Source organism: Pseudaeromonas pectinilytica (genome assembly GCF_054780855.1).
In genome coordinates, this window is sequence record NZ_BAAGVN010000362.1 from 57,672 (window position 1) to 106,902 (window position 49,231).

Annotated in this window: 42 protein-coding genes, 2 tRNA genes, 1 pseudogene and 1 CRISPR repeat array (1 of these 46 running past the window's edge); of the genes and pseudogenes, 6 read left to right on the forward strand and 39 right to left on the reverse strand. The window is 57.6% G+C overall.

The annotated features are described in order from the left end of the window. The 6 genes from recR to ACYVG7_RS20925 form a co-directional block, all read right to left on the reverse strand. Positions 1-163: the start of a recombination mediator RecR gene (gene recR / locus ACYVG7_RS20900; RefSeq protein WP_460885038.1), read on the reverse strand. It extends 440 nt beyond the left edge of the window; only the first 163 of its 603 coding nucleotides appear in the window; it begins with the start codon at positions 161-163; the stop codon falls past the left edge of the window. 49 nt (positions 164-212) lie between these two features. Continuing rightward, positions 213-542 carry a YbaB/EbfC family nucleoid-associated protein gene (locus tag ACYVG7_RS20905; protein WP_460885039.1) on the reverse strand — a complete coding sequence of 110 codons (330 nt, stop codon included), beginning with the start codon at positions 540-542 and terminating at the stop codon, positions 213-215. 28 nt (positions 543-570) lie between these two features. Next, positions 571-3,000 (reverse strand): DNA polymerase III subunit gamma/tau, encoded by a 2,430-nt coding sequence (gene dnaX / locus ACYVG7_RS20910; protein WP_460885040.1) that lies wholly within the window; start codon positions 2,998-3,000, stop codon positions 571-573. A 48-nt stretch (positions 3,001-3,048) separates the two neighbouring features. Next, on the reverse strand, positions 3,049-3,594 hold the full coding sequence (gene apt, locus ACYVG7_RS20915; protein ID WP_460885041.1) for an adenine phosphoribosyltransferase: 546 nt from the start codon (positions 3,592-3,594) through the stop codon (positions 3,049-3,051). A 334-nt stretch (positions 3,595-3,928) separates the two neighbouring features. Then, on the reverse strand, positions 3,929-5,644 hold the full coding sequence (gene ltrA / locus ACYVG7_RS20920) for a group II intron reverse transcriptase/maturase (RefSeq protein WP_460885042.1): 1,716 nt from the start codon (positions 5,642-5,644) through the stop codon (positions 3,929-3,931). A 1,307-nt stretch (positions 5,645-6,951) separates the two neighbouring features. Beyond that, a complete protein-coding gene (locus tag ACYVG7_RS20925; RefSeq protein WP_460885043.1) occupies positions 6,952-7,971 on the reverse strand; it encodes a porin in 1,020 nt (339 codons plus the stop codon). Positions 7,972-8,280: 309 nt separating this feature from the next. On the opposite strand from ACYVG7_RS20925, the gene dinG reads away from it, so the two are divergent. The 3 genes from dinG (at position 8,281) to ACYVG7_RS20940 (ending at position 12,545) form a co-directional block, all read left to right on the forward strand. Continuing rightward, on the forward strand, positions 8,281-10,350 hold the full coding sequence (dinG, locus tag ACYVG7_RS20930) for an ATP-dependent DNA helicase DinG (RefSeq protein WP_460885044.1): 2,070 nt from the start codon (positions 8,281-8,283) through the stop codon (positions 10,348-10,350). A 143-nt stretch (positions 10,351-10,493) separates the two neighbouring features. Beyond that, entirely contained in the window at positions 10,494-11,165 is a 672-nt protein-coding gene (locus tag ACYVG7_RS20935) for a YccT family protein (protein WP_460885045.1), read from the forward strand. Positions 11,166-11,225: 60 nt separating this feature from the next. Beyond that, positions 11,226-12,545: a citrate transporter gene (locus ACYVG7_RS20940; protein ID WP_460885046.1), complete on the forward strand. Its 1,320-nt coding sequence runs from the start codon at positions 11,226-11,228 to the stop codon at positions 12,543-12,545. An 85-nt stretch (positions 12,546-12,630) separates the two neighbouring features. Here ACYVG7_RS20940 and ACYVG7_RS20945 read toward each other — a convergent pair whose 3' ends face one another. From ACYVG7_RS20945 to cmoM, 5 genes are all read right to left on the reverse strand, one after another. Further along, entirely contained in the window at positions 12,631-13,161 is a 531-nt protein-coding gene (locus tag ACYVG7_RS20945) for a cytochrome b/b6 domain-containing protein (RefSeq protein WP_460885047.1), read from the reverse strand. A gap of 150 nt (positions 13,162-13,311) precedes the next feature. Next, entirely contained in the window at positions 13,312-17,739 is a 4,428-nt protein-coding gene (gene mukB / locus ACYVG7_RS20950; protein WP_460885048.1) for a chromosome partition protein MukB, read from the reverse strand. Between the two features lie 2 nt (positions 17,740-17,741). Beyond that, a complete protein-coding gene (gene mukE / locus ACYVG7_RS20955) occupies positions 17,742-18,461 on the reverse strand; it encodes a chromosome partition protein MukE (protein ID WP_460885049.1) in 720 nt (239 codons plus the stop codon). After that, a complete protein-coding gene (gene mukF / locus ACYVG7_RS20960; RefSeq protein ID WP_460885050.1) occupies positions 18,442-19,797 on the reverse strand; it encodes a chromosome partition protein MukF in 1,356 nt (451 codons plus the stop codon). The genes mukE and mukF overlap by 20 nt, the downstream gene beginning before the upstream one ends. Positions 19,798-19,809: 12 nt before the next feature. Further along, on the reverse strand, positions 19,810-20,634 hold the full coding sequence (cmoM, locus tag ACYVG7_RS20965; RefSeq protein WP_460885080.1) for a tRNA uridine 5-oxyacetic acid(34) methyltransferase CmoM: 825 nt from the start codon (positions 20,632-20,634) through the stop codon (positions 19,810-19,812). A gap of 93 nt (positions 20,635-20,727) precedes the next feature. Here cmoM and elyC point away from each other — a divergent pair, with 93 nt between their 5' ends. From elyC to pfkA, 3 genes are all read left to right on the forward strand, one after another. Next, positions 20,728-21,492, forward strand: a complete 765-nt coding sequence (gene elyC, locus ACYVG7_RS20970) for an envelope biogenesis factor ElyC (protein WP_460885051.1) — start codon at positions 20,728-20,730, stop codon at positions 21,490-21,492. A gap of 138 nt (positions 21,493-21,630) precedes the next feature. Next, the gene (gene tpiA / locus ACYVG7_RS20975) at positions 21,631-22,386 is read left to right on the forward strand and encodes a triose-phosphate isomerase (protein WP_460885052.1); all 756 of its coding nucleotides are present in this window, start codon (positions 21,631-21,633) and stop codon (positions 22,384-22,386) included. 199 nt (positions 22,387-22,585) lie between these two features. Further along, positions 22,586-23,548: a 6-phosphofructokinase gene (gene pfkA / locus ACYVG7_RS20980; RefSeq protein ID WP_460885053.1), complete on the forward strand. Its 963-nt coding sequence runs from the start codon at positions 22,586-22,588 to the stop codon at positions 23,546-23,548. A 308-nt stretch (positions 23,549-23,856) separates the two neighbouring features. On the opposite strand, the gene ACYVG7_RS20985 is transcribed toward pfkA, so the two are convergent. From ACYVG7_RS20985 to ACYVG7_RS21120, 28 genes and pseudogenes are all read right to left on the reverse strand, one after another. Further along, positions 23,857-24,243: a carboxymuconolactone decarboxylase family protein gene (locus ACYVG7_RS20985; RefSeq protein ID WP_460885054.1), complete on the reverse strand. Its 387-nt coding sequence runs from the start codon at positions 24,241-24,243 to the stop codon at positions 23,857-23,859. Between the two features lie 53 nt (positions 24,244-24,296). Then, positions 24,297-24,665, reverse strand: coding sequence for a MerR family transcriptional regulator (locus ACYVG7_RS20990; RefSeq protein WP_460885055.1), 369 nt, complete (start codon positions 24,663-24,665; stop codon positions 24,297-24,299). Positions 24,666-24,714: 49 nt separating this feature from the next. Further along, the gene (locus tag ACYVG7_RS20995; RefSeq protein ID WP_460885056.1) at positions 24,715-25,566 is read right to left on the reverse strand and encodes a carboxylate/amino acid/amine transporter; all 852 of its coding nucleotides are present in this window, start codon (positions 25,564-25,566) and stop codon (positions 24,715-24,717) included. 106 nt (positions 25,567-25,672) lie between these two features. After that, a pseudogene (gene dcuC, locus ACYVG7_RS21000) lies at positions 25,673-27,030 on the reverse strand (anaerobic C4-dicarboxylate transporter DcuC). A gap of 123 nt (positions 27,031-27,153) precedes the next feature. Continuing rightward, the gene (dusC, locus tag ACYVG7_RS21005) at positions 27,154-28,143 is read right to left on the reverse strand and encodes a tRNA dihydrouridine(16) synthase DusC (RefSeq protein ID WP_460885057.1); all 990 of its coding nucleotides are present in this window, start codon (positions 28,141-28,143) and stop codon (positions 27,154-27,156) included. A 117-nt stretch (positions 28,144-28,260) separates the two neighbouring features. Then, positions 28,261-28,473 carry a ribosome-associated protein YbcJ gene (gene ybcJ / locus ACYVG7_RS21010; RefSeq protein WP_460885058.1) on the reverse strand — a complete coding sequence of 71 codons (213 nt, stop codon included), beginning with the start codon at positions 28,471-28,473 and terminating at the stop codon, positions 28,261-28,263. A 153-nt stretch (positions 28,474-28,626) separates the two neighbouring features. Further along, positions 28,627-29,817, reverse strand: coding sequence for an extracellular solute-binding protein (locus tag ACYVG7_RS21015; protein ID WP_460885059.1), 1,191 nt, complete (start codon positions 29,815-29,817; stop codon positions 28,627-28,629). 151 nt (positions 29,818-29,968) lie between these two features. After that, complete coding sequence (locus tag ACYVG7_RS21020; protein WP_460885060.1) at positions 29,969-31,051, reverse strand: type VI secretion system Vgr family protein; 1,083 nt, start codon at positions 31,049-31,051, stop codon at positions 29,969-29,971. Beyond that, positions 30,975-32,003, reverse strand: a complete 1,029-nt coding sequence (gene tssI, locus ACYVG7_RS21025) for a type VI secretion system tip protein TssI/VgrG (protein WP_460885061.1) — start codon at positions 32,001-32,003, stop codon at positions 30,975-30,977. The genes ACYVG7_RS21020 and tssI overlap by 77 nt, the downstream gene beginning before the upstream one ends. Next, complete coding sequence (locus ACYVG7_RS21030) at positions 32,000-32,290, reverse strand: PAAR domain-containing protein (RefSeq protein WP_460885062.1); 291 nt, start codon at positions 32,288-32,290, stop codon at positions 32,000-32,002. Before ACYVG7_RS21030 ends, tssI begins: the two co-directional genes overlap by 4 nt. Positions 32,291-32,383: 93 nt before the next feature. Next, complete coding sequence (locus ACYVG7_RS21035) at positions 32,384-32,902, reverse strand: Hcp family type VI secretion system effector (RefSeq protein WP_460885063.1); 519 nt, start codon at positions 32,900-32,902, stop codon at positions 32,384-32,386. Positions 32,903-33,232: 330 nt separating this feature from the next. Further along, positions 33,233-33,796, reverse strand: coding sequence for a YMGG-like glycine zipper-containing protein (locus tag ACYVG7_RS21040; protein WP_460885064.1), 564 nt, complete (start codon positions 33,794-33,796; stop codon positions 33,233-33,235). Positions 33,797-34,166: 370 nt separating this feature from the next. Continuing rightward, positions 34,167-34,934 (reverse strand): amino acid ABC transporter ATP-binding protein, encoded by a 768-nt coding sequence (locus tag ACYVG7_RS21045; protein ID WP_460885065.1) that lies wholly within the window; start codon positions 34,932-34,934, stop codon positions 34,167-34,169. Then, on the reverse strand, positions 34,931-35,611 hold the full coding sequence (locus tag ACYVG7_RS21050; protein WP_460885066.1) for an amino acid ABC transporter permease: 681 nt from the start codon (positions 35,609-35,611) through the stop codon (positions 34,931-34,933). The genes ACYVG7_RS21045 and ACYVG7_RS21050 overlap by 4 nt, the downstream gene beginning before the upstream one ends. Before the next feature lie 42 nt (positions 35,612-35,653). After that, positions 35,654-36,424, reverse strand: coding sequence for an amino acid ABC transporter substrate-binding protein (locus ACYVG7_RS21055; RefSeq protein WP_460885067.1), 771 nt, complete (start codon positions 36,422-36,424; stop codon positions 35,654-35,656). 308 nt (positions 36,425-36,732) lie between these two features. Further along, on the reverse strand, positions 36,733-37,272 hold the full coding sequence (locus ACYVG7_RS21060; RefSeq protein ID WP_460885068.1) for a DUF3833 domain-containing protein: 540 nt from the start codon (positions 37,270-37,272) through the stop codon (positions 36,733-36,735). A gap of 14 nt (positions 37,273-37,286) precedes the next feature. After that, positions 37,287-37,829, reverse strand: a complete 543-nt coding sequence (locus tag ACYVG7_RS21065) for a chalcone isomerase family protein (protein ID WP_460885069.1) — start codon at positions 37,827-37,829, stop codon at positions 37,287-37,289. Further along, complete coding sequence (locus tag ACYVG7_RS21070; protein WP_460885070.1) at positions 37,826-38,341, reverse strand: DUF2878 domain-containing protein; 516 nt, start codon at positions 38,339-38,341, stop codon at positions 37,826-37,828. The genes ACYVG7_RS21065 and ACYVG7_RS21070 overlap by 4 nt, the downstream gene beginning before the upstream one ends. Before the next feature lie 5 nt (positions 38,342-38,346). Then, the gene (locus ACYVG7_RS21075) at positions 38,347-39,612 is read right to left on the reverse strand and encodes a class I SAM-dependent methyltransferase (RefSeq protein ID WP_460885071.1); all 1,266 of its coding nucleotides are present in this window, start codon (positions 39,610-39,612) and stop codon (positions 38,347-38,349) included. Next, complete coding sequence (locus tag ACYVG7_RS21080; RefSeq protein ID WP_460885072.1) at positions 39,612-40,394, reverse strand: DUF1365 domain-containing protein; 783 nt, start codon at positions 40,392-40,394, stop codon at positions 39,612-39,614. The genes ACYVG7_RS21075 and ACYVG7_RS21080 overlap by 1 nt, the downstream gene beginning before the upstream one ends. Further along, entirely contained in the window at positions 40,391-41,716 is a 1,326-nt protein-coding gene (locus ACYVG7_RS21085; protein ID WP_460885073.1) for an NAD(P)/FAD-dependent oxidoreductase, read from the reverse strand. The genes ACYVG7_RS21080 and ACYVG7_RS21085 overlap by 4 nt, the downstream gene beginning before the upstream one ends. Then, positions 41,713-42,447 carry an SDR family NAD(P)-dependent oxidoreductase gene (locus ACYVG7_RS21090; protein ID WP_460885074.1) on the reverse strand — a complete coding sequence of 245 codons (735 nt, stop codon included), beginning with the start codon at positions 42,445-42,447 and terminating at the stop codon, positions 41,713-41,715. The genes ACYVG7_RS21085 and ACYVG7_RS21090 overlap by 4 nt, the downstream gene beginning before the upstream one ends. Further along, positions 42,444-42,872: a nuclear transport factor 2 family protein gene (locus ACYVG7_RS21095; RefSeq protein ID WP_460885075.1), complete on the reverse strand. Its 429-nt coding sequence runs from the start codon at positions 42,870-42,872 to the stop codon at positions 42,444-42,446. Before ACYVG7_RS21095 ends, ACYVG7_RS21090 begins: the two co-directional genes overlap by 4 nt. Before the next feature lie 2 nt (positions 42,873-42,874). Further along, positions 42,875-44,281, reverse strand: coding sequence for a deoxyribodipyrimidine photo-lyase (gene phrB / locus ACYVG7_RS21100; RefSeq protein ID WP_460885076.1), 1,407 nt, complete (start codon positions 44,279-44,281; stop codon positions 42,875-42,877). Further along, positions 44,278-45,195 (reverse strand): MerR family transcriptional regulator, encoded by a 918-nt coding sequence (locus ACYVG7_RS21105; protein WP_460885077.1) that lies wholly within the window; start codon positions 45,193-45,195, stop codon positions 44,278-44,280. The genes phrB and ACYVG7_RS21105 overlap by 4 nt, the downstream gene beginning before the upstream one ends. A gap of 59 nt (positions 45,196-45,254) precedes the next feature. Beyond that, positions 45,255-46,214 (reverse strand): YbgA family protein, encoded by a 960-nt coding sequence (locus ACYVG7_RS21110; protein ID WP_460885078.1) that lies wholly within the window; start codon positions 46,212-46,214, stop codon positions 45,255-45,257. Positions 46,215-46,485: 271 nt separating this feature from the next. After that, positions 46,486-46,569, reverse strand: a tRNA-Leu gene (locus ACYVG7_RS21115). Between the two features lie 54 nt (positions 46,570-46,623). Then, positions 46,624-46,699 (reverse strand) — tRNA-His (locus ACYVG7_RS21120). A 679-nt stretch (positions 46,700-47,378) separates the two neighbouring features. Beyond that, positions 47,379-49,176: a CRISPR direct-repeat array (repeat unit 29 nt; unit sequence CGGTTCATCCCCACGGGCGTGGGGAACTC). The last annotated feature ends 55 nt before the right edge of the window (positions 49,177-49,231 follow it).

Sequence of the window (49,231 nt, forward strand, 5' to 3'; positions counted from 1 at the left end):
CGATTTCGGTCAGCGCCCGCTCCAGAGTTCGCGCCAGCTTTTGGCCACGGCTACGTTCACGCTCCAGTAATTGAAACGCCATCCGTTGCGCCGATTTAGGACCCACACCGGGCAAGACTTGCAATTCACGGATCAGATCATCCAGCAGGGGGCTGAATTTCATGGTAACTCCACAAAACAAAAGCGGGAGTCATCTCCCGCTTCATGCCTGATTAAAAGGGCATCTTGAAACCAGGCGGTAATTGCATACCACCGGTCAATTCACCCATCTTGCTCTTGTTCTGTTCTTCGACCCGACGCACGGCATCGTTAAATGCAGCAGCAATCAAGTCTTCCAACATTTCCTGGTCATCATCCATCAAGCTTGGATCAATGGCGACGCGGCGAACGCTGTGACCGCCGGTCATGGTCACTTTCACCAGACCCGCGCCCGACTCACCCACCACTTCCATCTGAGCCAGCTCTTCCTGCATCTTTTGCATACGATCTTGCATGGCTTGCGCCTGCTTCATCAGATTGCCGATCCCACCTTTTCCAAACATCGCTCTTCTCTTCTGTTGAGGTTATCGCCTAATGCTTCAATGGCAGAATACTATCAGCATCCAGTTGCGCACCAAAGCGTTGGATCAAAAATTGGATATGGGGGTCTTGCGCCAAATCCTGCTGCGCAGCAACCAACAATTCGGCGTAACGCTGTTGCTCTATCTGGATCGGTGTCGCGTGCGTGGGAGCCCCCACCTCAATCTGGATCTGCACCGGCTGCTGCAGATGACGGGAGAACCCATCCACCAGTGCGGCGATAGCTTTGTCCGAGACCAAATGCCGATGTTCCGGCGGCAAGGTCAGCAACCAGCTGTCCCCCTCGACCTGTCGACTGGCTTGTAACGCCAACTGACGCAGACGTCCACCCATGCCACTAGCCGCAATCAGCTCCGCCCATGGATCCCCACAACCAGTCAGCAGGTCATTGGATAACCAGCGCGGATCCAGAGACTCTGGTGCATCAGCCTCCGCAGCAGGTAACGGTAACGCAGGGCTAATGGTGGTCGCTTTGGGGATATTGCGCGGGGCTGTTGCCATCGAGGAGGCGTTCGATGGTTGAACAACCGCAGCTGATGTCGCGGTCATCAGCTCCGGTGTTGCCGATTCATACGCCATCGGCATCAGCTGACTGGCGCCAGCGTCATCCTGATAAGCTTCAATAGGCGGTGATTGCCAAGCCGGGATTTCTGGTGCCGCGGTCTCCTGGAGCGGGGACTTTTGCGGTGGAGCCTCCCAGGGTGGTCGGTCATCCAGCACCGAGGGTGCAGCAACAGGGCGGGTAGCAGCGGACGCCGCCACAGGACGCGATGGGGAGATGGTCGAAGCCTCGACAGGGGGCTCACTCGCAGGCCGAGCCACCGGTACAGGGCGCGCAGCCGGAGGGACATACGCGGCCGTGGCCCGAGCTCCAGCCGCAGACACATCGCTCCCTACAGGCTCTTTTTGCTGACTCCGCAGGCGATTACGCACTTGCAGCAGCTGATTCAAGCCAGCACCAGCCGGATTTTCAGCTCCGGTGACGGGTGCAGAGACCAGGGTTGATGATTCACTGAACGGAGCAGCCGAGGATGGAACGCTCTGCCAACTGGCGGCTTCATCTTGCAGCCGCTGTTGTTCGGCAAATAGCGCTTCCTGCGCCGCCATGGTGGCTACATCCTCCTCCACTTCAGCCGTGGCAGTGCGAGCGTCAGCGGCTAAAGGCGCAACATTCGATTCGGGGGCGCGAAGCACAGGCTGGCTGAGACCTGGACGTGGATCGGACGCACGCGCCACCGGATCAGAGGGAATGGTGCTGGGTATGACAGAGGATGGGGATACATCACCACCGACCATAGCAATCGGCATTGCAGTCAGTCGGGCATTATCTACCGCTTTGCGCGGCGAAAAGGCCAGCATCCGCAGCAAGGTCATCTCGAAGCCGCTACGGCCATCGGGAGCCAGGGGTAACTCGCGACGCCCGGTGAGGGCAATCTGGTAATAGAGCTGGATCTCTTCGGCGGTAAAAGTTTGAGCGAGGGCAACCACTTGCTCACTGTCCAGTGCCAGCGGATCGGCGCTGCCGCCCAGCAACTGCGCTAGGGCGATACGGTGCAGCAAGCTTGCCAGCTCGGCATGCAATAGCTCGAAATCAGGCCCTAACTGCGCCACTTCGTTGACTTTGGCCATCAACGCCGGGCCTTGCAACTGCGCCAACAGCAGCAAGATCTGATGTAGGTGACGATGATCCAGGGTACCGAGCATGGCCAGCACCTGATCCAGATGCACATGGCCGCTGCCATGGGCCAACGCCTGGTCGGTCAGACTCAAGGCATCACGCATACTGCCATCAGCCGCCTTGGCCAGGGCAGCCAGTGCCGGTAACTCATAAGGTTGCGCTTCGGCATCCAGCACTCGGACCAGTTGGGAAACGATTTGCTCCCGGGTGAGAGCTTTGAGATGAAACTGCAAACAACGCGACAAAATGGTGATCGGCAACTTCTGCGGATCGGTGGTCGCCAGCAGGAACTTGACGTAAGGCGGTGGCTCTTCGAGGGTTTTGAGCAAGGCATTGAAGCTGTGACGCGACAACATGTGCACTTCGTCGATCAGATACACCTTGTAGCGGCCGCGCGCCGGACGATATTGCACGTTATCCAGCAACTCGCGGGTATCTTCGACCTTGGTGCGGGAGGCGGCATCGATCTCCAACAGGTCGACAAAATTGCCCTGATCGATCTCGCGACAGCTATCACACTGACCGCACGGGGTGCTGCTGACCCCCTCTTCACAGTTCAGGCACTTGGCCAGAATACGGGCTATGGTGGTTTTACCTACCCCACGGGTACCACTTAACAGATAAGCGTGGTGCAAACGTCCTTGGTCCAGAGCATTGATCAGCGCCGTCAATACATGTTGCTGACCCACAACGTCATGAAACGAATGGGGACGCCACTTTCGCGCCAGAACCTGATAACCCATAGCCCTTCTGTTTCCTTAAGCCGTCAGGCTGTTAATACTCTTCCGCTGTTATTCACCTGCAAACTGCACTAGGCTCAGCGGCGCGACACCCGCAGCGCGCAAGCGTTCCTCACCTCCCAGATCCGGCAGGGAAATCACAAAAGCCGCCTGATCGACAAGCCCGCCACAGCGCCGGATCAATTTGATCGCGGCTTCCACAGTCCCACCCGTAGCCAACAGATCATCAATCACCAACACCCTGTCCCCGGGCTGGATAGCATCGTCATGTATCTGCAGGCAGTCCTGGCCATATTCCAACTCATAGCTCTCTTCATACACAGAGCGAGGTAATTTTCCAGGCTTACGCACCGGGACAAATCCCAAGCCAAGAGCTGCAGCAACTGGAGCACCGAAGATGAAACCCCGAGCCTCGGTGCCGACAATCTTGTCCAATGGCACATGACGATAATGCTCGATCAACAGATCGATGGTGGCTTTGAACGCCTGCGGGTGCTCCACCAGACTGGTAATATCCCGAAACAGGATCCCGGGCTTCGGGTAATCAGGAATGGTCTTGATGCAGGATGCAATAAAAGACAGGGTTTCTGGCTTCATGATGGCTACCGATAAAAAAAAATAAAAGCCCGCGATCTGTGGGATAAACAGTTCATGACGGGGCTCAGCATACGTGAAGGCGCTAGCTTAACAACCCCGCCATTCATTGCAACCACTGGCCGCAAAAGCCGTCATCAGCCGCACATTAATCCATCATTTGCCAGCAAAAACGATGAAAATAGGGCAACAAAAAGGGCAGCTCGAGGCTGCCCTTTTCTATCGACTTCGCCAGTTAACGAGTTAACTCGCAAGCCAATCGGTGTCGGGTGGGAAGGCTGCATTACTGCAACCCTCCCCCCTAAGAACCGGACTTGCCAATTTCTTGGCATCCGGCTCAAGCCTTCATAAACGCTAACTCAAGGTTAGCGTCAGCGTTATCTCCGTCCATCTTGGCATGGTATTGCCGGTGACAATTTGGATGCAACATCATCAGGTTTTCGGCTTCATCACCCCCACCTCTCGTTCGATAGACAATATGGTGTAAATCCCAATCGTCATCGTCCCGAAATGGTTGTCCACACAGTGGACAGCGATGTTTTTGCCGTTCCCAGATTAGCCGTAGCTTACTGAACCACAGTCGGTTTTCTTTGAGTCGCTCTAGTTGACGCTTCTCAAAATACTGCTCTTGACTCTGGTCATAGGGATTGGCATCGCCTTTCACCTTCACATGTCGCTTGATGCTCACTTGACTAGCTAGTAGCAGGTGATGCATCACCCCATCCGGTTTAAGCCCGCCAAACACCCATTCCCTGCCACCTACGCGACCAAAGTACTTCTTGGCCACCCAGTGGCGGGGCTTATTGGAGTGTCGACGTCTTGCCCACCGCCACAGCATCTGCCAGATGCGATGGTCTACATAAGAGAACGTCTCTGATGACACCACATGTCGGTGATAGTTGGCCCAACCGCGAATTTTCGGGTTGAGCCACTGCACTATCAGCCAGGCCGGTGCCATCTTGTGACGGGTCAATACATCCCTAACCTTGCCTAGAAACGTTTTCACGTTTTTGTTGCTAGGTTTGATCAGCAGTTTCCCGCTGTACTTCCTGACGTTCTGACCGAGGAAATCGAACCCGTTATCGATATGCGTTATCAGCGTTTTTTCCTCTGATAACGCCACCCCGCGCTCCGCCATAAAGGCGTTGAGCAGCGGTAAGACTTCCGTTTCAAGCAGCTCTTTCGATTTGCCCGTCACAATGAAGTCATCGGCGTACCGTACGTAGTTGATCTGTAATTTTCGCTGCTGGCTTTGGTTTTTCGCCAACGTCCGCAACTTACCTTCCAGACCGTCCAACACCATATTGGCGATCACAGGCGAGATAATCCCGCCCTGCGGTGTCCCCGCCACAGTGTCGAACCTTTTCCCCTGTTCCATGTATCCGGATGCCAGCCACTTTCCGAGTACCTGCTTGTCCAACGGAATGTTGGCCAATACCCAGTCGTGACTGATGTTGTCGAAAAATCCCTTGATATCCCCCTCCAGTACCCATTGGGCCCGGTCCTGACGCGCCAGCACGGTGAAGCATTGTGCTATTGCATCGGCGGTACATCGGTGGGGCCGGAAGCCATAGGAGTTTTCATCCCCCGTAGTCTCCGCCACCGGATCGAGTGCCAGCAGATACAGCGCTTGCATGGCCCGATCCTTCATGGTGGGGATCCCGAGCGGACGGCTTTTGCCGTTCGCTTTGGGGATGAATACCCGTCTGAGCGGTTTGGGCTGGTAGCCCGTACGCGTCAGCCTGTCGATGGCTTGCCATTTCATGTTTGGGGTGCTCCAAATCTCCCCATCCACGCCGGCAGTCCGTTTACCTCGATTTTCAGTGACTCGTTTGACGGCCAGCGCACGCGCTGCAAACGAGCGCACCAACAGGCGTTGCAATTGCTTCACGCGCCGCCATTGTTGATGCTTAGTTGCCTCTGCGATCCGTACTTGTAGCCCCCGCACCCGCCGATGTATCTGACGCCAGTTGATACTGTGCCAGTCGGTTGGGTGTGAGGATGCAGGTACGGCCAGATTAACGGCTTGCGCCGCTGGTTTGACTGCACTCATCTTGCTATCCTCCGAAGTGCTTTGTGTTAGAAAGCACCCCAGCGGAGCAGACGGATCTTTCCCCTTACGGGGAGAGCTCATCGCCCCGCAAGGGTATCGAGGGAGGGTGTTGGTAGCACCTTCCCTCAACTTTCTTGAAGTCACGTTGGACGCTTTACACGCCTTCACGCAGTTGAAGACCAGCAGGACGTCAGCTCCCCTTTCGGGTACGGCATGTTGACCGCTATCCACTCCATTACAGAGTAGCCTTCGCTTTTTCCTGCCTCCCATTCCCGCTATGGCAACAGCTCCCCTTGCGGTTCACCTGCCCCCGATGTTGCCGAGGGCACCACGACGGGCTTGCCGAGTTCCGTGTATCCGAATGATTGCTCATTGCTTTAGGTGTCACCTGTCCCCCGAAAGCCTTGATGTCAGCGTGATCCCAACTAAGAGAGGATCAACCGGCTTCGTACCATTTTGGCTTCGGCGCATCAGCATCTTGCGCCGGTTTACAATGACGGGGTTTATTAGTGATTCACATACGTTCACCATAGCGAGCTAGCCTAGCCCCTCATCCGCCCGATGCTGGCAGAATCTCCTGTTTTCCTCACGGTAAACAGACCCTTGCGGGTGGGTACATTGTCAGGGTGCTTCAGACAGATCCGTTACCAGAAATGCCCTACCCGTAGACTACCGTGGGCTGAACCACGGGTTCCCATCTCCGTTCCCGCACAGGGAAGCTTGAGAACGGTCGGAACAATCGCATACACAGCTTGCGCGTACGAATTGAAAAGATGGCTGTAGGCGGCCATCTCCCTTGTTTTGCTTGGCATTCAGCCATGATCTGACCAACGGACAGGCGCAAATACGCGCCACGTCTGGACGTGGAATCGATCAGAAGTTGAATGTTGATGGTGTGACGGTTTCGCCGCTTGGAGTGCGGTGAGGGTCGTTCATCAGGGTGATGATGTTGGATTGCGCTTGCGCTCAATCGACAAGTGAGCAGATAGATCTGTCACTTGTGCGTTATGGTAGACGCTCAACGTCGGGTTGAAGTTACAAGTAGCCGGATACAGCCCTTTATCAGAGTTGTATTGCAAGGCAACCAACGTACAGCAGGCTTAGGCCTACTTCGACTCGTATCGAAGGTCTTTTTGCAGTTTCAGATTGTAGTTGTGCATGATGCACGTCTTGCGGTTGCAGCGCGCCCGCTTGGGCTCCCCTATAAGCTGCACAGAGGTAAGGGGATGGTCCGGGCGCGACCCCGGACCATCTTTCCTAGCTAAATCAGAGACTTAGACTGGGATTCGTACGACTCTCGTCGCACCTTAGTAGTTGTACTGCAGAGCCAGAGTCCACTGGTCATCAGCACCTTCGATCTGGTCAACCTTGTACTCGGCATAGGAGTAGAAGTTGCTGGTGAAGGTGTATTGGGCGCCAACCAGAATGTTATCGGTTGATTCGTCACCACTATCCTTGTCCTCGGCATAGTTATAACCAGCCAAGAAGCCCCAGTTGTTTTCCAGAATGTACATGGCAGCCAGTTCGTAACCTTGCAGTGTTACGTCATAGCTAGGACCATTCACATTGCTCTCATTGTACAGGCCTGCCAGATACAGACCTGGTTCACCGTAAACACCGTAGGATGTAGACAGAGCCCAATCGGTCTTATCAGCAGTCAAACCATTCTGTGCATATTCATCTTGCGCATAACCGGCATTGATGCCGATATTGGAAGCGAAGGTATAACCAACGTTGGCGGCATAGCCGTAGTCCAGATCCGGAACCTTGATGGTTTGGCCTTGGCTGTCGGAACCAATTTCCAAAGAGGCATTGTCATCACTCATCTGGTAGGAAGTACCAACACGGAAACCACCAAAGGTGTTGTTATAAATGATCTGACCTTCTTGACGGCCCTTATAGGCGTTAGCAGATGAACCCCACTCATTGAAGATATCGGTCACACCAACAGCATCATAGTAAGCAGTATCAGTTTGCCCCAAAGTGGCTTTACCAACTTCACCACCATCAAAACCAACATAGAAGTGACGGGTCTTCAAAGACTCTTTGTCATCGGTGTAATCGGAGTTCTCAGAATCGATCTGCCATTCACCGCGAGCGAAGCCAGCAACTTTATCGGTGATGACCGTAGTACCACGCAAACCAATACGACCATAGCCTTCCAGGGTATTGTCGTTGGAGCCCGCAGCGGCATCATTGTAGATGTTGACTTGAGCACGACCGTATACGTCGAACTTTTGGCCGTCTTTTTCATAAACGGTAGCAGCATTGACCGCGGAAACAGCGAACAGAGCTGGGATAGCAATTGCAAGAAGAGTCTTTTTCATAATGGTTTGCCTACTGAAATTAAACACTAAGTCCTTATATTCCCTGTGAAAGTGACGTTTCCATCACTCTGTTTTCGAGACTATCATACAAAATGTGAGGCAATCAACAGAAAAAAATGAACTAACTTAGAACAAGATTGTCGTTAGCATAATCTTTTACATTTCAAGCTGATATGCCTGCCTTTGACTCACATTATGCTGCTGATCGCACAGATTCATCTGCTGACAGACAACACAATAAAGTCAGATTTTGTTAGCCAGCTCACAGAGCGATATACTTCGCTTTCGCCCATCAGAGAAATATCCTAAATGCCGTTTGCAGCCATTAAAAACAGTGTTCAACAGAGCTATAAACGGTTGCACCAACACTTAGCAGCATTTGTGCCAAGAAAAGAGCAAAACTATCTAGTGGCAGAAATCGTCAAGGTACTCTGTGGTCAGTATGGGGTCGGCAAGCGGATCCTGGTGGCCGAAGCAGGAACCGGGATCGGTAAGTCGCTGGCTTATTCTCAAGGCGCCATACCCTGCGCCATTAAGTCTCGGAAGAAACTGATCATCTCCACCGCGACCCTGGCGCTGCAAGAACAGCTCATCACCAAAGATCTACCCTTGTTTCATACCATCAGCAGCGACAATTTCAGCTTTACTCTGGTCAAAGGACGGCAACGCTATTGCTGCGCCCAACGGCTGGCACAGTTGGCGGACGTCAACACCGCCACGACCCAGTTGAGTTTTCAAGAGTTGCTGAGCTTTAGTCCTGACGCGGAACAGCAGCAGATCTACCAGTCCCTCTGGCACGCCTATCAACAAGGCCAATGGGCCGGAGATCGGGATAGCTGGCCGCAACCGCTGGAGGAGTCGCTCTGGCAGGAAATCGCCGCCGAGCGCCACATCTGCAACCCGCTATTCGACCATCATCAAGGCTGTCCGTTCCACCACGCACGGGCCATGATGAACGAGATCGATGTTCTGGTGGTCAACCATGCATTGCTGCTGGCCGATCTGGCATTGGGCGGTGGCGTGGTGCTGCCAGCCCCCGAAGATTGTATCTATATCGTGGATGAAGCTCATCACCTCCCGACCATAGCGCGCGACCAGGCATCGGCACAGCTACGGGTGGGTCACACTCTAAGCTGGCTGCAAAAAATGCCCCATCTTGGTGATAAGATAACCAAAATGGTGCAAAGCGAGAGCGTTCGCGGTCATTCGGCCCGCCTCAGCGAAACCGTCTACGGGCTCGTGCATGATCTGCGACAACTGGAATTACTTATCAAGGGACAAACAGACTGGTTCAGTCAGACTCCAGAGCACCGATTTGCTGAAGGAGTTTTGCCAGCCGAGTTGACGGCGCTCTCGCAGAGCCTCGGTGAAGGAAGCGGCAAGCTGAGTCGGTTTCTGGAACGGTTGCAACAGGGACTGACCGAGGCCATCAAACTGGGAGAGCTACCCCGCCGGGATGGCGAAGCCTTATTAGCGGAGTTGGGCAGTGCTCAGCAGCGTAGTCTGCAGATGCAGACCCTGTGGCAACTCTATAAAGAGCTGGATAACCGATATCCGGTCGCTAAATGGGTCACATACGACACCGAAGAGTCCGATTATCAACTTCAGGCTGCACCGCTGGAAATGGGAAACTGGCTGGATCGCCTGCTGTGGTCTCGATGTCATGGAGCCATTTTAGTCTCTGCCACGTTGACGGCACTCAATAGCTTCGACCATTTTCGCCACCAGATCGGTCTTTATAGTGATGATGGCTCGCGGTATCTGCGCTTACTGTCACCGTTTGACTACCAAAAAGCAGAACTCTGGCTGCCGGATATCGGCTGTGATCCCAGTGACCCGGATTTCACCCAGCAACTGATCCGGCAACTGCCGCGCTACCTGGCGGATCAACAGGCCTCGCTGGTGCTCTTTGCTTCATATTGGCAGATGCAAGAAGTCGCCGCCGGTCTGCGAGACCAGGGCTGGAGCCTGCTGGTTCAAGGCGAGGCTTCGCGTAATGCCTTGCTGAGTCTGCACAAAGAGCGCTGCGCTCATCAGCAACCCAGCATACTGTTCGGAACCGGCAGTTTTTCCGAGGGACTGGATCTCCCCGGAAACCAGTTGACCAACCTCATTATCACCAAATTGCCGTTTGCGGTACCGACCTCCCCCATAGAAGCGGCGCAAGCCGAGTGGATTACGGCCCGAGGGGGCAATCCCTTTTTGCAGATCACGATCCCCGATGCCTCGCGAAAATTGATCCAGGCGTGTGGCCGCTTGATTCGCAAAGAGGGAGATAGCGGACGGGTGATACTGTTGGATCGCCGTATCCTCACCCGTCGTTACGGCAAAGGATTATTGGCCGCGCTCCCTCCCTTCCGTCGCCGGATCGGCGACTAGAGCAACGGCCAAGCCACGCCACAGCGTATCAACGGCTAGCGGACAATCAGCATCCGATTGCCGCAATCCACTAAAACTGCAAAAATGGCTGCCGTGCTAACGGATGCTCATCAGCATCAATACCATCAATATAAGGAGATAAGATGCGCCTGCCCCATCTACTGGCCATGATTTGTGCGTTGTCGAGCTCGCTGTGCTCTATGGCCTATGCAGCGACTATCGAGATCCCGCGCCCCTATGTCGTCTATTTACAGGATGGAAAAACGGCTAAAAGCAGTGCCTTGAATGCGGAGCGGAAGGTTAATTTGTCGGCTGGTGCTCATCAGTTGGTGATCCGCTTTGATGGTAGTTTCAAGGATCAAAGCGAGAATCGACTGCTGAGCGGTGAGCCTGTGGTCATCAACCTGGATCTGAAGGGTGACGAAGCATTGGCTATCCAGTTTGCTTATCCGCGAAACTACCGCGCCGCAGAGCAATTCATCGCCCAACAGAAGCTGACTTTTATCGATACCAAGACCGGGGCGCCGGTGGCAATTGATCACTTTGTCATGCCGAAAAAAGAGGGACTACAGATTGGCCGCGACTATCAGGCCGAGTTGCTCGCCATGGGTAAGGGCTTCCAGCAAGTTCCTGCCGAGCTGGCCATGGCGACAACTGCAGCTATGGCGGCAGCAGCTGTACCGGATGCCAAGGGTAACGCTCAAGGTACCGTCGACAAGAATGTCCAGACGCTGGAAATGTTGAAGTACTGGTACACCCAGGCCGATGCCGAAACCCGCAAGAACTTCCAACACTGGATTATCTCCCAGCAATAATCATGGTCGACTCCTCCGGCCAGCCCACTCAGTGCAGGAGGAGATCACAGGACAACACCAATGACTCTCCTTGCTCAACGGACAAAACGCCTGGTTTTGCTCCCTTTGTTGCCGCTTTTACTACTCACCTTCCCCGTCGCCGCCAGCGAGCTATCGGCTCAATTATTAGTACCGGGCGGGATCCGTATCGAATTTGTATTGTTTGCTCTGACCCTGCTGGGCGTCGCCTTGCTCCATCGAGTCACCATGTGGGTCGCATTGGCAGGGCTAACCGCAATCCTGGTAGCCAAATATAGCTTGCTGGCAGACTTTTCATTCAGCCAGCATCTGCTCGGTGGCCATGGCCATGAGGGTGAGTGGCGCATTCTGCTGAATCTGGTCGGCTTGTTGTTTGGTTTCGGTATTCTGGCCAAGCACTTTGATGAGTCTCAGCTTCCCAAGATCTTGCCCCGCTTCTTACCCGATGACTGGAAGGGCGGTTTTGCCCTGCTGGTGATGATCTTTGTCATCAGCGCCTTCCTGGACAATATTGCGGCCGCCATGATCGGCGGAGCTATCGCCTTTGTGGTGTTCAATAAACGGGTGCATATCGGTTATCTGGCCGCCATTGTCGCCGCCAGCAATGCCGGTGGCTCCGGCTCCGTGGTCGGTGACACAACTACCACCCTGATGTGGATCGATGGTGTCAGTCCTTGGCAGGTGATTCACGCTTATGTGGCCGCGGTTATTGCGCTGGTTATTTTTGGCATCATCGCCGCTCGTCAACAGGACAAGTACCAGCGCATCACCAAGGATGCCGCCACTGGGGTGATTATCGCTTGGTCCCGCCTAGTCGTGGTCGGCGCCATCCTGATCCTGGCGATCGCGACCAACTATCTGCTCGATTTCCCGGCACTCGGCGTCTGGATTGCCATCCTGTTGGGTGCCTTGTTTGTGAAAACACCCTGGTCAGAGCTCAAGAGTGCTTTTGCAGGCACCATCTTCCTGGTGGCATTGGTGACGTGCGCCTCCTTGATGCCGGTCGATGAATTGCCCCCCGCTTACTGGATCACGACCTTTGCGCTGGGCTTTATCTCGGCGGTGTTCGATAACATACCGTTGACCAAACTCTGCCTGGTACAAGGTGGCTACGACTGGGGCATACTGGCGTATGCGGTTGGATTTGGTGGCTCCATGCTGTGGTTTGGCTCCTCGGCCGGGGTTGCCCTGTCGAACATGTATCCCGAGTCCCGCTCGGCGGTGCGCTGGGTGCGACATGGCTGGCATGTGGTACTGGCCTATGTCGTCGGCTTTTTTGTCATGCTGGCACTGTTGGGCTGGCAACCAAGCCCGCCACACAAGGTCACAGAAACGGCACCAGTTGCCGCACAGGTCCCCTGATAGCCGTACGACAAAGCGATATCAGCCAACAAAAAAGGAGCCATAATGGCTCCTTTTTATATCTTGGCTTGAGGAATTACATGGCTTATTCCGGCTTGGCCTTCTTGCTATGAAACTCAGGCTTCATAGTTTTCAGGTAGTTAAAGCGCGTCCACCAGGACATCACCACCAGCGCCAGCAGATGCAGCACCACCAACACGGTCAGGATATTAGCCAGGGTCTCATGGAGCTCGCCCATGATCTCGATATCGGTATTGTCGATGGCCCAGCCGGTTCCCGCCATGCCCAGCATCCCCAACCAGAAGCACCAGATGATGGCGCCGGCCAGCGGGTTGTGCCCCAGTTCGGTGTGCGGCTTGCGCGCCCGCAGCTCCTGTAAGTGCGCCAAGATAGCCTTCGGCCACGGGAAAAACTGGTTCAGCCGCGCCGGGCCACTAACCGGCAGCAAACCCCACAGCAAACGGAGAACCACTAAAGCAGCAATGCTCCAGCCAATCCAGACATGCACCGTCTCACCCGGTTCATCGATAAAACGGTTGAGAACAAAGCCGATAGCGACCAGCCAGTGAGTGGAGCGAACCACCAGATCCCATCGTCCTATATCCTGTGTTCCCATACTTTTTTGCTCTCCGTTATGCGCTGTCAGCAACAGGTTGCATGGTTTGGCCCAAGGCCCACACCATGCACCAATCCTCTCTTGTGCTCCAGACTAGCCCCACAGCCTTATCTCAACCTTAAGCGATGCGGGGCAACGCTTAAGTATGCGTTATGCCGAGAGTCGGTCATCGCCGTAACCAAAGCCACGCAAGCCCACCACATGCACATGTTCATGCTTGCCATGCACCTTACGGATCAGCTTGTAGGTGGTGCCCTTCTCCGGACTGATATTTTCCGGTGCCGCGATCAACAGCTGCATATCCTGGCGTTCACACAGCTCGAACAGGGTGGCGATGGACTTGGCATCCAGACGCGCCGCTTCATCCAGGAACAACAAGCGGCACGGCAAAATATCTTTTGCCCGCAAACGCTTGGCATCCTCTTCCCAGCTCTGCAGCACCATCAGCAGGATCGCCTGACCGGTACCGATCGCCTCACCGGTGGACAAGGCGCCACTTTCGGCTCGCAACCAGCCGTCCACACCGCGCTGCACTTCGATCTCCAGCTCCAGGTAATTACGGTAATCCAGCAAGGCTTCACCCAATACCTGATGACTGCGCTCTCCCTGATCGATATGCGGATTCAAACGCTGGAACAACTTGGCCATCGCCTCGGAAAAGGTCAGCGCCTCATCGGCAAACAAGTCCTGATGCAGGGTCGCCTGATCGCCGAGCGCATTGAGCAGGCGGGCATAAGCATCCCGTACGTTGACATTCAAGCGCACGCCATGAACCTGACCGAAGGCGATATTTTGCAGCCCCTGATTCAGCACGCGGATGCGATTCTGCTCGCGGCGGATGATATTGGTGATCTTGGCGGCCACCTCGGTGGAGCTCAAGGAGAGATGGGATTCGCGCTGCTTGAGCTCATCGGCCAGCCGCGACAACTCAATTTCCATCTCCTCGATGGCTTCTACCGGATCATCCGAACGGATGATGTCGTGGCGGATACGATCCTTCAGATAGCGATAGACCACCACATAGAAGGCGACTTTCTGCTCGGTATTGCGATTGCCTTCCGACAGCCGCAAGGCATCCCGCAACTCCTCGTCATGATGCACGGCCAGACGCAGAGCGCCCAATGCCTTGTCCGACATGGAGCGCAGTTCATCCGCATCCAGATAGGCCAGCTCGCGGCGATTCAGCCGCTTTTCCACATCGTTGTCGCGAGCCAGACGCAGCACCCGGTTCCAGCTCTGCTTGTGGTGAACCAGCAGCTTGCGCGCCAGTTTGTAATCCTTGCCTTCATGGGCCAATCGGCCCTGCAGGCTGTCGATGTCCCGACGGCAAACCTGGAACTGGGCCTCAGCCTGGGTACGACGGGAACGAGTGCGCACTAGCTGCTCTTCCACCTCCCGCTTGTGGTGGCGGGCCTTCTCTTCCATATCCACGCTGACCACCAGCCCCATGGCTGCCAGTTCCTGTTCAAACTCGCTCAAGGTCTGGCGCTTGGCATCCAGCCCCGATTGCAGTGCCGTCCTGACCTGCATGGCCTCGGTGAAGCGACTGACAATCTGAGCCACCGACTCGGCCAATTGCCGCCGTGCCAGCTCGGCATCCGCCAGCTTGGCCTTGAGCCGCTCACTGATCTCGGAAGTTTGCCCCAGCATGGCCTCCGCATCCTGATAGGCAAAATGGCTGCTGCGCGCCAGCAACTCGTCCAGTGCAAAACTCTGCCGCCGCACCTGGGTCAGTTGTTGTTCGGCGTCGAGGGTCGCCTGTTGCAAGGCGTCCAGACTCTGGGGATCTTCCCGCAGCAGATGCACTTGCCCTTCCAGAGCACTCAGCGCCTGCCCCTTCTGCCGCAAGAATTGCTCGGCCTGTTGCAAGGCCTCGAGTTCGGCGCGGGCCGCGCTCAAACGCTCGGCACCGGCATCGGTCTGGGCCAGATGCCACAACGGACGCAAACGTTGTAGCAGTGCTAACGCGGCACGGCTGCTTTCCTGCGCGGCGCGGTATTGGGCGTCTTGCTGCTGACGCTCCTGTTGCCGGGATTGCAACTCGCGCGTCTGGGCTTGCAGTAACTCCAGCTCGGCTTCCGGATCGGCCTCGAAGGCCACATTTAGATGTTCGGCGATAAACTGGCTGAAGTGATGATAGGTACGACTATGCTTTTGCTGCTCGAAGGCCGCCGTGGCATAGGCATCGATCAAGGACTCACGTTCGGCCTCCAGTGCGGCAATCCGTTGTTCACGGGCGGCACGGCCAAACAGCGGTACGCTCGGGAAGCGGGAGTAACGCAGTTGACGATCACTGCCGCGCACCACCAGCGCCTGCTCCAGCTCGCGGGCATCCAGCAGATCCTCGTCGAAGGATTCCGGATTGCCCTGAATGAGATAGACATCATCCGGCAGATCCTCCAGCGCCTTGAGTCGCTCTAGCGCAGCCTCAAGATCCGCCACCACGATGGCAGCCCGCGCCGGGCCATACAGAGCGGAGTAATAAGGGGCATCTTCGATGTTGATGTCGTCATAGACATCACACAGCAAGACGCCATCCAACTGCTCACTGACTCGTGACAGCCGTTCATCCACTTCACCGCCGACGTTTTGCAAGCGCCGGATCTGGGCTTCCAGATCCAGCTTACGTTGCTGCAGCTGGTTCTTCTCGGTCTCGGCCTGACGTTCGGCAGCCAGTGCCTTGTGCATCGATTGGGAAACCGCCTGCGGATTTTCCAGTGCTTCACCACTGAGTTCCCGCAGCTTGTCGAGCTTTTCCTGGGCCACCAGCCAGGCCGGCGCTATCTTCTTGAGCTGGTCAATCCGGGTACGGGACTGCAGCAATTGCTGCTCGACCTGCGCCCCTTGCTGGCGACCGGCGTCCAGCTGATCGGCTAACTGCTCGAGTCGTGCCTGCTGTTGCTCGGCAGCCAGCTCGAGAGCCTCTTCATCCGTCACCTGGATCTGGTGCTGACGTTGTAACTCCTCTTGCCAGCGCGCCAGTTGTTGGCGCTGTTCGGCATCCCGTTGCAAATCGCTTAGGGCATGCTGGATCTGCGCACTGCGGTTGACCAGATCCCGGCTCTGCTGGCCCTGGCGCAGTACCTGTTGGGCACTCTCCCATGCCTGTTCACGGGGTACCGGACCTGCAACCTGAGTCAGCAATGCCAATGCCGCGTCATACTGACTGGCGGCAGCCTTTGCCAGACTCAGTCGTTGCTGTACAGCCAACAAGACGTCGGTAAGCTGGCGCTCCTGCTCCTTGAACAGACTCTGCTCCCGGGCCACACCGGTCACATCCAGATCTGGGCGAGCGCACAGCTCACGCGCACTCTCCAGCGCCTTGATGGCCTGGCGGTACTGAATGGCACGGGTCTGCTGGATATCCAGCGCCTGCTGGTAATCCGCTAATTGGGTCTTGAGGCTATCCACCTCCCCCTCGGTCTGCTGCTTCTTTTGCTCCAGCTCGAATTTGCGCTCGCTGATCTCCTCGACCATCGCCAGCTGCTCTTCCAAGCGCAGGCCGATATCGGTGACATCCTCACGATACTGTTCAATCTTCTTACCCAGTGCCACCCCGTTGATCACCCGGGCCAACTGCTCGGAGGCGGCCTCCAGTTCATCGGTGAGATGCTTTTCCCGCGCCTGCATCTGCTCGGCCTCTTCGGCCAGATAGATGGCGCGCTGCTTTTCTTCGCGCAGCAGGCGGTGCTTGTCCTGAAGTTGCTGACGACCGGCCAGCGCCGACTCGGACAGTCGCGCCTTCTCGGTGCTATTACGCATGTAATCAGCCGCGACATAATGGGTTGTTTCAGTGATCAGGTTGCGGAATAGATCCCGTTGGGACTGGGTTTCCTTGATCGCATCCAGGGTGCGGCGGTTTTCATAGATGGCCGCTTCCATGTCCTGGAACGCCTTGCGTACCCCGGAGTTCTCCGGCAACAGGTACTCCCGCAGTGAGCGGGTGATCGAGGAGGAGATACCGCCGTAGAGCGAGGCCTCAATCAAGCGATAGAAGCGCGCCCGATCCTTTTGATCGCGCATCTTCTTCGGCAGGATGCCGGATTCGAACATGAAGTTGTGATAATCGGTCACCGAATTAAACTTGGCGACTTTTAGCGCTCCCAGCTCGGCGGCCGCTTTGCGCAGGTCGCTAAATGGCCGCACCTTGGCCTTGTCCTCGTCCAGCTTCTCCAGCAGCAGCTCGGTGGGCTGGATCCCCGCCGGCACATCCACCAGCGCGAAGGGAGTAATATTGACCTTGTGATCTCGATTGGCCACCTGCTCCAGATGGACCCCGACCCACAGCCGCTGGTCCCGGGAATTGTGTACCTCAATCAGCGAGTAGCAATGACCCCGTTGCAACTTACCGTACAGCCCCTTATCCCGGCTGGCGCTGGAGCTGCCCGCTTCTGTGGTATTACGGAAGTGCAGCAGCGTCTGATCCGGGATCAAGGCCGTGATGAGCGACGCCATGGTGGTGGACTTTCCGGCACCATTGCCGCCGGAAAGTGTGGTTACTAGCTGGTCAAGCTCGAAAGTCCGGGCAAAAAAGCCGTTCCAGTTGACCATGGTCATCGAAATAAACTTGCCGCGCATCGTTATACGTCCAGTCCCAGTTGTTCTTCTTCCAGCTCATCTTCACTCTCGTCCAGCAGGTGTTCGCTGGTCGGCAGCTCGTCATCATGCAAGATGGCTTCCCCTTCCCGGATCATTCGCAACTGCACCAGCCGCGGATCCTCATCGCTGCGGACATCTGCCCCGAAGCGGAATACCGACTCGTTGACGCGGAATTTATCGCCCGTCCCCACCTGCACCACCATGCCAAGGCGCTTAAGACGGCGCAGCGAGGTCCGCATCTTTTCCAGCAGCTTGCGCTTGTCCAGATCCGAGCCCCCACTGCGCTGGTTGACCATGCGCAGCAACTGCCGCTCGTCCGCCAGCGTCAACAGCTCCTCTTGCAGATCGGAAAGAGAGAAGAGCCCCTCGTTCGCCAAGCGTTCCGGGCTCAGATAGAGGTAACAGAGGACCTTGCCCACCAGCATGTCCAGTTCGGAGAGCACAGAAGTACCGATTTCCGAGCTGGCGCGTGGCCGCAGATAGAAGAAACCTTCCGGCGCCTTGATCAGCTCCACCTGATAGCGGGCGTAGAAGCGCTCCAGCTCATCGTGGTATTCGAGCAAAAACGAGTGGTTATCCAGATCATCGGCGCTGATATGGCGTCCGCTGCGCAACCAGGTATCCAGTTTCGGAAACAAGGGGTTGGCGATCGCCTGCGCCATGCGCAGTGCGAGTGGAAAATCAGTATTGATCAATGACATGGGCCTGTACCTTAGCTCCCGATTCGTTGATGGGTTTCCATTTCGGTTGTTTGGCGCTGGTGAGTTCCGCTTCTGAGTGTCCCAGGCGGATCGCCGAATCAATCAGCAAGCGTGCCACATCGAAGTGTTGATAGTCCGGATAATGGGCCAGGTAGTCGCGCAGCACCTCGGCCATATCCAGCGGTTTACCCTGCTCGCGGAATGCATCCAGATGCAACTGGATACGCTCGGCCAGTTGATTGTTCACATCCAGAATTTCGTGATATTCCAGCTCGCTCGGCAACTCGCCGGTGATTTCGTCGCCATGCAGGGCCAGGGTTTCGTCGCGCAACTCCAGCAAGCGATGCTCCTGGGCCACCACCATCAGCCAGTTGTGATTCTGGAACTCGCGGATCGACTCCCGCAGGCGCTGGCTGAACGCCCGGTTCTTGTCCATGTCGATGGCGGTGCGGATAAACTTGTGCACATGGCGATCGTATCGCGCCCACAATTCGATGCATTGCTGGCCCCAGTTGATGATGGCATCCAGCCGCGCCTGCAGGGTATGGGTCAAGGCTTCGATATGGGCCAACTCTTCCCGACCTTGCGTCGCCTCCTGAATGTTCAGCAAGCCATCCTGCAGATTGTGACCCGCGGCATCCAGGGTATCCTGCAGCTCGCGCAGGGTCTGGCCGGTCTCGCGCAGCAACTTCTCGCAGCTGTGGATCGCCTGGGTCCAATCCAGATTCAGCAGATCGGCAATCTCGGTCTTGACCTGATTCTGCTGCTCGTCCATGGCGCGCTGGGTCAGATCGATGCGCGCCAGTATCTCCTCAACCGAATATTTCAGTCGGGGATACACCTGTTCATCCCAGTGGGCTAGCGCATCGTTCTCGCTGGCTGCCTGATAGGCTTTGGCCAGCTCGCTGGCGACCTGCTCCAGCAACAAGGAGAGCTTGACGCTGCTGACCTCTTTTTGTTCGGCAAAAAATTCGACGATACCCATCGCCAGTCGCGTCAGACGATACAAGCTCTCGCCTTCGACCGGATCGGCATTGAAACGCGACAGCAACTTCTGCCGGACCAGTTCATTGATGGCATTGTTCGCTCTATGGCTTAAGGTCTCGTCCATCTGGCCGAAGATCTGGCTGACATAGCCGAAAGCATCATGCAGCGCAGCTTCGGTCAGCTCATGGGTCGAGTCATCCCGGGAGAGCGTGGCGATAGCGATCAAAAAAGCCAACCGATCATTAGCCAGGTTCAGCGACAGCCCTTCCTGTTTCACCCAGCCGACTAATTCCGGCAGGGTCAATTCGGGCACGCTGCGCTCTGTGGCGCGGGAAACTTCTTGCGTCATGACATTCTCTTCTCAATCACTGTGCTGTCCCCATGGAGCTCTTTCATGGGTGCTCTCTCCACGCAGTAGTGGCCGTTGCGCCATGACATGGATGTAGCGGCCAAGAGCCACAAAGGGCTCCTGGCGACAATAACGTTGTTCCATCTGCAGCAGATCATCGAACTTCTCCTGCTGATCCTGCTTGTGACGCATGTAGTCATGGATCACCCGCACCCCGGTCTTGCCGATGAGCTTTAAACCGCCCCGTTGCAGCCAGTCATAGACCTCATCCGGCAGTTGGGGATTGCTGGGGGTCAGCTTCTGTTTACGCTTCTTAGTCAGCCCGGCGCGGATATAGTCGAAATTCCCCACCACCAGACTCTGGAATAACAAGGCGTTGCGATTATAAAACAACAGGGAGAGGATCCCGCCCGGTGCCAAATAGCGCAGCAAGGATATCAAGGTCTGTCGGGGTTCACTCAACCATTCCAGCACGGCATGGCACAAGATGAGATCAAACTCACCCTCGATGTGCTGATCCAGCTCTTGAATTGGGCAATGAATCAAACGGATACGATCACTCAAGCCCTTGGCCTCGATCTGCTGACGTCCCAGCTCCAGCATATCGGCCGAGAGATCGCACAACTCGACCTGGTGCCCCATCTGTGCCAGCTGCTGGGCGAAATAACCAAAGCCACCACCCGCATCCAGGATCCGCAACGGGCGCTCGCCCAGCCGACTGAGACAGCCCTGCAGATCCTGCCACACCACGGCCGCGCGAATGCGACCCTTGCTGGTGCCATAAATGTTCTGGGCAAACTTGTCGGCCATGCCGTCGAAGCTGTGATCTGCACTCACCATAGCGGTTCCGTTTCACTCAAGGGAGGGCTATTCTGGCACATCCCTATACCCCTGCAAACGGCGCGGCGGACGGCCGCTCAGAGATCATCCATGTTCTGGTTAAAAAAATGGCTTGGTGGGCTATTAATGCCCCTACCCTTCACCCTGACCCTGATCGTGCTGGGGTTGTTGTTGCTGTGGTTTACCCGCCGTCAACGATTGGGCAAGGCGCTCTGTACCCTGGGCACCCTGCTGCTGATCCTGTTTTCACTGCGTCCGGTCAGCATGGAGTTGTTGCGGCCACTGGAGCAGCAATATCCACCCTTTCCTGCCCAGCAGAGCGTTGATTTTATTCTGGTCCTGGGTCATGGCCATGTCAGTGACCCGAGCGTCCCCTTGACCAGTCAACCCATCAGCAATGCCTATGCCCGCATTCTGGAGGCGATCGATCTCAAGCGGCGCAATCCCCAGGCCAAGCTGGTGCTATCCGGCAACATCAGCAGTGACCCGATTTCCTGTGCCGAGATGTATGCCCGGATTGCGGAGCACTACGGCATTCCCCGACAGGAGATGATCCTGATTGAAGATGCCTACGATACCCACGACGAAGTCAGCCGTTACCGGGCCATCATCGGCGACCATACGGCCGCACTGGTGACCTCCGCCAGCCACATGCCCCGCGCTATGGGACTCATGCGTCAAGCGGGTCTTCAGGTGATACCCGCGCCGACCGATTATATGGGGCGGCACCCCCAACGTCCCATCCCCTCCTATGGCTACCTGCCGGAGGGTCGGTATCTGATGTATTCGGAAACCGCATTGCATGAATGGATAGGCGCCATTTGGCATCAATTGCGAAACCAGTCGAAAGAATGAGCGATGTCCAACCCAAAAACTGATATGGATCAGTAATTAGGGTAAAATATTAGCCTGCGTGACCAAGCGCTGACTATTCGGGGCCGAGTTCACCTCATATAATGCCCCGCAGCAAATCACCATCTGGAGGATGAAAGAATGAGACAACCATTGGTAATGGGTAACTGGAAGTTGAACGGCACCAAAGCATCTGTTGAAGCCCTGGTCAAGGCACTGGTTGAACCGGCTGCCAAAGCTGAAGGCGTTGAAGTTGCCGTCTGCCCGCCAGTTATCTTCCTGGGCCTGGTTGAAAAGCTGACTGAAGGCACCCGCATTCAGTACGGTGCGCAAAACGCCGACGTACACACTGCTGGCGCATTCACCGGTGAAAATTCTCCGGTCATGCTGAAAGAATTTGGTTGCAAGTACGCTCTGGTTGGCCACAGCGAACGTCGCACCCTGCACGCAGAAACTGACGCTGTTGTTGCTGCCAAGTACGAAGCCATTCAACAGAACGGTCTGGTACCTGTGCTGTGCATCGGTGAAACTCTGGCGCAGTTCGAAGCCAACGAAACCAAAGCTGTGGTTGAAACCCAGCTGAAGGCTGTGATCGACCATTCCGGCATCGACTCTTTCGCCAACGCCGTCATCGCTTACGAGCCGGTATGGGCTATCGGTACTGGCAAGACTGCTACTCCGGAAATTGCACAATCCGTCCATGCTCACATCCGTGCTTATCTGGCCGGTTTCAGCGCTGACGTCGCCGCCAAAGTACAGATCCTGTACGGTGGTTCCGTGACTGGCGCGACTGCTGCTGAGCTGTTCGGTCAAGCCGACATCGACGGCGGCCTGGTAGGCGGTGCGTCCCTGAAGCCAGAAGACTTTGCCCAGATCATCGCTGGCGCCAAGCAATAAAACATCATGAGGGCGTCATCAGACGCCCTCATAGTGTCCGCATAGCCCTGTCGGGTACTTTCCCTCTGTGACGGAGGGGATGTGTGAAAGTACCGCTACTGCCAGCTCTGACTCGGCAGCCCATGGGTTCATCGCGAGACGCCGGGGCCAGCCAGCCCCACCAGTTTGTACAAGAAACTTCGACTTATAGAGGCACACTATGATCAAGAAAATTGGTGTTCTGACCAGCGGCGGTGACTCACCAGGTATGAACGCAGCTATTCGTGCTGTGGTTCGTGCCGGTCTGGCAGCCGGTCTGGAGGTGTACGGTATCCGTGACGGTTACCTGGGCCTGCATCAGGATCGCATTACCAAACTGGAGCGCCATAGCGTTTCCGACGTGATCAATCGCGGCGGCACCTTTTTGGGCTCGGCACGTTTCCCGGCATTCAAAGAAGAATCGGTCCGCCGTGAAGCCATCGAAAACCTGAAGAAGCACGGTATCGATGCGCTGGTCGTGGTGGGTGGTGACGGCTCCTATATGGGCGCCAAGAAGCTGACCGAGATGGGATATCCCTGCATCGGCCTGCCAGGCACCATCGATAACGATATCGCCGGTACCGAATTTACTATCGGTTTCGACACCGCACTGAACGTGGTGATGGAAGCGATTGACCGTCTGCGTGACACCTCTACTTCTCACAAGCGGATCTCGATTGTGGAAGTCATGGGTCGCCACTGTGGTGATTTGGCCATGTCGGCCGCCGTAGCCGGCGGTGCAGAGTTCGTGATCGTGCCGGAAAAAGGCTTCGACAAGAACGAACTGCTGGCCCAGATCGACGATGGTATCGCCAAGGGCAAGCGTCACGCCATGATCACCATCTGTGAGCATGTCACCGACGTGAATGCCCTGGCCAAGGAAATCGAAGCCCACACCGGCCTCGAAACCCGCGCCACCATTCTCGGCCACATCCAGCGTGGCGGTAGCCCGACAGCTCGTGACCGTATCATGGCCAGCCGCATGGGCGCGTACGCGGTTGAGCTGTTGCTCGAGGGTGTTGGCGGTCGTTGCATCGGTCTGCAAGAGAACAAGCTGGTGCATCACGACATCGTCGATTGCATCGAGAACATGAAGCGTCCATTCGACGAAGAGATGTTCCTGTTGAGCGACAAGCTGTTCTAAGACTGCACCGCAGTCAACGACATGAAGAAGGAGGCAGTGATGCCTCCTTTTTATTGATGATATTTAAGCCACCCTTTCGATAGGCGCTGTCCCAGTTATGCGTTGCTCGAATCAAAACCCAGTATCAGGCTGGCGTTCAGGAGTCCGGACGAACACAGACACGCCGTAAAAACATCCATGTTGGCTCGGTGGCGGCATCCGTGCCGCCAACGGTCTGCTTTTCGTCCAGACGCCATCCCTCTTTATTCCCAACAGGTAACTGGGACAGAGCCTTTCGATAGGCCACATCTGAGTGCGTAGATCTGGGATTACGCCGGGATCAGCCCCCGCTCGATAAACACCGCTTTCGCCGTCAACATGCCGTTAATGGCTGCCGGAAAACCGGCATAGACCGCCATCTGCAAAATCACCTCGGTAACCTCCAGCGGCGTACAGCCCACATTCAAGGCACCATGCAGATGCACCGCCAGTTGCGGTTGCGCATGACCCAAGGCCGTCAAGGCGGCCACAGTAGCCAGCTCCCGGCTCTTCAGATCCAGACCCGGCCGCTGGTAGATATCACCAAATGGGAACTCGATGGTGTAGCGCGCCAGATCCGGCGCAATAGACTCCAGGGCCGCGATCACCTTGGCTCCAGCCTCTCCGTCAATTTCATTCAAACGGCGCAAACCGGCTTCAAAACGTGTATTGCTCATGGGTTCACTCTCCTCGGGTTGTAAAACCATGAGGCTACAACTTCGAGTGCACTCTAGATCAAGCGCTGTTTTGCCAGCTCCTGTTGATAAAAGGCAATTTTCTCCTGCAATGCCGCCAGATGAGCCTGCTGCTCGGCCAACTGTTGCTGCAAGGCATCGGCATGTCGCTCCAGCAACTGGTGACGCGCCTCCAGCGTGGTGTTGCCTAGCTTGCGTAATTGCGCATAGTGCTGGATCTCCCGCAGCGGCATACCCGTCGCCTTGAGCTTCTTGATAAAGGCGACCCACAGCAGATCTTGTTGCTGGTAGATGCGGTGTCCGGATGGGGCCCGCTGGATTTGGTCCAGCAGGCCAATCTGCTCGTAATAACGCAGGGTGTGTACCGTCAATCCGGTGAGGGTCGCAAACTCCTGAATGGTCATGACGGCCTCCTGGCCAATGTCGCTGGGCTGGCCAGCCCGAACCGGCCCGTTACGTGCGCTGGCTATGCTGCTCGTTGAGAAGCAAGGACCCCAGGATCAGACCACCGCCAATACTCAAACGCAACAGATCGGCCGATTGATTCCAGATCAATAGATTGACCAGCAAGCCGGCCGGGATCAACGCATTGTTCATGATGGCCAGTACCCCGGCATTCACCCGTGTCGCCCCCTTATTCCACAGGAAGTAACCCAGACCGGAAGCGCCAGCTCCCAGCCAGAGCAGCAGCCCCCACTGCAGCGAACTGGTTGGATAGCGTGGGGTGCCCAGCAGTAGCCAGGCCACCAGAGCGACCAGGGCCGCCCCCAGAAAGAAGCAGGCAAAGATCTGGTGCTGGGGCAGCTCTGCCGTCTGCTGGGCCAGCAGTCGTTTATAACCGACCTGACCGGCGGCAAAACAGAGGTTAGCGCCCTGCACCACCAGAAAACCGGTTAGGAAATCCGACGTCAGATGGTCAAAACGGATCACGGCCGCCCCCAGGACCGCCAGCCCCGCCGTCAGCAAATAACGACGATGGAAGCGAGCGCTGAACAGATCATGGAACAAGGTGACGTATAGCGGGGTGAAGATGGTGAAGATCAGCACCTCGGGCACCGTCAGCAACAAAAAAGAGTGGTAGTAGAAGAGATACATGAACCCCAACTGGACTGCACCTATGGCCATAAGCCCCAAGGCCAGTCGGGGCTTGAGTTGACGCAGCCGCAAGAAGGGCAGAAAGACCAGCAGCGCCAGTGCGGTACGGGTCAGCACCATGAAATAGGCATCCACCTGCCCGGCCAGATAGACACCGATGAAACTAAACGAAAAAGCCCATAACAGGGTGACAAACGACAGGTACGCCATGGCGAACTCCAGAACTAATCAGGAGCCGGATCATGCAATAGCCATGGGCTGGAGACCAGAGCACTGACCCTTTCCGCGGCAGGTCAGCATTGACAAACGGTCAATTCTAGAGCGAGCCAGGCACCAGCCAGTGGGTCAGCACAATAACGATGACCAATGCCACGGCAACCGGCAGTGAGGTTCGCTTGACCACCTCCAGCGGCGAAACATGGCCCATACCAGCCGTGGCCACCACCACCCCGGAGATCGGCGATAGGGTTCGTCCCAGATTGGACGCCTGCAGCATGGGGATCACCAGGTACGCAGGCGGGATCCCCAGACTCACGGCCAATTTGGGGATCAGCTCGATAAAGGCATAGAAGGGGGCATTCCCCGAGCCCGTGGTCACAGCGGCCAGCAGAGTGATCAGCACCAGCAGCAGCATGACACAGAGCGCACTCCACTGATTCTCCTGGCCCAGTTGCAACAGTTGTTCGATAAAGCCGACACTCATCAGTCCCTGGGCAAAGACCCCCGCCGCCACCAGCAGGATCACCACGCTGGTAAACGCCTCGGCCATACCGCGATATGCCACGTTCAGGCCATCGAACAACTTTTTGGCATCCCGTTTGCGCAGAAATTCACAGCTCGCCGCCAGCAGCAGTGAAAAAATCACGATGGCATTGATGTCGAACTGGATGCCGTAGTCACCATTGAACACAAAGACCCCGACCAGCGGCAAGAACGGCAGTATGGCGTACCCATCGGGACCCATGTGTTGCTGATGGCTGACATCGAGCGGCTCATGCCGGACGCCCTCCCATTCATCCAGCCAGCGCTGCCAGAAAAAATGGGTCACGCCCATACCCGCCATGGCACTCAGGGAGATCGGCAAGGAGAGCCCAAAAGCAAAGGGCAATAGCTCCATACCGGCGGTCTCGGCGGCGATGATCACATCCCCCGAGGTGGGCGCCAGCATGATGGCCGCCGGAGAGGCGCAGATCGCGGTGGCCGCTGCCCGGGAGATGCCCAGGTTGACCATCAGCGGAAACAGGGTCGCCATCAGGAGAATGCCCAACCCGACCGCCGAGCTCACCGCCAGCGACATGGCGCAGGCGACAAAATAGGCCACCACCATCAGCAAGTAAGGGGAGTGAAGGCATGCAGCGGCTTGCTGAGTAATTTGACCAGGGCGCCATGCGCGCCCAGATGATTCATATAGGCAGAGAAGCCACACAGCAACATGATCATCAGACCCAGCCCGGCGGTGCGATCGACCAGCATATAACGCACAAAATCAATCACATCAGAGAGCGGATTACCGGTACTGGGCACCTCCACCGGCAGGATCCGGTATCCAAGCGCCGCGCTGACACTCAGCAACACCACCCCACCCACCAGCAAAACACCGCTGGCTGCATAGCCCTTGACGATGTAATAACCGACCAGAAACGTAACCGACAGACCGATGATCAACGCCAGCATGAGTACTCCAGATGCCGAACCTCAGGCACTACCACTGCACAGGACTCTGATTGTGAACCAAAGTCCGCTCAGTCGCCTAGTACATGGCTACAGAATGGAACACACGGAGCGAGAACGGGTAACTCACCCCTGAAGTTTTGCTATTTCCCGCTGCAACAAGGCCATGATAAGTACCGGCTCAGTACAAGAGCGCAATTCCCCAAACAGCGGTTGTGCCTGCTCATATTGCTGGCGCAGGTAGCGGAACCATTGTTTGATCCGGCTCGGGAAGTAGACACTCTTGTCGCCCTGCACTTCCAGCTCCCCATAATGCATCAGTAGCTGCAACACTTCGGACCAGGGCATGACCGCCGCCTGGTGTTGCACCACAGCACCGAGATTGGGCACATTCAGGGCGCCGCGTCCCACCATCAAATCCTGACAGCCGGTCACAGTCCGACACCGCACCCCATCGGCATGATTCCAGATCTCGCCATTGGCAATCACCGGGATCGCCAGGCGCTCCCGAATACGGGCAATCCACTCCCATTTGATGGCTTCGCTGCGATAGCCATCTTCTTTGGTGCGGGCATGCACCGCCAACTCTGTGGCACCCGCGGCCGCAGCCGCATCGGCAATGGTCAGACAATCCGCCGGATTGTCCCAACCCAGACGGATCTTGGCGGTGACCGGCAGATGGTCGGGTACCGCCTGACGGACGGTCGTGATGATTCGATACATCAGATCCGGCTCCTTGAGCAAGACGGCGCCGCCTTTGGACTGATTCACCTGCTTAGCCGGACAGCCAAAGTTGAGATCCACCCCGGGCGAACCCAGCTCGATGGCGCGCACGGCATTCTCCGCCAGCCATTCCGGCGATTGCCCCAGCAGTTGCACCCGCACCGGCGTTCCCGAGGCGGTCTTGCCACCCTGCAATAATTCTGGCGCTAACTTATAGAAGGTCCGCTTGGGCAACAGCATATCGACGACCCGAACAAATTCGGTCACACAGAGATCATAAGGATTGATCTGGCTCAGCAAGCCCCGCATCAAGGGATCCAATACGCCATCCATCGGTGCCAAAATAAGGCGGCCTGTCGATATAGGGGTAGCGGCGGGAGCAGAGGGCAACATGAGGGTCTCCGGAACTTAGGTAACACCCTACAGCCGGGTGTCAAAAACAAGGCAATAAAAACACCGGGGCTCTCCTTGCGGCAGCGTCCGGTGTTTTTCGATGGTATTACTCGCGACTCAAGCCAGAACTGTGACTTCTTGCCCGGTAAAAGATACCACCTGGCCTGCCAGGATCTTGCAGCGCTTGCGGGTTTCAATATTGCCATCCACCAGTACCAGGCCTTCGGCGATAGCGGACTTGGCGGCCGCACCGCTCTCACTCCACCCCTGCAGCTTCAGCAGATCACACAACTCCACATGGGGATGGCCTTCCAGATTAAACGTCTCCATTACGACTCCTCGTCTACACGCGATGGGGCTGGACTACCCAATCGCTGGTCACTCAATTTTTCTGGCGCATGTATGTCATAAAAGTTGCGGTTTGTCGAATCCGATAGCCCAATTTTCCCGCTTGCAGGACGATAATCCCTGCCCTGCTCCGGTTTACGGCGTATTCACCCGCCTTTGAGCTTCGAGCAGAGCTTGCTGCGGAGTCTGGCGCTCGGAAAAAATGTTATTCAGCGCCGAGGTGACACTGTTCCAGAACAATGGCATCGCCGGATGTCCGGGCATGGCCACGCCCTGGCGGACACTCTGCAAAATGGCCCCGTGCATCGGATTCGCGGAATGGTCGCCATAGCAAGCCACTATGCCGCTATCCGCCCCCGACTGGTAACGCGCCATGCCCGCAGGCGTCAGCAGATCCTGCTGCAGAAACTCCTGTGCCAGCATGGGCTCCGTCGATTGGGCGCTGATCCCGGCCGCCATCACCCCGTAAAAAGGCTGCACCGGCCGCCCCTGCATGGCAGGCAAGGCGGCGACCCCGTAGTCAACTCCACTTTGCTGCAATCGACTGGCATCCCAGGGCCCACCCACCATCAGCGCCAGTTTGTTCTGACTGAAGCGATCCAGTGCCAGCTCGTAGCTCAAGCCTTTGGGCGACCAACCGGCATCCACCCAGTGTTTCATCTCTTGCAGGTTGAGAGCCGTCTGCGCTGTTTGCACCTGCATGCGTAATTGACCTGCCGCATCGACGTGCAAGGCCTGGACAACACCGGCCGTCACAAAAGGCCAGCTGTGATAGGGCGAGCTGAAATCCCAACCGACTAGATCCACATCCTTGTCCACATCCTTGTCCAAGCCCTTTGCCAGCTGCGGAAACTGGCTGACATCGGTGGGCGCAGCCGCCAGCAACTGACGATTCCAGAACAGCACAAGAGATTCTAGTTGCAGCGGGTATCCCAGTAAGCTGGAATCCGCCCGTTGCAAGGGCGCCATGGCTTGGGCGAGACAGTGTTGTTGCAGATCCGCGCTTGGGTGTAGCGGCAGTAACAGACCGGCTTGCTGCCAGGCCCCAAACCGATCATGAGCCCAGATGATGATATCGGGCCCCTGCCCTTGCTGGGCCAGGATCTCGAATTTTTCGACGAAATTAGCCGGGCTCTCAATCTGTACCGCGCGTCCGGTGCGGGCGGTAAAGCCATGGCCAAAGGCAGTCAGCTCACTGACTCCGCGTCCGGTCCAGATCAGCAGCGGACGTTCTGGTTGCGAGTTGCCCCGCAGAAGAACAAACGACGCCACCAGCATCACGACCAGAGCCCCAACCACGCCGATGGCCATCCTTCGCCGAATCATATCCGTCCACTCCTGAGTCACGCAGCAAATAGGGCGCATCATCCTCAACGCGGAGCAAATTGCCAGCAGCATCGTGATTGGGGCGATCAAACTCTGTTGCAGTTCAAACTCTAGGGTTAGCGGCGGAACATCGGCTCGTGAGCCCCCGGGCCTACTCCGAGAAGCGATAATGGCCCGCTTGGGGCTTATCCTGCTCTGAACTGTGGCTAGTAGCGGCGTGCACAACGGGTGGCGGCGTATAGGCCGGAGCGCCGACGCCAGCAGGCAACTCCGGCGCCTGGAGTGTCAACGCAGTCCCTGTGCCCGCAGCGCCGCCCGAATTCAGGCGAATGCAGGGCCCCACCAGGGTAATGCCACTGGCATCAAGCGTGATAAAACTGCCGCCGGCTTTGAGAGTCAGCTGGCTGCCCGCATCCAGCACCAGCTGTTGTCCGGCCTTGAGATGGACCTCACGCCCCGCGCTGAGCAGATAGTCCTCCCCGAGCTGTAGACGCCGGGATCTGTGCACCGCCAGGCCATCCTCGCCATCTATCTGCTGCCGTCGTTCGCCTTCCACCAGCAGGTGTTCATTTTTGCCGATCCGGGTCAGCCGTTGGCCGCGAATGCTGGCATGCTCCTCGTTGTGGATCTGCCAACGCACGTTGCGGCGTACATGCACCGCCAGATCCTGCTGGCCATGGAGATAGATCTCTTCTTTACCCGCCTGATCTTCAAAGCGTACCTCGTTGAAGCCATCCCCCTGGTAGCTATTCGTGCGGATCAGGGTCCGGCTCTTGTGCTCCGGAAGCGAATAGGGTGGCACCTGGGTGGCATGGTAGGTGCGGCCGGTGACAATCGGCTGATCCGGATCCCCCTCCAGGAAGCTGACGATCACCTCATGGCCCACCCGGGGCAAGGCCATGGTGCCGTAATGACCGCCCGCCCAGCCTTGAGAGACCCGAACCCAGCAGGAGCTTTGCTCATTGCTCTGGCCATCCCGATCCCAAGGAAACTGCAACTTGATACGACCATGGGCATCACAGTAGATCTCCTCGCCCTCGGGCCCCACCACCCGGGCTACCTGAGGTCCATCGACCTTAGGTTTCACATTCGGCACGGGACGCCAGCACGAGGTGGCCGGTATGGCCTGAAATTCATTGTGATAGCGAGTTGCCCCGCTACCCCCCCTCCTCTTCCAGCGCCTGGGGCTGCTGGCCGACATGGCAGATGCGGATGGCTTGCCAATCACACTCATCGGCGCCACCCTGGCCGCGCAGCGACCAACGCCGTCCCAACTGCAACGGCGGGGCATTGCTGCGCCCTTCGGCACAGGAAACCTCCTGGCGCAGCGCGTCCAGCCGATAGCGCACCAACGCCTTGCCTTGCGGATCCTGCTTGAAACGCCCGGGAAAATCGTAATGTTGAAACGCCCCTAGATGTTCATCGCTACCCAGACCCACCTCATGGCCGCCCCGGATACCCTGGCTATGTGCCAGCGCATAATCGGGTTGCAAGAAGCTGTGATCCTGCAATATCACGCCGGTCGATCCCAACTGATGTTGCCACTCGAAGCGTTGCACGCGCCATCCCAACCCATCGAGATGGGGCTGCGGGTTGAAGATAAGCGCTTCACCTTGTGCGAGCGCGGTCACCTCGTCGGCAAAGCACAGGCGGGAGTGGCGCTCCGTCATCTCCTCGAAGTAGAAGATCCCCTCTTCTGCCGCCAGGCGCTGCAAGAAGGCCAGATCGGTTTCACGATACTGCACGCAATAATCCCGGGGTGGATGGGCACCGCGCAGCACAAAATCAACCGCAGTAATACCATGTTCCTGCAGCAGTTGGCGCATGATGGCCTGAGGTGTTTGCCCTTGAAAAATCCGGCTATTGTGGCGCAGTTGCAAACGCCATAACGGCGAGCGCAGTTGCAGGCGATAGCGGGTGCGGCGCACGCCGCGTGCGCCCTGAGTTGCCGCCGCAACAATGCCGGTTAGACGCCGCACCACCATGCCATCCTGCCAGATGGTCAGGGTACCCTGACTGTTCAGCAATTCGGGTAACGGCAGTTCGGCATCAAGGCTCGCGCACTCCAGCTGCAGTGCAAACGGCTCGGAGAGCGCCTCCTGCCCGGTAAAACTCACCACCACCAAGCCAGCATCCGGCAGGGTGCCGAGTGTCAGGGTAAATTGCAGACCACTGAGTACGGTCATAGACCAGCTACCACGGAGTGACTGGCGATCACCACACCGCCGCAACTGATGGCGCAACCTGAAATAGCCACCGGGCGACCATTCACCAGCACCGAGGGCTCACCACCGGCAATCTGCCGACCATGGCTGCCTTTTTTCGGCTTGGCATGAGCTAATAAACCGTCGCTCTGACGGGCCTCGGCGCGCCCCTGAACCAGGACATCGGCACTTCCGCTCACAATGGGTGTTGCTGGAAAGCCACCATGGGCAGAGCCCAGATCGCCGACGGTTGCGATGGCGGGACACATAACTGCGCCTCCTGATGATAAAAGTGGTGTTAGGCAGCAAAGTATCCAGAGGTCAGCCTACTCGTAACCGACCTCCGGATAGACTCTGTGGAATCAGCTCTCGAGGGGTGCCCGCCAATCATCGGCGCCCGAGGTGCCCGCGACCGTATGCTCCCAATCAATCTTGCGGTACGCCAGCGCCACCCGGATCAGCTGGGTGTAGTCGGACTTGTTGAGATCCTGGCAATGGGGCATCTGACAATCGATCTCGACTATGGTGGCATCGGTCAGCAAGGTGCTGAAAAAGTGCTCCTGACGCCCTTCGACCGAGGTGCGAAACCACTTGAGCGTCACCTTGGGCAGCATCTCTCCGGATGCCAGCGCGTTATACATCAAGGGCACCGCCTTGTTCAGCGCCACGGTAAAACGGAAGGGTTTATGGGCACGCTGGCCGGAAGGTTGCCCGGATTGGGGATCCGTTGGCACTGTGACCACATGATCAAACTCCTGCACCAGCATCTCATCTTCATGCCCCTGCACGTAGATGTTGCCGACAGAGTCCGAGGTAAAGGCTCCGGCGGTGATATGGCCCTGGGTCTTGCCTTGAATACTGATATAACACGGTGTTGGCATCACAAGCTCCTGCTGTGGTTGGGATCAGACCATAGCGCAGCAGCTTTCATACCAGCAGGTAATCTCGTTATTTATCAATTAAATAGTTAAGACGATTTGCCACTGCCGCCGATAAGCAGCAGGGTGTTGTCATCAATATGCAGCATGTACCAACCGGTATTGCGTCCGTAGCATAGACAACGGCAAAGCTTGCTGACTCAGGCACAAGATGCCAGAGCTCGGGCCATACACCCTACGAGGCGCGACGGCCGGGCATAAAAATGGCGCCTTAGCGGCGCCAAATCATCAAGACCTATTGTGCTGCAGAGCTAGTTCCCGGTTGAATCTGTATTAGTGACGGCGGTGGGAATGTTTCTTGTCATAGCCATGGTAGTAAGGGCCTGGTTTATGATGCCCCCCATGGCCGCGGTCATAGTAGCGGCGATTATCCCAGTGGCTGGGTTTGCCATGGTGATGGCGGTTATCCCAATGACTGGGTCGGTAATCATCGCGATCATAGCGATGGGAGGAGCCGCTGTTGCTCGACTGGCGATCCCCGTTATTGGCCCCCACCGAAGCACCCGCCGCCCCGCCGATGCCGGCACCGATCAGCTTGCCATTGCTACCACCGACCTGATTGCCGATGGCGGCACCACTCAAGGCACCGACCGCACCACCCAAGGCCGCTTCATTCTTGTTGCCCCGTTTGGCCGTTGCGGCACCACCCAGCGCACCGCCGATCGCCGCGCCCGCCAGGGCACCGTTCTCACCGGCCACCTGTTCACCGATGATGGTGCCAGCGACCCCGGCCACAGCGCCGCTCAAGGCGGTATTCAAATCCTCTCCGGCATAGCTCGGAGCAACCAGCAGACAGGCAACAACACAACACGCAGAACGAAATTTATCTATTGCCATGATGGCAGACTCCCTGTGGTAATCAGCCTGATAGGTGGCTGATGACGAGGAATCTAGCACAGCGATTTGGCGGGTAAATCGGTATTTGCATTCGATTCAACTGCCATTCAGCTTGGCTAAAAATGGCCCATTCGAAGGCCAGAGGGAGAGGATCATTCGGGCCGGTTCGAACAAAAAAGGCGCGAATGGATCGTAAAGCGGGTCAGTGAAGAGGTTCAGGCGAGACATCCTTTCTCGCCAACTCGCCATAAACCCTTCCCTGGGGGCTCGATGGCGGCATCCCTGCCGCCAACGGTTGGCTCAACCGGCTATCTCGCCTTCGCTAACTGGTTGGCATTACCCTTGCTGCCTGCGGTGTTCACCCCAGCCCTCAAATTTCCCAGTTATCCGGGGCCTTGTGGGTCAGGGTGGAGATAAATGCCAGAGTACGAGGTTGCTGGGGCTGGGTAAAGATCGCCTGCGAACTGCCGCTCTCGACGATTTGCCCGGCTTCCAGAAACACCACATGGCGGGCGATATTGGCCGCCAGACGCAAGTCATGGGTCGCCATCAACATGGTGGTGCCCTCGGTCGCCAACTGCTTGAGCACCGCCACTACCTCCAGCGCCAGCTCCGGATCCAGTGCCGAGGTCGGCTCGTCGCACAACAATACCTTGGGTGCCGGTGCCAGGGCCCGGGCAATGGCCACCCGCTGCTGTTGGCCGCCAGACAGAGTACCAGGATAGACATCCGCCTTATGACTCATGCCGACCTTTTCCAGCAACTCGCCAGCCCGCTGCTTGGCACGAGCCGGATCCCAGCCCAGCACCGTCACCAGACCTTCCATCACGTTGGCCAGCACCGACAGGTGAGGAAACAGCTGGAAGTTCTGGAACACCATGCCGGTCTGCTGGCGGATGGCCTGGATCTGCTGCCGACTCGGCGTATGGTGGCGATCAAAATCGATCTGCGCCGTCCCCAGTTGCAAGGTGCCCGCCTGGGGGATCTCCAGCAGATTGACGCAGCGCAGCAAGGTACTCTTGCCACTGCCGGATGGACCAATCAGCGCGGTGACGCTGCCCTCATCAATCGTCAGATCGATGCCCTTGAGCACCACCTGCTGGCCAAAGCGTTTTTCAATCTGTGCCAGACGGATCATGATGACTCCCCACTCTGCTGGTTATGCCGGGTCAAACGGGCCTCCAGTTTATTCTGCAGTGCCGACAGCACAGAGCTGAACAGCAAGTAGATCACTGCGGTTTCGATATACAGGATCAACGGCTCGTAGGTCGCCGCCGCAATCCGCTGCGCCGCCTGAAACAACTCGGGCACGGTCACGGCCGCCGCCAGCGAGGTATCCTTGACCAGAGAGATAAAGGTATTCGACAGCGGTGGCACCGCAATCCGCGCCGCTTGCGGCAGCACGATGCGACGCATCGCCTGGAACCAGTTCATGCCGATGGAGTAGGACGCTTCCCACTGTCCCTTGGGCACCGCATCCAGCGTGGCGCGGATCACCTCGGAGGTATAAGCCCCGACGTTCAGGGTGAAACCAATCACAGCCGCGGTAAAGGCATCCAGGGTGATTCCGGCGCTGGGCAAGCCGTAAAAAATCAGGAACAGCTGCACCAGCAAGGGCGTACCACGAATGAGCCAAACATAAAACCGTACCAGCGCCACCAGCGGTTTAGGGCCATACAGACGCCCCAACGCCAGCAAAAAGCCGAGCGCTATACCACCGACAAAGGTGATCAGGGTCAGCGGCACGGTAAAAAGAAGCCCCGCACGAAGCAGGGGCCAGAAAGAATCAATCATCAACTGTAACCAGGCAGGCACGTTACAGCTCCCTCCTAACGAGTGGACAAGACGGTGGATGTATTATTTGGAAACATCCGCCCCGAAATATTTTTGTGAGATCTGCAGATAGGTACCATCGGTTTGTGCAGTAGCCAGTGCCTTATTGATGGCATCCAGCAACTCCGGTTGACCCTTGGCCAGCAGAACACCGGCATGATCCGCATTTTCCTGGCTGGCTGCAATCTTCAAGGGTGCATCCGGCTTATGTTTTTTGAAGTCCAGGAAGGAGATGCTGTCATTGATGGTGGCATCGGCACGACCGGACAGCACCAGCTCGACCGACTGGTTAAAGCCTTCGGTGGGGACCAGCTCGGCTCCGGCACTTTGCGCCAGCTTGCCAAAGTTACTGCTCAGCGACTGGGCCGCCTTCTTGTCCTTGAGGGCGGCGAAACTGTCGATGGTGCTGTCATTCTTCACCAGCAGCACCGCCTTAGAGGTGATATAGGGGGCGGAGAAATCATACTTGGCCTGGCGTTCCGGAGTGATGGAGACCTGATTGATCACCAGGTCATAACGCTTGGCATCGATACCGGCGATCAGACCATCCCACTTGCCTTCCACAAACTCGGCCTTCACACCCAGCTTGCTGGCAATAGCCTCACCGATCTCCACATCAAAGCCCACCAGCTTGCCGCTGGCGTCGTGGAAGGTGAACGGCGCATAGGTGCCTTCGGTACCAATCTTGATCACACCGGCTGACTTGATGGTCTCCAGACTGGATTGGGCATAAGCCCCGGTTGCCAGTGCCAATTGCAGAACCGCCATCACTACTACTGATTTGGTAAATTTCATCGCTGACCTCGTCCTAGTTTGTATTCTGTTCTTGTGTTCTTGTGTTCTTGGGGTACCGGTCAGGAGTCATAACAACCGCCTGCCAAGACCCAGTATAAGCAGCGCACCGCGTCGGCCACTGGATTCCCAAGCACCTTAACGCGGTGCCCTACCCCGATGAACCGATTAAAACTGTAATCTATATACATAAATTAGATATAGAAACCAAGCCATCTGACGTTGGCAGCGATAACGACCAGAAAAGCGGCAGCTGACCACATAAGCAAAAAGATGAAGATGTCCGCCAACGCTGCAGGGGGCCCTATCATCTAGGGCTGGCGTTCGATATAGAGGATCACCTCGCCCAGCGAGATGCCGAATTTACTGATTTCGGCGCGGTTGATCAGGCGATCGGCATCGAGCAGATACATCCAGTCATCGAAGCTCACGCGCACCACATCCCCTTCCGGTAACACCAGATCGAGCTGGTAACGCCAATTGAGGGCGAAGCCTTCGCTCTTGCCGACCGCCTCACCGACCACATCGGACGCCGTACCACGCCAGTGACCATCGGCGCCACGGCTCAGATGCCAGGTGCGAGTTTGCTGCCGACCATCATCGAAGTAGAACTGCTCGAACAACTCCCCTTTGCCATCTTGCCAATGGCCGACCATCTCCACCCGAAAGCGGCTGGTGACCTCGCCGCTCCGGTTGGTCACCAGGCCATGGGCCACCAGCTTACCATTGAAGAACTGCGCCAGATCCCAGGCTGGTCCCTGATCCCGATACGTCTCCAGACTCGCGCCACAACCCGCCAGCAGTAGAAATGGCAGCAAGATCAGCCAACGACACACACGATGAAGAGTCATACCGAGCTCCAGGATCAGGATTGGCCGCGCAGGCGGCGGGTCAGCGCCGGGTCGCGGCTGTTATCCGCCAACCAGATTGCCAAAAAGGCAGCGCTAAATTGCGGGTCTGCCAGGGTGCCGAGGGGTTTATCCTGCCACCAGAAATGGCCCTTGCCCTCGGCGTCGATATAGAAAGTGAGCCGATCACCGGCCGCTACATCCGGCCAGAAACCAGCCAGTTGTTGCAGCCACTGTTGACGCTGGGCTTCACTGCCCAACTTAAGCCGTTGCCACTCATCAGCGGTCGCGCTCAGTAGATCCTGACGCGCTATGGCTCGGGCGTAGGTGAGCGTCAAAGCCTGGGGGTAGTCACCCGGTTGGTAGCGGCCACTGTGGCTGTAAAAAGTCGCGTCATAGAGCTTGAACCAGAGCCAGCTCATCTCCCCCTGGCCGACGGGACGCAACTGCTGCCAGGGCGCCGACGAGGCTAGTACGGGGGACGCCAACGTGATGACCAACCACACCAGTAGCAGGCGGATACTGCGCCATAAACCAAGATCTGAGCCTGTTTGCGTCATGGTTGCATCTCTCCTGTGCTAACGCCTGTGGCTGCGGGAATACCAGCATTCAGCTTGCCCATAGTCCATAGCAGTACGGGTAACCAGACCGCCCAGATCACCGCCAGCACGCTGCCACTGATCCCGAGCCCCCAGGGCAAGTGCACGGCGCCCATGGCGGCACCAGCCAGATAGGAGGAGGCGCCACCGAATCCTCCGATCAGTGTTTGCTGCCAGCGGGGCAAAACCACCAGCCAGCGCAGACCATGGGCCAGAGTCAGAGCAAAGCCGAGCCACAACAGCGCCAGCCAGAGGGGGAAACCGACCGCAAATTCAAACAGACCCAACTGCCACAGCAGAGTATCCAGCAGGCAGCCGGCCAGAGCGATGGGCAGCAGTCGCAGATCCCTACCGCGCTGAGGTGAAAACAACCCGTGCAGAGCCAGCAACCCCAGCAGCGGGGCTGGGTGCTGCCAGGCCACGGCCACAAACCAGAAGAGGTTGAAGCCCAGCAGTTGCATCCAGGGCCACATGTCAGTTACCTCTTACCAGCAGATCGGACCGGTACATCACCCGACCAGCCAGCGGCCCCCGGCTTAGCGGCCTCCAGTTGCACCAGGCTGATGGCCCGCTCCCAGAACCCGCCTTCGCAGTAGGCAAAATAGAAGTGCCACAGCCGGATGAAATCCTGGCTATAGCCCAGCGTCGGCAACTCGGGCGCCAGTGCCAGAAAGCGCTCGCACCAGTGGGCCAGGGTACGGGCATAGTGCTGGCCATGATCATGCAGCCGCACCAGTTGCATGTCGGTCTCCCGCGCCAGCAGGGTGGCCATCTGGGAAACACTCGGCAGGCAGCCACCTGGGAAGATGTAGCGCTGGATGAAATCGACGTTGCGCAGATACTGGGCATGACGCTGATCGGCGATGGTGATGGCCTGGATCAACAGGCGGCCACCGGGTGTGAGCAAACGGGATAGTTGCCGGAAATAGTCCGGCAAGAAAGCATGCCCTACCGCCTCGATCATCTCGATAGAGACCAGTTTGTCGTAGGTTCCCTGCAGATGCCGATAATCTTCCAGCAACAGGGTGATGCGATCCTGCAACCCCTCTTTATCAATCCAGGCGCGGGCATAGTCATGCTGGGCTTGGGATATGGTGGTAGTGGTTACCCGGCAGCCGTAGTGGCGGGCGGCATAGATGGCCAGCCCCCCCCAACCGGTGCCGATCTCCAGCAGATGATCTTGTGGCCCCAGCTCAAGCCGCTCGCAGATGGTGCGCAGCTTGGCCTGTTGCGCCTCCTCAAGACTCGCCTCAGGGTGCGGATAGATGCCGCTGGAATACTGCATATGACTGTCGAGAAACCCCTGATAGAGGGTATTGCCCAGATCATAATGGGCGGCGATATTGGAGCGGGATCCGGTCAGCGTATTGCGGTTGAGCCAGTGCCGCGCCTTGTTAAACGGGAAGCTGAGCCAGCCCAGACGCCGCTCCAGACTATCGAGCAGGGTCTGGTTGCGCGCCAGTAACCGCACCAGAGCCACAGGATCCGGGCTGGTCCACAGCCCCTCCACCCATGTTTCCCCGGCGGCTATGCTGCCGCCCAGCAACAGACGGCGATAGAAGGCAGGATCCTGCACCACCAGCTCGGCGTACAGATCAGTGCCGGTCACCCCGAAACTGTGGTGCTCGCTGCCTTCACGCAGCAGCAGTTGACCATCAGTGAGTCGCTCCAGCAGCTTGAGCAACAGTTGCTTGGCCGCCTTGTCGAACAAGGAGGCGGAAAGAGTCGATTGCACCAGTTCCATTAGTGAGTATCCGGGTGGCGAAAGATCGGGGTTCGTTTGATAAAAAGCCGTAGCGCTTGCCAGTAGATCCCCAGCAGCACTTTGAGAGTCATCCAGGGCCAGCGCACCAAAAGGCGCATCAGCCCCTGACGTGATAGCGGCTCGCGGCGTAGAGCCAGGGTGGCATCAAACAGCTTGGCCTCGCCAGATTGGGGATGACTCTCGATATGGATCAATGTTTCCTGCTCCGGCGGACGAATGCGCCAGTGGTAGCGCATGGCCAGATCCATAAAGGGCGAGACATGAAAATCCTTGTCGTGGGGCGCCAGCGCCGTCAGATCCAGCAGGTAGTAGTGGCGCTCGTTCCAGGGGGTGTTCGAGACCTCCGCCAGCAGATAACGGGCGCTCCCTTGCTGATAGCAAAAGTAGAAATTGACCGGGCTGAAATAAAAACCCAGACAGCGCACATTCCCGAGCAGCAACACCCGCTGCTCGGGGGTGGCCTCCCCGCCCAGCTCCGCCACCTTCTGCCATACCGCCTGCTTGAGGGAGCCGCTACTACCCTTGAGATAATCCTGGCGGTAAAAAGCGAGCAACCCGGCCCGCTCGACGCCGAACCAGCGCCCCTGGCCCACTCCAAGCGTCTCGACCTCGTCCAGATCCAGCCCCAACATAAACAGGCTGTAGGAGAAGGCATGGGCCCTGGGAGCGAAACGGCGGTGACGTACCGACCCTTGCCAGATGGCGCTGATGGGGCAGAGAGGACTGAGAGGGCTGAGAGTGCTAAAGGAGGCGGCGTTCATAGGCTGGCCCCGAAACGTTCGGCCACATCCAAAGCACTGCGCACCCCATCTTCATGAAAACCGTTGTACCAGTAGGTGCCGCAAAAATGGGTATGGTCCTGACCGCAGATGTCGGCTCTGGCTTTTTGTGCCTGAATGGACGCCAGATTAAACACCGGATGGTCATAGACGAAGCGGCGCAACACCTGGCTCTCATCTACTTTGCCCGCAGGATTGAGGCTGACGCAGAAGGGCGAGGGTGAATCCAGCCCCTGCAATATATTCATGTTGTAGCTCACCAGCGGACGGGCTTGCTCATCGGTATCGAGCTGGTAGTTCCAACTGGCCCAGGCCTTGCGCCGGGCAGGCAGACAGTTCACATCGGTATGCAACCAGACCTCATTGGCCTGATAGGGCATGGCCCCCAGAATCGCCTGCTCCCGCGCACTGGCATCTTGCAACAACCGCAAGGCTTGATCGCTATGGCAGGCGAGGATCACCTCATCAAAGTGCTCCTCTCCCCTAGGGCTCTGGATCACCACCCCATCGGCTACACGCCGGATGCCCTGTACCGGACACGCCAGCCGGATCTGCTGCTGCCAGCCTGAGGTCAATGGTCCCAGATACTCCCGCGAGCCACCCGGTATCACGTACCACTGGGGGCGATTGGCCACATCCAGCAGGCCGTGATTCTGGAAAAAACGCAGGAAAAAACCGAGGGGAAAGGCGCGCATATCCGCCAGGGTCGATGACCAGATGGCCGCCCCCATGGGCAGTATGTAGTGGCGGGCAAAATAGTCACTAAAGCCTCCCGCTTGCAGAAACTCTCCCAGGGTCAGCTCAAGGCTGTTTGTTGGCTCAGGGCTGTCTGCTGGCTCATGGCTGTCTGTTGGCTCAGGGCTGTCTGCTGGCGTCTGCCCAGCTGACTTTTGCTCGCCCAACCAGGCCTGCGCCTGTCGGTTGAAACGCAGTATCTCGGCCACAAAGCGGTAAAAGCGCGGGCTCAGCAGGTTACTGCGCTGGGCAAACAGGGTGTCGAGATTGTGGCCGTTGTATTCCAGCCCTTCGGGGCTTTTGACCGAAAAGCTCATCTCGGCGGGCTGACTCGCCACACCAATCCGCGCCAGTAGTTTCAGAAAGTTCGGGTAGGTGCGGTCGTTGAATACGATAAAACCGGTATCCACGGCATAGTTGCGCCCCCCCTGAGTCACATCGACTGTCGCCGTATGCCCACCCAGCGCGGGAGCCGCCTCAAACAGGGTGATGTCATGCAGGCGATGCAGCAGAAAACCGGCGGTGAGCCCCGAGATGCCGGAGCCTATGATGGCGATCTTTTTCTTCATAACGAGCGTCCTTTCGACAACAGCGAGCGGCCAAGGCGCAGCCACAGACCAACCGGCAAGGCGCCCAGCAGGCGCAACAGCCAGATAAAACGGCGGGGAAAGTGGATCTGGTTATCACCTGCGGCCAATCCGGCACGGATGATGCGCGAGGCCTCGGTGACCGCCACCAGACAGGGCATGGGAAAATCATTCTTCGCCGTCAGCGGCGTCTGCACAAAACCGGGCCGGATCAGGGTCACGCCTACCCCTTTGGGCTGCAGATCAAGGCGCAAGGTTGCGGCCAGATAATCCAGAGCGGCCTTGGAGGCGCCATAGGCTTCAGCCCTTGGCAGTGGCAACCAACTGACGGAGGAGCTGACAATCGCCAGCCGCGCCCCCCGGCCCAACAGCGGCAAGAAGGCCGCCAGCGCCAGACCGGTGGCGACCAGATTGGTCTCGATGACCCGGGCAAACAGCTCGCCATCGAAGCCATCATCCAGCGTCATATATTCGCAGGTCCCGGCATTGAGGATCAGCAGATCCAGCGGCGGCAGTTGGGCGGCTATCTGCGCCAGCGCGGCCCTGTCCCGGCCATCGAACGCCAGCGGGGTGATCCCCGCTTTAGCCAATTGTTCCAGCCGCTGCGCATCACGGCCACAGCCCCACACCTGCCAACCGGCATGCCGGTAATCCAGCGCCAGTTGTCGACCGAGCCCCGAGGTGGCTCCGGTGATCAGCACGCGTCCACTCATGAACCCAACCTCCCCTTGATAAGCCGCACCAGTGGCCCCAGCAGCGGCAACTGTTCATAGAGCATGGCACCCAGATCGAAATAGTCACTATGCACCCTCACCTTGCCCTCGGCATCAAACTCCAGCCGGGTCGCCCCCTCCACCCGGATCGGCTGACCCGCCGCCAACCGTGGGTGGGAGAAAGTCATCACCCAACTGAGCCATGCCTGCTCTCCCTGTTGCTGCTGACTGACAATCTCGAAACGGCAGTAGGCCAGACGCTGATACAAGGCGGCAAAGTAGTCGCCCAGTGCCGCCAGCCCCTCGATGCGATGGGCCGGATCGATAAAGATCACCTCATCGGCGTACACCTCCGGCAACCGATGCAGTTGCTGCAAGTTCAACTGCTGGTACAGGGCGATAAAGCGGCTGAGCGGCTCGGTCATAACTATTTCTCCAACTGGCGAAACATCTCGATGGCTGTTACCCGGGCAACAGCGTGATCGACCATGGGCGCCGGATAATCAGTTCGTCCCTGCCGACGCAACCACTCATGAGGTTGATGCACCAGGGACGGCGGAATATCCGCAAGCTCGTGAACCCAAGTACGGATAAACTCCCCTTGCGGATCAAATCGTTGCCCCTGGGTGGTCGGGTTGAACACCCGAAAATAGGGTGCCGCATCGGCACCGGTCCCGGCAGCCCACTGCCAACCGCCGTTGTTGGCGGCCAAGTCACCATCAATCAGCTGACTCATGAAATAGTCTTCCCCCAGCCGCCAATGGATATGCAGATCCTTGGTTAGAAAACTGGCCACTATCATCCGCAGCCGGTTATGCATCCAGCCGGTGGCCTTGAGGCAGCGCATCGCTGCATCAACAATCGGATAACCGGTTCGCCCCTCGCACCAGGCGGCGAAGGCTTGTGGATCCCAGCTCCAGGGCAGGGCTGTGGTTTCAGGCTTGAACGGCAAATTCATGGAAAGCGTGGGCACCATCACCAGCAGATGGCGATAGAACTCGCGCCAGATGAGCTCGTTCAGCCAGACAAAGCCGGGCTGCTCCTTGGACAGGGGCCGATAGCCGAGGCGTTGCTGCAGGGCCGCCAGACACTGACGTGGGCTGATGATGCCAGCTGCCAGATAGGGTGACAGGGTCGAAGTCCCCGCCTGAGCCGGAAAATCCCGTGTATTGCCATAGTCGAGTACCGCCTGATCTAAAAACAGCTGCAGGCGGCGCCGGGCTTCGGCTTCCCCCACCGGCCAGAGTGGATCCTCGAACGGCGCGCGCAGCCCGCGATCCAGTAGCGAGACCCAGGGCACTGCCGCGCCGCGGGCTGCCGGCGCTCGGTGAATGACAAAGCCATCCTGATCCAGCGCCTTCAACCAGGCGCGGCTAAACGGCGTAAACACCTTGAACATCTCGCCCGAGCCAGTCAGTACCCGCCCGGGTGGCAGCACACAACAGCCGTTAAACCAGTGCGAGAGGATCCCCTGCGCGGCCAGTGCGTGACTCACGGCCCGATCCCGACGCAGCTCATCGATTTCGATGGCCTGATTGGCATACAGCTGGCTCACCCCGAGCTCGCGACACAACCCCACCAGCGCCTGGGGCAACTCGGCAAAGGTGTCGACGTGCAGGAGATGCAAGCGGATGCCCAGGGCAGCCAGCTCCCGTCCCACTTCATCCACCTGAGCCAACAGGAACTGCTGACGGATGGGCGCCATCTTGTGCTGCTGCCACTGGGCCGGTGAGATAACAAACAGCGCCGCCACCTCCCCCTCCTCAGCACAGGCATGGCGCAAGGCAGGGTTATCGATCAGCCGCAAGTCATTGCGCAACCAGACCAGCTTCATGGCGCTCTCCTCTCGCGTACACTGCTGCCTTGAGACGGCGAGTTTTCCGGCCGTCGGTCGGTTAAACGCTGTGTACTGAGCCAGGAGGCCAGCGTGGGTTGCCAATCCCGGGTGGCCAGCCAATCCGGGTCATAGAGGCCACCCAGTTCACCCAACAGGCAGGTGCCAGCGGGCCAGTCAGCACTCAGCTCCTGCTTACCCAGCCCAGCACCCAGCAACACCAGCCAAGGGGTCGCGGCACGCCCTTCCAGCAAGGCCGCAGTCTTGGGATCGACCGCCCCCAGCAGCTGCACCTCGTAGCCTTGACTTACCAACTCATAGCCACACCAGATGAGATCCAGCGGACCGACTTGCCCCCAGCTTACTAGCGTCACGGGTTGCCCCTTCTCCTGCTCGATCAAATGGCGAGCAAAACGAGTCTGCAGCCAGCCCAGCCAGACCTGTTGCAGCAAGGCACCATCGGGGCGCTCGCGCCACAGACCGAGCAATTGCGCCACCAACGGCTGCAGCACCCGACTGCGCACCAGCTCGAATGGGTAGCTCGCCAGCAACTCATTGAGCAGGGCCTCGACCTTGCGCTGATGCAGAGCCAGTACCGCCTGGCCGAGTTGCTCGAAGGTCTGTTGCCAATGGTCGTTCACCTGCTGGGATTGGGGCTCACTCAGCAGCCCTTTGACCTGACCGATGCTCACGCCGCGCTCCAGCCAGCTCAGGATCTCGCCGATCTGGCGGATATCCTGCTCGCTATAGAGGCGGTGTCCCTTCTCGGTACGGGCTGGTTGTATCAGGCCGTACCGCCGCTGCCAGGCTCGCAGGGTCACGGCATTGACTCCAGTCAGGCGAGAGACTTCGCGGATCGGGTAAATCCCTTCATCCGGAGCTAAAACCGCCGGGTTTAAGTGGGTATCAGACATAACAAATTCCGTTCATCAAGAGACAAACCCCGGCTTGCACCCCGGGGCTACAACAAGGCTCAGAGTCCGTACCGCAATTTGAGCGTATCTGGGTGCGGGTTGAGATAGACCTGCGCGGCCAGATAGCTATTCGGGTATTCGCGCAGGTAGTGCCGGATCAGGGTCAAGGGCACCAGCAGCGGCAAGATGCCGGTGCGGTACTTATCAATGGTGTCGGCCAACTCCTGCTTCTGCGCCGGAGTCAGCACCTTCTTGAAGTAACCCTGCAGGTGCATCAACACATTGGTGTGATTGCGACGGGTGGCGCGTACGCTGAGCGCCGTCATCAACCCCTGGATATAGCGCTGTGCGACCTCCTGCAGGTTGGCCTTGCCGACATGGGCTAGTAATTTTCCGAGCGCCCGGTAGTGGGTTGTGGCGTGAGAGAGCACCAGATACTTGTAGCGGGAGTGGAACTCGATCAGGGCGGCGGCACTCAGCCCACGGGCACAGAGCTGTTGCCAGTCATGATAGGCAAAGACCCGCAGCACGAAATTCTCCCGCAGCACGGGATCGCACAGGCGACCATCCTCCTCCACCGGTAGCAGCGGGTTGGCCGCCATCAGCGCCTGGGCAAACAGGCCCACGCCCTCCTTGGCGCTACCGCCGTTATTTCCACCGTCAGCCGTACCGGCGTAGATGCGCACCCGCTCCATGCCGCAACTGGGTGACTTGGCACAGAGGATATAGCCGGAGATAAAATCGAGCTGACGTGCCTTCTGTTCGCTAAAAGCGATGAGCTTGTCGGTGACATCGAAGCTACCGTTGCTGGCCTCGGCTCGGATCTCGCCCTGGCGCCGGACCAAGCGGATGGCCGCACGCGGCGAGCCAAGGCCGATGGCCATCTCCGGGCAGACCGGGTGGTAGTCAAAGTGAGCGCCAAGCTCCTGTTCGCAAAAGCTGGAGCGCTTGTGGCCCCCGTCGAACCGCACTTCCTGCCCGAGCAGGCAGGCACTGATACCGACTTGAATCTTGTACATGATGGCACTCCTTGTATAACAGTTGATTCAGTTATAGCAGTTATACAAAAAAAAGAAAGTTGTATAACTATTGTTAACGAATACGGTGCAGGAGCGATTTTGGCGCTCATCGATAAAGCCATGTCACAGGGCGTGAATATCGAATGAATATAGCTGGCAAAGAGCGAGGCCAAGGGGCTTGGCGTCGCAGGAATAACGGTTTGGGGCGCATTGCAGTCATGAGAAAATGCAGAAAACAAAACCCCGGCACATGGCCGGGGTTTTGTTTGTATGGTGCGGAAGGAGGGACTTGAACCCACACGCCTAAGGCGCCAGAACCTAAATCTGGTGCGTCTACCAATTTCGCCACTTCCGCTAAGAGAGCTTGGTTTTCGTTACCTATCAACAAGTAACGCTAACCTGGTATTAATGGGGTGGCTGATGGGGCTCGAACCCACGACAACAGGAATCACAATCCTGGACTCTACCAACTGAGCTACAGCCACCACTGAGTCTTACTTTTTACGTGTCTTACTGCTTATCACAATGGTACGCCCTACAGGAATCGAACCTGTGACCCACGGCTTAGAAGGCCGTACCCGTCAAATTATATATATAAACTTCAAATGACATTGCGCAACATAAACATATATTGAAGCAAAGTCATATAGTTACATCGCATTCGTCATTCAATGTCAATCTAGATCATACGAGGTGGCCAACAGGACCGCATCATGCATTGTCAAATTTGATGCGATTTTTCGATCGGAAACCGATCAATTATTTGAAAATTCCTAGAGCAGTCAGCGCTGGATATCGATGAACTGGTGCAAAACACCACGATCACATCCGCGAGCAGCATCATGCACCATGCGTTTAGCTTTGTATGAAGTTATGTCTCGACTTGCGCCGGTGCACCGGATGCATAGCACTGGCACTTCCGGCGTTAATCAGAACGAAAAACTATGCGACTGGATCTCTGGTGGCGATTCAGTTTGTTTGCGCTTTGACCTCAACGCTCACTACCTCGACTCTTAATTGCAGCAGCTTGAGGTGGTTTGGAACCGACTTCCGACAGCAGACTCCGGTGGGCCTTCCTCCATCTCTTCCTGAGCTTATGCCACAAATTTACAACACCCCTTATGCTGCAAGTTTGTGTGCCTGCGGCACACTTTCTGTTTACCACGGTTCATCCCCACGGGCGTGGGGAACTCTGAGACCATCAATGCACGGCCTGTATTAAAAACGGTTCATCCCCACGGGCGTGGGGAACTCTCTGCACGGTCGGTCAGTTTAGCGGCCATAGCCGGTTCATCCCCACGGGCGTGGGGAACTCCTAGTAACACATAAACCACCAGATGGAAGCGACGGTTCATCCCCACGGGCGTGGGGAACTCTATGAGCGTCTTCGGGGGGCTATTGCCACAGCAGGTTCATCCCCACGGGCGTGGGGAACTCCTCGGCGCCGGAACCAATGAGTCTGAAATCTACGGTTCATCCCCACGGGCGTGGGGAACTCCCTGCTCAAATAGGCCTCGATGGCCGCCTTGGCGGTTCATCCCCACGGGCGTGGGGAACTCAGCAGGGCCAGTTCCTGACTCGTCTGCTGCAACGGTTCATCCCCACGGGCGTGGGGAACTCTCAATGCCATTATGGGTACTGATTAAACGGACCGGTTCATCCCCACGGGCGTGGGGAACTCATTCATTGTACGGTGCGAACGCAGGCCATCGGCGGTTCATCCCCACGGGCGTGGGGAACTCGAACTGAGGCCCTTTCGGGCCTCTTTCAATTGCGGTTCATCCCCACGGGCGTGGGGAACTCTGTCAGGTATTGGCAGCCAGTAAGCGCATCCACGGTTCATCCCCACGGGCGTGGGGAACTCGTCCACATATTCCCGTGCGACGTCGTGAAACTCGGTTCATCCCCACGGGCGTGGGGAACTCGAGAAACGAAAACGGCGATCTCGTATTGCTGGCGGTTCATCCCCACGGGCGTGGGGAACTCTCAGCCCCCAGCGGGGCATCGCAGAGCTATGACGGTTCATCCCCACGGGCGTGGGGAACTCTGGCAATGGCCGCGTGATTGGATTGACCGAGGCGGTTCATCCCCACGGGCGTGGGGAACTCTTGAGCTGGCGCTCTTGCTCAGCGATGCGATTCGGTTCATCCCCACGGGCGTGGGGAACTCGATGAGGGGTCTTTCTGATGAATGATTCTCTGCGGTTCATCCCCACGGGCGTGGGGAACTCGGAATATCAGCAGACACTCGAAGGGCCGTTTACGGTTCATCCCCACGGGCGTGGGGAACTCTCATCCAGTGGGTTCGCCTCGGCTGTCGTCATCGGTTCATCCCCACGGGCGTGGGGAACTCGCCTCTTTGATTTCATAACCAAAGGCGCGGCGCGGTTCATCCCCACGGGCGTGGGGAACTCGCCGTCGTCGGTTAACGGATCAAACCACCCTCCGGTTCATCCCCACGGGCGTGGGGAACTCCTGATGTTGATTTGGAAGATATACCGCACAGGCGGTTCATCCCCACGGGCGTGGGGAACTCGACATATTTAAAATTTCCGCCCGGCGAATAGGCGGTTCATCCCCACGGGCGTGGGGAACTCGTATTTGATGGTTTTTGTTTCCATGTTGCCCCCGGTTCATCCCCACGGGCGTGGGGAACTCTGGTGCTGAAGGGTCTATAGTTTGCAAAATACCGGTTCATCCCCACGGGCGTGGGGAACTCACCGTTCCTGCGGGTGATTGTACGGGCTATGCCGGTTCATCCCCACGGGCGTGGGGAACTCGCGGGCAGCCGCGTAAAAAGGCCATCCGCGATCGGTTCATCCCCACGGGCGTGGGGAACTCGGCCACAAGTACAGCACCATGACCATCACCGACGGTTCATCCCCACGGGCGTGGGGAACTCGCGCACCAATGGCTCGCCATTCCCCAAGCGTGTGGTTCATCCCCACGGGCGTGGGGAACTCTCTGCTACCGCTGAGGCGTATCAGGGGACGCACGGTTCATCCCCACGGGCGTGGG

What these genes read in the sequence shown, in the direction of transcription:
- ACYVG7_RS20905 (WP_460885039.1), bottom strand. Translation starts at nt 542, where the DNA reads ATGTTTGGAAAAGGTGGGATCGGCAATCTGATGAAGCAGGCGCAAGCC.
- dnaX (WP_460885040.1), bottom strand. Translation starts at nt 3,000, where the DNA reads ATGGGTTATCAGGTTCTGGCGCGAAAGTGGCGTCCCCATTCGTTTCAT.
- apt (WP_460885041.1), bottom strand. Translation starts at nt 3,594, where the DNA reads ATGAAGCCAGAAACCCTGTCTTTTATTGCATCCTGCATCAAGACCATT.
- ltrA (WP_460885042.1), bottom strand. Translation starts at nt 5,644, where the DNA reads ATGAGTGCAGTCAAACCAGCGGCGCAAGCCGTTAATCTGGCCGTACCT.
- ACYVG7_RS20925 (WP_460885043.1), bottom strand. Translation starts at nt 7,971, where the DNA reads ATGAAAAAGACTCTTCTTGCAATTGCTATCCCAGCTCTGTTCGCTGTT.
- dinG (WP_460885044.1), top strand. Translation starts at nt 8,281, where the DNA reads ATGCCGTTTGCAGCCATTAAAAACAGTGTTCAACAGAGCTATAAACGG.
- ACYVG7_RS20935 (WP_460885045.1), top strand. Translation starts at nt 10,494, where the DNA reads ATGCGCCTGCCCCATCTACTGGCCATGATTTGTGCGTTGTCGAGCTCG.
- ACYVG7_RS20940 (WP_460885046.1), top strand. Translation starts at nt 11,226, where the DNA reads ATGACTCTCCTTGCTCAACGGACAAAACGCCTGGTTTTGCTCCCTTTG.
- ACYVG7_RS20945 (WP_460885047.1), bottom strand. Translation starts at nt 13,161, where the DNA reads ATGGGAACACAGGATATAGGACGATGGGATCTGGTGGTTCGCTCCACT.
- mukB (WP_460885048.1), bottom strand. Translation starts at nt 17,739, where the DNA reads ATGCGCGGCAAGTTTATTTCGATGACCATGGTCAACTGGAACGGCTTT.
- mukE (WP_460885049.1), bottom strand. Translation starts at nt 18,461, where the DNA reads ATGTCATTGATCAATACTGATTTTCCACTCGCACTGCGCATGGCGCAG.
- mukF (WP_460885050.1), bottom strand. Translation starts at nt 19,797, where the DNA reads ATGACGCAAGAAGTTTCCCGCGCCACAGAGCGCAGCGTGCCCGAATTG.
- elyC (WP_460885051.1), top strand. Translation starts at nt 20,728, where the DNA reads ATGTTCTGGTTAAAAAAATGGCTTGGTGGGCTATTAATGCCCCTACCC.
- tpiA (WP_460885052.1), top strand. Translation starts at nt 21,631, where the DNA reads ATGAGACAACCATTGGTAATGGGTAACTGGAAGTTGAACGGCACCAAA.
- pfkA (WP_460885053.1), top strand. Translation starts at nt 22,586, where the DNA reads ATGATCAAGAAAATTGGTGTTCTGACCAGCGGCGGTGACTCACCAGGT.
- ACYVG7_RS20985 (WP_460885054.1), bottom strand. Translation starts at nt 24,243, where the DNA reads ATGAGCAATACACGTTTTGAAGCCGGTTTGCGCCGTTTGAATGAAATT.
- ACYVG7_RS20990 (WP_460885055.1), bottom strand. Translation starts at nt 24,665, where the DNA reads ATGACCATTCAGGAGTTTGCGACCCTCACCGGATTGACGGTACACACC.
- ACYVG7_RS20995 (WP_460885056.1), bottom strand. Translation starts at nt 25,566, where the DNA reads ATGGCGTACCTGTCGTTTGTCACCCTGTTATGGGCTTTTTCGTTTAGT.
- dusC (WP_460885057.1), bottom strand. Translation starts at nt 28,143, where the DNA reads ATGTTGCCCTCTGCTCCCGCCGCTACCCCTATATCGACAGGCCGCCTT.
- ybcJ (WP_460885058.1), bottom strand. Translation starts at nt 28,473, where the DNA reads ATGGAGACGTTTAATCTGGAAGGCCATCCCCATGTGGAGTTGTGTGAT.
- ACYVG7_RS21015 (WP_460885059.1), bottom strand. Translation starts at nt 29,817, where the DNA reads ATGATTCGGCGAAGGATGGCCATCGGCGTGGTTGGGGCTCTGGTCGTG.
- ACYVG7_RS21020 (WP_460885060.1), bottom strand. Translation starts at nt 31,051, where the DNA reads ATGAGTGTGATTGGCAAGCCATCCGCATCTGCCATGTCGGCCAGCAGC.
- tssI (WP_460885061.1), bottom strand. Translation starts at nt 32,003, where the DNA reads ATGACCGTACTCAGTGGTCTGCAATTTACCCTGACACTCGGCACCCTG.
- ACYVG7_RS21030 (WP_460885062.1), bottom strand. Translation starts at nt 32,290, where the DNA reads ATGTGTCCCGCCATCGCAACCGTCGGCGATCTGGGCTCTGCCCATGGT.
- ACYVG7_RS21035 (WP_460885063.1), bottom strand. Translation starts at nt 32,902, where the DNA reads ATGCCAACACCGTGTTATATCAGTATTCAAGGCAAGACCCAGGGCCAT.
- ACYVG7_RS21040 (WP_460885064.1), bottom strand. Translation starts at nt 33,796, where the DNA reads ATGGCAATAGATAAATTTCGTTCTGCGTGTTGTGTTGTTGCCTGTCTG.
- ACYVG7_RS21045 (WP_460885065.1), bottom strand. Translation starts at nt 34,934, where the DNA reads ATGATCCGTCTGGCACAGATTGAAAAACGCTTTGGCCAGCAGGTGGTG.
- ACYVG7_RS21055 (WP_460885067.1), bottom strand. Translation starts at nt 36,424, where the DNA reads ATGAAATTTACCAAATCAGTAGTAGTGATGGCGGTTCTGCAATTGGCA.
- ACYVG7_RS21060 (WP_460885068.1), bottom strand. Translation starts at nt 37,272, where the DNA reads ATGACTCTTCATCGTGTGTGTCGTTGGCTGATCTTGCTGCCATTTCTA.
- ACYVG7_RS21065 (WP_460885069.1), bottom strand. Translation starts at nt 37,829, where the DNA reads ATGACGCAAACAGGCTCAGATCTTGGTTTATGGCGCAGTATCCGCCTG.
- ACYVG7_RS21070 (WP_460885070.1), bottom strand. Translation starts at nt 38,341, where the DNA reads ATGTGGCCCTGGATGCAACTGCTGGGCTTCAACCTCTTCTGGTTTGTG.
- ACYVG7_RS21075 (WP_460885071.1), bottom strand. Translation starts at nt 39,612, where the DNA reads ATGGAACTGGTGCAATCGACTCTTTCCGCCTCCTTGTTCGACAAGGCG.
- ACYVG7_RS21080 (WP_460885072.1), bottom strand. Translation starts at nt 40,394, where the DNA reads ATGAACGCCGCCTCCTTTAGCACTCTCAGCCCTCTCAGTCCTCTCTGC.
- ACYVG7_RS21085 (WP_460885073.1), bottom strand. Translation starts at nt 41,716, where the DNA reads ATGAAGAAAAAGATCGCCATCATAGGCTCCGGCATCTCGGGGCTCACC.
- ACYVG7_RS21090 (WP_460885074.1), bottom strand. Translation starts at nt 42,447, where the DNA reads ATGAGTGGACGCGTGCTGATCACCGGAGCCACCTCGGGGCTCGGTCGA.
- ACYVG7_RS21095 (WP_460885075.1), bottom strand. Translation starts at nt 42,872, where the DNA reads ATGACCGAGCCGCTCAGCCGCTTTATCGCCCTGTACCAGCAGTTGAAC.
- phrB (WP_460885076.1), bottom strand. Translation starts at nt 44,281, where the DNA reads ATGAAGCTGGTCTGGTTGCGCAATGACTTGCGGCTGATCGATAACCCT.
- ACYVG7_RS21105 (WP_460885077.1), bottom strand. Translation starts at nt 45,195, where the DNA reads ATGTCTGATACCCACTTAAACCCGGCGGTTTTAGCTCCGGATGAAGGG.
- ACYVG7_RS21110 (WP_460885078.1), bottom strand. Translation starts at nt 46,214, where the DNA reads ATGTACAAGATTCAAGTCGGTATCAGTGCCTGCCTGCTCGGGCAGGAA.